This window comes from Gordonia sp. ABSL11-1 (assembly GCF_030315685.1).
Taxonomy (GTDB): Bacteria; Actinomycetota; Actinomycetes; order Mycobacteriales; family Mycobacteriaceae; genus Gordonia.
This window is the reverse complement of record NZ_JASXSI010000005.1, coordinates 228,258-285,152: the sequence shown is the minus strand read 5'-3', so window position 1 is coordinate 285,152 and position 56,895 is coordinate 228,258. Positions and strand designations below refer to the sequence as shown.

Annotated in this window: 53 protein-coding genes and 1 pseudogene (1 of these 54 cut by a window edge); 36 read left to right on the top strand and 18 right to left on the bottom strand. The window is 67.5% G+C overall.

Annotated elements, in window-relative coordinates; genetic code table 11:
* Window positions 1-929 carry the 3' portion of a PucR family transcriptional regulator gene (locus QSJ19_RS08415; RefSeq protein ID WP_286319613.1) on the top strand. It extends 259 nt beyond the left edge of the window, so the window shows 929 of its 1,188 coding nt (coding positions 260-1,188); its start codon lies beyond the left edge, outside the window; it ends in the stop codon at window positions 927-929.
* Between the two features lie 16 nt (window positions 930-945).
* On the opposite strand, the gene QSJ19_RS08410 is transcribed toward QSJ19_RS08415, so the two are convergent.
* Window positions 946-2,355, bottom strand: coding sequence for a fatty acid desaturase (locus QSJ19_RS08410; RefSeq protein ID WP_286319612.1), 1,410 nt, complete (start codon window positions 2,353-2,355; stop codon window positions 946-948).
* Window positions 2,356-2,542: 187 nt separating this feature from the next.
* On the opposite strand from QSJ19_RS08410, the gene QSJ19_RS08405 reads away from it, so the two are divergent.
* Genes QSJ19_RS08405 through QSJ19_RS08390 form a run of 4 tightly spaced genes read left to right on the top strand, consistent with a single transcriptional unit; the run spans window position 2,543 to window position 4,587 of the window.
* Window positions 2,543-2,908, top strand: a complete 366-nt coding sequence (locus QSJ19_RS08405; RefSeq protein ID WP_286319610.1) for an ArsR/SmtB family transcription factor — start codon at window positions 2,543-2,545, stop codon at window positions 2,906-2,908.
* The gene (arsB, locus tag QSJ19_RS08400; RefSeq protein ID WP_286319609.1) at window positions 2,905-4,005 is read left to right on the top strand and encodes an ACR3 family arsenite efflux transporter; all 1,101 of its coding nucleotides are present in this window, start codon (window positions 2,905-2,907) and stop codon (window positions 4,003-4,005) included. Before QSJ19_RS08405 ends, arsB begins: the two co-directional genes overlap by 4 nt.
* A complete protein-coding gene (locus QSJ19_RS08395) occupies window positions 3,998-4,180 on the top strand; it encodes a hypothetical protein (RefSeq protein WP_286319608.1) in 183 nt (60 codons plus the stop codon). The genes arsB and QSJ19_RS08395 overlap by 8 nt, the downstream gene beginning before the upstream one ends.
* Window positions 4,177-4,587, top strand: coding sequence for an arsenate-mycothiol transferase ArsC (locus QSJ19_RS08390; protein ID WP_286319607.1), 411 nt, complete (start codon window positions 4,177-4,179; stop codon window positions 4,585-4,587). The genes QSJ19_RS08395 and QSJ19_RS08390 overlap by 4 nt, the downstream gene beginning before the upstream one ends.
* A 20-nt stretch (window positions 4,588-4,607) precedes the next feature.
* On the opposite strand, the gene QSJ19_RS08385 is transcribed toward QSJ19_RS08390, so the two are convergent.
* Window positions 4,608-5,093: an ArsI/CadI family heavy metal resistance metalloenzyme gene (locus QSJ19_RS08385; RefSeq protein ID WP_286319605.1), complete on the bottom strand. Its 486-nt coding sequence runs from the start codon at window positions 5,091-5,093 to the stop codon at window positions 4,608-4,610.
* A 99-nt stretch (window positions 5,094-5,192) separates the two neighbouring features.
* On the opposite strand from QSJ19_RS08385, the gene QSJ19_RS08380 reads away from it, so the two are divergent.
* The 3 genes from QSJ19_RS08380 to QSJ19_RS08370 all read left to right on the top strand — a co-directional run bounded on the left by QSJ19_RS08380 (window position 5,193) and on the right by QSJ19_RS08370 (window position 8,053).
* A complete protein-coding gene (locus QSJ19_RS08380) occupies window positions 5,193-5,555 on the top strand; it encodes an Rv2640c family ArsR-like transcriptional regulator (RefSeq protein ID WP_286319603.1) in 363 nt (120 codons plus the stop codon).
* Window positions 5,556-5,860: 305 nt separating this feature from the next.
* Window positions 5,861-7,108, top strand: coding sequence for an HNH endonuclease (locus QSJ19_RS08375; RefSeq protein ID WP_286319601.1), 1,248 nt, complete (start codon window positions 5,861-5,863; stop codon window positions 7,106-7,108).
* 231 nt (window positions 7,109-7,339) lie between these two features.
* Window positions 7,340-8,053 carry an AIM24 family protein gene (locus QSJ19_RS08370; protein WP_286319600.1) on the top strand — a complete coding sequence of 238 codons (714 nt, stop codon included), beginning with the start codon at window positions 7,340-7,342 and terminating at the stop codon, window positions 8,051-8,053.
* Between the two features lie 72 nt (window positions 8,054-8,125).
* Here the strand turns inward: QSJ19_RS08370 and QSJ19_RS08365 are convergent, their stop codons facing one another.
* Window positions 8,126-9,013 (bottom strand): alpha/beta fold hydrolase, encoded by an 888-nt coding sequence (locus tag QSJ19_RS08365; protein ID WP_286319599.1) that lies wholly within the window; start codon window positions 9,011-9,013, stop codon window positions 8,126-8,128.
* A 109-nt stretch (window positions 9,014-9,122) separates the two neighbouring features.
* Here QSJ19_RS08365 and QSJ19_RS08360 point away from each other — a divergent pair, with 109 nt between their 5' ends.
* Window positions 9,123-10,037 (top strand): alpha/beta fold hydrolase, encoded by a 915-nt coding sequence (locus tag QSJ19_RS08360; RefSeq protein WP_286319598.1) that lies wholly within the window; start codon window positions 9,123-9,125, stop codon window positions 10,035-10,037.
* Window positions 10,038-10,094: 57 nt separating this feature from the next.
* On the opposite strand, the gene QSJ19_RS08355 is transcribed toward QSJ19_RS08360, so the two are convergent.
* From QSJ19_RS08355 to QSJ19_RS08340, 4 genes are all read right to left on the bottom strand, one after another.
* Complete coding sequence (locus QSJ19_RS08355; RefSeq protein ID WP_286319597.1) at window positions 10,095-11,033, bottom strand: CopD family protein; 939 nt, start codon at window positions 11,031-11,033, stop codon at window positions 10,095-10,097.
* 16 nt (window positions 11,034-11,049) lie between these two features.
* Window positions 11,050-11,592 (bottom strand): copper resistance CopC family protein, encoded by a 543-nt coding sequence (locus QSJ19_RS08350; RefSeq protein ID WP_286319596.1) that lies wholly within the window; start codon window positions 11,590-11,592, stop codon window positions 11,050-11,052.
* Entirely contained in the window at window positions 11,585-12,343 is a 759-nt protein-coding gene (locus QSJ19_RS08345) for a YcnI family protein (protein WP_286319595.1), read from the bottom strand. Before QSJ19_RS08345 ends, QSJ19_RS08350 begins: the two co-directional genes overlap by 8 nt.
* Window positions 12,344-12,605: 262 nt before the next feature.
* On the bottom strand, window positions 12,606-13,133 hold the full coding sequence (locus QSJ19_RS08340; RefSeq protein ID WP_286319594.1) for a YtxH domain-containing protein: 528 nt from the start codon (window positions 13,131-13,133) through the stop codon (window positions 12,606-12,608).
* 67 nt (window positions 13,134-13,200) lie between these two features.
* On the opposite strand from QSJ19_RS08340, the gene QSJ19_RS08335 reads away from it, so the two are divergent.
* Entirely contained in the window at window positions 13,201-14,016 is an 816-nt protein-coding gene (locus QSJ19_RS08335; protein WP_286319593.1) for a GNAT family N-acetyltransferase, read from the top strand.
* A gap of 37 nt (window positions 14,017-14,053) precedes the next feature.
* Here QSJ19_RS08335 and QSJ19_RS08330 read toward each other — a convergent pair whose 3' ends face one another.
* Together QSJ19_RS08330 and QSJ19_RS08325 are read right to left on the bottom strand one after the other, a co-directional pair.
* Window positions 14,054-14,797 carry a GntR family transcriptional regulator gene (locus tag QSJ19_RS08330; RefSeq protein ID WP_286319592.1) on the bottom strand — a complete coding sequence of 248 codons (744 nt, stop codon included), beginning with the start codon at window positions 14,795-14,797 and terminating at the stop codon, window positions 14,054-14,056.
* Between the two features lie 21 nt (window positions 14,798-14,818).
* A complete protein-coding gene (locus QSJ19_RS08325) occupies window positions 14,819-15,970 on the bottom strand; it encodes an acyl-CoA dehydrogenase family protein (protein ID WP_286319591.1) in 1,152 nt (383 codons plus the stop codon).
* A gap of 248 nt (window positions 15,971-16,218) precedes the next feature.
* Between QSJ19_RS08325 and QSJ19_RS08320 the strand changes: the two genes are divergently transcribed.
* The 3 genes from QSJ19_RS08320 to QSJ19_RS08310 are packed head-to-tail and all read left to right on the top strand — an operon-like array spanning window position 16,219 to window position 19,194.
* Complete coding sequence (locus QSJ19_RS08320) at window positions 16,219-17,034, top strand: HpcH/HpaI aldolase/citrate lyase family protein (protein WP_286319678.1); 816 nt, start codon at window positions 16,219-16,221, stop codon at window positions 17,032-17,034.
* Window positions 17,031-18,035: a MaoC family dehydratase gene (locus QSJ19_RS08315; RefSeq protein WP_286319590.1), complete on the top strand. Its 1,005-nt coding sequence runs from the start codon at window positions 17,031-17,033 to the stop codon at window positions 18,033-18,035. Before QSJ19_RS08320 ends, QSJ19_RS08315 begins: the two co-directional genes overlap by 4 nt.
* Before the next feature lie 22 nt (window positions 18,036-18,057).
* Window positions 18,058-19,194 (top strand): CoA transferase, encoded by a 1,137-nt coding sequence (locus QSJ19_RS08310; RefSeq protein ID WP_286319589.1) that lies wholly within the window; start codon window positions 18,058-18,060, stop codon window positions 19,192-19,194.
* A gap of 116 nt (window positions 19,195-19,310) precedes the next feature.
* Here QSJ19_RS08310 and QSJ19_RS08305 read toward each other — a convergent pair whose 3' ends face one another.
* Window positions 19,311-20,468 carry a CaiB/BaiF CoA transferase family protein gene (locus QSJ19_RS08305; protein WP_286319588.1) on the bottom strand — a complete coding sequence of 386 codons (1,158 nt, stop codon included), beginning with the start codon at window positions 20,466-20,468 and terminating at the stop codon, window positions 19,311-19,313.
* Window positions 20,469-20,654: 186 nt separating this feature from the next.
* On the opposite strand from QSJ19_RS08305, the gene QSJ19_RS08300 reads away from it, so the two are divergent.
* The 4 genes from QSJ19_RS08300 (at window position 20,655) to QSJ19_RS08285 (ending at window position 24,437) form a co-directional block, all read left to right on the top strand.
* Entirely contained in the window at window positions 20,655-21,713 is a 1,059-nt protein-coding gene (locus QSJ19_RS08300) for an MBL fold metallo-hydrolase (protein ID WP_286319587.1), read from the top strand.
* A 62-nt stretch (window positions 21,714-21,775) separates the two neighbouring features.
* Window positions 21,776-22,552 (top strand): crotonase/enoyl-CoA hydratase family protein, encoded by a 777-nt coding sequence (locus QSJ19_RS08295; RefSeq protein WP_286319586.1) that lies wholly within the window; start codon window positions 21,776-21,778, stop codon window positions 22,550-22,552.
* Between the two features lie 100 nt (window positions 22,553-22,652).
* On the top strand, window positions 22,653-23,555 hold the full coding sequence (locus tag QSJ19_RS08290; RefSeq protein WP_286319585.1) for a LysR family transcriptional regulator: 903 nt from the start codon (window positions 22,653-22,655) through the stop codon (window positions 23,553-23,555).
* A 3-nt stretch (window positions 23,556-23,558) separates the two neighbouring features.
* Window positions 23,559-24,437: a LysR family transcriptional regulator gene (locus QSJ19_RS08285; RefSeq protein WP_286319584.1), complete on the top strand. Its 879-nt coding sequence runs from the start codon at window positions 23,559-23,561 to the stop codon at window positions 24,435-24,437.
* A 30-nt stretch (window positions 24,438-24,467) separates the two neighbouring features.
* On the opposite strand, the gene QSJ19_RS08280 is transcribed toward QSJ19_RS08285, so the two are convergent.
* Together QSJ19_RS08280 and fabG are read right to left on the bottom strand one after the other, a co-directional pair.
* Window positions 24,468-25,706: an acetyl-CoA C-acetyltransferase gene (locus tag QSJ19_RS08280; protein ID WP_286319583.1), complete on the bottom strand. Its 1,239-nt coding sequence runs from the start codon at window positions 25,704-25,706 to the stop codon at window positions 24,468-24,470.
* A 55-nt stretch (window positions 25,707-25,761) separates the two neighbouring features.
* Complete coding sequence (gene fabG, locus QSJ19_RS08275) at window positions 25,762-26,520, bottom strand: 3-oxoacyl-ACP reductase FabG (RefSeq protein WP_286319582.1); 759 nt, start codon at window positions 26,518-26,520, stop codon at window positions 25,762-25,764.
* Window positions 26,521-26,639: 119 nt separating this feature from the next.
* Here fabG and QSJ19_RS08270 point away from each other — a divergent pair, with 119 nt between their 5' ends.
* Window positions 26,640-27,866, top strand: a complete 1,227-nt coding sequence (locus QSJ19_RS08270; RefSeq protein WP_502876116.1) for an acyl-CoA dehydrogenase family protein — start codon at window positions 26,640-26,642, stop codon at window positions 27,864-27,866.
* Between the two features lie 119 nt (window positions 27,867-27,985).
* Here QSJ19_RS08270 and QSJ19_RS08265 read toward each other — a convergent pair whose 3' ends face one another.
* Window positions 27,986-29,119, bottom strand: coding sequence for a thiolase family protein (locus QSJ19_RS08265; protein ID WP_286319580.1), 1,134 nt, complete (start codon window positions 29,117-29,119; stop codon window positions 27,986-27,988).
* A 474-nt stretch (window positions 29,120-29,593) separates the two neighbouring features.
* Here QSJ19_RS08265 and QSJ19_RS08260 point away from each other — a divergent pair, with 474 nt between their 5' ends.
* The 3 genes and pseudogenes from QSJ19_RS08260 (at window position 29,594) to QSJ19_RS08250 (ending at window position 34,008) form a co-directional block, all read left to right on the top strand.
* Complete coding sequence (locus QSJ19_RS08260) at window positions 29,594-30,790, top strand: acyl-CoA dehydrogenase family protein (RefSeq protein WP_286319579.1); 1,197 nt, start codon at window positions 29,594-29,596, stop codon at window positions 30,788-30,790.
* Between the two features lie 18 nt (window positions 30,791-30,808).
* Window positions 30,809-31,975, top strand: a pseudogene (locus tag QSJ19_RS08255) (acyl-CoA dehydrogenase family protein).
* Between the two features lie 17 nt (window positions 31,976-31,992).
* On the top strand, window positions 31,993-34,008 hold the full coding sequence (locus QSJ19_RS08250) for an NAD(+) synthase (protein ID WP_286319578.1): 2,016 nt from the start codon (window positions 31,993-31,995) through the stop codon (window positions 34,006-34,008).
* Between the two features lie 9 nt (window positions 34,009-34,017).
* Here the strand turns inward: QSJ19_RS08250 and QSJ19_RS08245 are convergent, their stop codons facing one another.
* Window positions 34,018-35,418, bottom strand: coding sequence for a WS/DGAT/MGAT family O-acyltransferase (locus QSJ19_RS08245; RefSeq protein WP_286319577.1), 1,401 nt, complete (start codon window positions 35,416-35,418; stop codon window positions 34,018-34,020).
* 143 nt (window positions 35,419-35,561) lie between these two features.
* On the opposite strand from QSJ19_RS08245, the gene QSJ19_RS08240 reads away from it, so the two are divergent.
* The 6 genes from QSJ19_RS08240 to QSJ19_RS08215 all read left to right on the top strand — a co-directional run bounded on the left by QSJ19_RS08240 (window position 35,562) and on the right by QSJ19_RS08215 (window position 41,958).
* The gene (locus QSJ19_RS08240) at window positions 35,562-36,074 is read left to right on the top strand and encodes a nuclear transport factor 2 family protein (protein WP_286319576.1); all 513 of its coding nucleotides are present in this window, start codon (window positions 35,562-35,564) and stop codon (window positions 36,072-36,074) included.
* 341 nt (window positions 36,075-36,415) lie between these two features.
* A complete protein-coding gene (locus QSJ19_RS08235) occupies window positions 36,416-37,408 on the top strand; it encodes an acyl-ACP desaturase (protein WP_286319575.1) in 993 nt (330 codons plus the stop codon).
* 56 nt (window positions 37,409-37,464) lie between these two features.
* Complete coding sequence (gene dusB / locus QSJ19_RS08230; RefSeq protein ID WP_502876121.1) at window positions 37,465-38,619, top strand: tRNA dihydrouridine synthase DusB; 1,155 nt, start codon at window positions 37,465-37,467, stop codon at window positions 38,617-38,619.
* A gap of 171 nt (window positions 38,620-38,790) precedes the next feature.
* A complete protein-coding gene (locus QSJ19_RS08225) occupies window positions 38,791-40,866 on the top strand; it encodes an LCP family protein (protein WP_286319574.1) in 2,076 nt (691 codons plus the stop codon).
* Window positions 40,867-40,980: 114 nt separating this feature from the next.
* On the top strand, window positions 40,981-41,643 hold the full coding sequence (gene phoU, locus QSJ19_RS08220) for a phosphate signaling complex protein PhoU (protein WP_187590009.1): 663 nt from the start codon (window positions 40,981-40,983) through the stop codon (window positions 41,641-41,643).
* Between the two features lie 165 nt (window positions 41,644-41,808).
* Complete coding sequence (locus QSJ19_RS08215; RefSeq protein WP_187590010.1) at window positions 41,809-41,958, top strand: hypothetical protein; 150 nt, start codon at window positions 41,809-41,811, stop codon at window positions 41,956-41,958.
* An 88-nt stretch (window positions 41,959-42,046) separates the two neighbouring features.
* Here QSJ19_RS08215 and pstB read toward each other — a convergent pair whose 3' ends face one another.
* The 4 genes from pstB to pstS all read right to left on the bottom strand — a co-directional run bounded on the left by pstB (window position 42,047) and on the right by pstS (window position 46,011).
* Window positions 42,047-42,823 carry a phosphate ABC transporter ATP-binding protein PstB gene (gene pstB / locus QSJ19_RS08210; protein ID WP_286319573.1) on the bottom strand — a complete coding sequence of 259 codons (777 nt, stop codon included), beginning with the start codon at window positions 42,821-42,823 and terminating at the stop codon, window positions 42,047-42,049.
* 53 nt (window positions 42,824-42,876) lie between these two features.
* Window positions 42,877-43,776 (bottom strand): phosphate ABC transporter permease PstA, encoded by a 900-nt coding sequence (gene pstA / locus QSJ19_RS08205; protein WP_286319572.1) that lies wholly within the window; start codon window positions 43,774-43,776, stop codon window positions 42,877-42,879.
* Between the two features lies 1 nt (window position 43,777).
* On the bottom strand, window positions 43,778-44,806 hold the full coding sequence (pstC, locus tag QSJ19_RS08200) for a phosphate ABC transporter permease subunit PstC (protein WP_286319571.1): 1,029 nt from the start codon (window positions 44,804-44,806) through the stop codon (window positions 43,778-43,780).
* Between the two features lie 119 nt (window positions 44,807-44,925).
* Window positions 44,926-46,011 carry a phosphate ABC transporter substrate-binding protein PstS gene (gene pstS, locus QSJ19_RS08195; protein WP_286319570.1) on the bottom strand — a complete coding sequence of 362 codons (1,086 nt, stop codon included), beginning with the start codon at window positions 46,009-46,011 and terminating at the stop codon, window positions 44,926-44,928.
* 163 nt (window positions 46,012-46,174) lie between these two features.
* On the opposite strand from pstS, the gene QSJ19_RS08190 reads away from it, so the two are divergent.
* The 9 genes from QSJ19_RS08190 (at window position 46,175) to QSJ19_RS08150 (ending at window position 56,840) form a co-directional block, all read left to right on the top strand.
* Window positions 46,175-47,455: a hypothetical protein gene (locus QSJ19_RS08190; RefSeq protein ID WP_286319569.1), complete on the top strand. Its 1,281-nt coding sequence runs from the start codon at window positions 46,175-46,177 to the stop codon at window positions 47,453-47,455.
* A gap of 111 nt (window positions 47,456-47,566) precedes the next feature.
* The gene (locus tag QSJ19_RS08185; protein WP_286319568.1) at window positions 47,567-48,544 is read left to right on the top strand and encodes a glycosyltransferase family 2 protein; all 978 of its coding nucleotides are present in this window, start codon (window positions 47,567-47,569) and stop codon (window positions 48,542-48,544) included.
* Window positions 48,541-49,251, top strand: coding sequence for a DUF998 domain-containing protein (locus QSJ19_RS08180; protein WP_286319567.1), 711 nt, complete (start codon window positions 48,541-48,543; stop codon window positions 49,249-49,251). Before QSJ19_RS08185 ends, QSJ19_RS08180 begins: the two co-directional genes overlap by 4 nt.
* Window positions 49,248-50,066 (top strand): glycoside hydrolase family 16 protein, encoded by an 819-nt coding sequence (locus tag QSJ19_RS08175; protein WP_286319566.1) that lies wholly within the window; start codon window positions 49,248-49,250, stop codon window positions 50,064-50,066. The genes QSJ19_RS08180 and QSJ19_RS08175 overlap by 4 nt, the downstream gene beginning before the upstream one ends.
* A 23-nt stretch (window positions 50,067-50,089) precedes the next feature.
* On the top strand, window positions 50,090-51,397 hold the full coding sequence (locus QSJ19_RS08170; RefSeq protein WP_286319676.1) for a glycosyltransferase family 2 protein: 1,308 nt from the start codon (window positions 50,090-50,092) through the stop codon (window positions 51,395-51,397).
* A complete protein-coding gene (locus tag QSJ19_RS08165; protein WP_286319564.1) occupies window positions 51,394-53,544 on the top strand; it encodes a hypothetical protein in 2,151 nt (716 codons plus the stop codon). Before QSJ19_RS08170 ends, QSJ19_RS08165 begins: the two co-directional genes overlap by 4 nt.
* A gap of 230 nt (window positions 53,545-53,774) precedes the next feature.
* Complete coding sequence (locus QSJ19_RS08160; protein ID WP_502876120.1) at window positions 53,775-54,626, top strand: glycosyltransferase family 2 protein; 852 nt, start codon at window positions 53,775-53,777, stop codon at window positions 54,624-54,626.
* Window positions 54,627-54,718: 92 nt separating this feature from the next.
* Window positions 54,719-55,933, top strand: coding sequence for a 4-hydroxybenzoate 3-monooxygenase (locus QSJ19_RS08155; protein ID WP_286319562.1), 1,215 nt, complete (start codon window positions 54,719-54,721; stop codon window positions 55,931-55,933).
* A gap of 100 nt (window positions 55,934-56,033) precedes the next feature.
* Entirely contained in the window at window positions 56,034-56,840 is an 807-nt protein-coding gene (locus QSJ19_RS08150) for a 2-amino-3,7-dideoxy-D-threo-hept-6-ulosonate synthase (RefSeq protein ID WP_286319675.1), read from the top strand.
* The last annotated feature ends 55 nt before the right edge of the window (window positions 56,841-56,895 follow it).

Sequence of the window (56,895 nt, the reverse complement as noted above, 5' to 3'; positions counted from 1 at the left end):
TCGGACTCCCGGTACTGCTGAAGATCTACCAGACGGCGCAGGAGGCGTCGTGGGCGTTCGCCGTCGACGTCGTGCGGCATGCGCCCGACAGCCTCGACCATGAGGCGTTGCTGGTGTGGTTCTGGACGAAGGCCAATCGCTGGTTCGGCACGTCCGTGGAACTCTCGGTCGCGGTCTATCAGTCGGAGGTGGATCGCATCCGACGACGCGGTGATGCCCGCCGCTTCGAGGTGGTCTCCGATGTGCTGGCAGGCGCCGGCGTGGCGACGTCGTCACTGTCTGCGGAACTCGGCGGTCACCCCATCAACGGAGTCATGCATGTAGCGGTGATCGCTCGGGCGGTCGACGCCGACGCAATCGAACAACTCGAGCCGGCGATCACTGCCCTCGCAGCGACCGTGCCGGGTGCGCGAGTCGTTCTCGTGCGGCCGGGAGGACGTGAGCTGTGGGGATGGCTGCCGGTGAGCGATGGCACACGCCAGATGTCCTGGCAGGCGGAGTTTCCCGAGCGCATCCGCGTCACCGTCGGAGGACCTGCCGGCGGCATCGAGGGTTTCGTCGGTGCGCACCTCGACGCCCGGTCAGCGCAGCGAGTCGCGCTCTCACCGAGCCGTCAGGTCGCCGTCACGCACTACGACGACGTCGCCGCCCTGACCTTGCTCGCACTGGATCCAGTTGCCGCCGAACGCTTTGTCCGCACAACTCTGGGCGGCCTCGACCAACAGGACCTGGGATCGCTGCGGGACACGGTCCGTGTCGTCCTCACCTCGACCGAGAACGCCGACGGCGTGGCGGGATCCTTGGGCGTACACAAGAACACGGTCCGCTATCGAATCCAACAAGCGGAACGCCTGCTCGGACATCCACTCAGGACCCGAGCAGGCGATCTGCTCCTGGCACTGGACTATTACGACGCCTTCCTGCTGTGACGCAGCACCGAACAGGTCAGGCCGTCGAACCGGTGAGCGGGATGAAGTCGACCTTCTCGCGCACACCGCAATCCGGACAGCACCAATCGTCCGGGATGTCGCGCCATGGCGTGCCCGCCGCGAATCCCTCGCTCTCGTTGCCCACTGCGACCTCGTACACGTGCTCACAGCCCGGACAACGCGCCGCGACCACGTCGTCATCGACCGCCCCGGGAGCGACCTCGGGCACCTCGTCGACGGCGACGTCCTCGACGGGCGCCGGGAATCGGACAAGCAATCGGCCGAGCTTGCCGGGTGCAACGTTGGCGAGACGGACGTCGCCGTCGAAGTGATTCACGACCCGCGGGTCCATGACCTTTCGCCACAGCGGCGGGATCAGTGCCAACAGGATCATGCCCGCGTATCCGGTGGGGAGCGCCGGCGACTCGCGGTAGTCGCGCAGGGTCTGGTAGCGGCGGGTGGGATTGGCGTGGTGATCGCTGTGTCGCTGAAGGTGATAGAGAAGCACATTCGTGGCGATGTTGTTCGAGTTCCACGAATGCATCGGCAGGACGCGTTCGTATCGCCCGGATGTCGTCTTCTGCCGGAGCATTCCGTAATGCTCGAGATAGTTCACCACCTCCAGCAGAGAGAACCCGATCACGGCCTGCAGCAGCAGGTACGGCGCGATGCCGATCCCCAGCCAGATGATCAGTGCACCCCAGATGCCCACGGTCATGAGCCACGCGTTGAGGACGTCGTTGCCGAGGTGGAAGGGGTGGGTGTCCTTCCGTCGGTATCGTTTCGCCTCGATGCCCCAGGCGCTGCGCAAGGATCCCCACACGGTTCGGAACCAGAAACGGTAGAAGCTCTCGCCCAGACGCGACGACGCCGGATCCTCCGGGGTCGCCACCCGCACGTGGTGGCCGCGATTGTGCTCGATGTAGAAGTGACCGTAAAAGCTCTGCGCCAGAGCGATCTTCGAGAGCCATCGTTCGTGGCTCTCCTTCTTGTGTCCGAGTTCGTGAGCGGTGTTGATGCCGATGCCACCGATGAATCCGAGGGTCACCGCGAGTCCGATCTTGTCGACGACCGGCCATCCCGCCGTCGCGATCAGATACATCGAGAGGAGGAAACCCGCGTACTGGATCGGGAGGAACGCGAACGTGACGTATCGGTAGTACTTGTCGTTCTCGAGCTCCTCGATCACGTCGTCGGGCGGATTGGTCGGGTCGAAGCCGGCGACGAAGTCGATGACGGGCACGATCCCGAGAACGACGATCGGACCGGTCCACAGGAACACTCCCCACCCGGTCAGCGCGTGACCGCCGAGCGCCACGAACGCGAACGACGGGACGATCAGGCCGATCAACCACAGATATCGTTTGCGGTCGCGCCACCGTTCGGTGGTGCCGTCGGCGACGGTACCGCTGGCCGTCAATGCCATGTGATTACCTCCTACAACAGGACTGATGAACGAACCTGCTGTCAGAATCGACGGGTTGGACGTCACAATCACCGTTCGATCGACCGGATTCGGAGGCGGAGACTGTGTGATTTCACAGCAGCGCCAGAGTGCGCGCTCCAAGAATCGACGTCTGGTCCGCTGAATTGACGTATGTCAATATTGACGAGTGTCGAATAAGAACCTCCTGCTGTCACCGGGCCGCGGCCTCAGTGGTGACCAGACCAGGGCTGTCGCCCCGTTGCTGAAGGCGCTCGCAGATCCGGTTCGATTGCGGTTGTTGTCGGAGGTCGCCGCGCGTCCGGGCGGTGAGGCGTGCGTCTGCGACATCTCCGGCCCGTTCGATCTCTCGCAGCCGACGATCTCGCATCATCTCAAAGTGCTGCGGCAAGCCGGCCTGGTGACGAGTGAGCGTCGCGCGACGTGGGTGTATTATCGGGTGAATATCGAAGTGCTGCAACAGCTCTCGGGCCTGCTGAGCGGCCTCACGGCGGCGGTGATGGGCGAGTCCCGCTCGTGCGAGCCGGACCAGTGACCGCCACCGAGGCCGCCGTTGCGGGCAAGTTGTCGATGCTGGACCGATTCCTACCGGCGTGGATCGGTACCGCGATGATCGCCGGACTGCTACTCGGCCGCATGGTGCCCGGTTTGGGAGACGCACTGGCGGCGGTAGAACTCGACGGTATCTCGCTGCCGATCGCACTCGGGCTGCTGATCACGATGTATCCGGTGCTGGCCAAGGTGCGTTACGACAGGCTCGATTCGGTCACTGGTAACCGTCGCCTGCTGCTGGGGTCGCTGGCGTTGAACTGGATCATCGGACCGGCGTTGATGTTTGCGTTGGCCTGGCTTCTGCTTCCGGATCTGCCCGAGTATCGGACCGGACTGATCATCGTCGGTCTGGCCCGATGTATCGCGATGGTCATCATCTGGAACGACCTGGCCTGCGGTGACCGCGAAGCCGCCGCCGTGCTGGTCGCCTTGAACTCGGTGTTCCAGGTGACGATGTTCACCGTGTTGGGTTGGTTCTATCTGTCGGTGTTGCCCGGGTGGCTCGGCCTGGAGCAGACGACCATCGACACCTCGCCGTGGCAGATCGCGAAATCGGTGCTGATCTTCCTCGGCATTCCCCTGGTCGCCGGCTACCTCACCCGCCGCATCGGCGAACGGGCCAAAGGCCGCGACCGGTACGAGTCGTCGTTCCTGCCGCGACTGGGTCCGTGGGCGCTCTACGGATTGTTGTTCACCATCGTCGTCCTGTTCGCGTTGCAGGGTGAGCAGATCACCTCGCAGCCCTGGGACGTCGCGCGGATCGCCGTACCGCTGCTGATCTACTTCGCGGCGATGTGGGGCGGAGGGTTCGTCCTCGGCGCCGCGATGGGGCTGGCCTACGAACGGACGACCACACTGGCGTTCACCGCGGCCGGCAACAACTTCGAGCTTGCCATCGCTGTCGCGATCGCCACCTACGGTGCAACTTCCGGTCAGGCTCTCGCCGGAGTGATCGGCCCCCTCATCGAGGTGCCCGTCCTCGTGGCTCTGGTCTATGTGTCCCTGGCGTTGCGGAAACGCTTCTTCGACCCCACCGCTGCCGGCCCCGATGTATCGAGGGAGACCGTTCGCGATGCCTGAGAACGTGCTGGACGACAGCCTGAGTCGCGGCGAGCGTCGCGCCCGGCCCGAGCTCCTGGTGCCCCATACCGCGCTCGCCCGCACCACCGCTGACCTGGCCTCCAAGTACGACGGCGTGGTCTCTCGGCAAATGGTCGAACGCTGTGTACCCACCGACTGCAAGGTCGACCGATGAGCACGTCACCCCAGGTGCTGTTCGTGTGCGTGAGCAACCGCGGCAAATCGGTGATGGCCGAGCACCTCACTCCCACAGTCACCGACCGAATCGTGCCGTCCTCGGCCGGCACCAACGCCAAGATCGGCAGCCAAGTCAACGAACTGTCCGCCCAGGTACTCGCCGAGGTCGGCGTCGACGTCGCCGGCCACCAACCCCGCCAGCTCACCGACGAACTCATGCGTGCCGCGGACCTCGTTGTGGTCGTCGGCACCGCCGAGGTCACCCCACCCGACGGGGTCGCCGTTGAGATCTGGGAGACCGACGAACCCTCAACCCGAGGCATTGGCGGTGTCGAACGGATGCGACTGATCCGCGACGACATCACCACCCGGATTCGCGCCCTCGCCGACCGCATCGAGCGGTAGGCGAGTACGGGCGGCGCGCCTCAGCAGCAGGCTGTGCGCGCCTCGGCCGAGTCAGCGGCGCTGCCACCGCAGCACACGGCACCCTCCTCGGCGTCCTCGGTGACGTTCTGTTCCAACAATTTCGGGCTGGTCCCAAACGTCTCGGAGTCGGCAAGCACGGTGTAGACCTCCCACTTCTCGTTCGCCGGGCCGGTCACCCACACCTTGTCCTGGGTCGCGAAACAACAGGTGGCGTTGATCTCCTCTTGAGTGAACAGACCTTCCCCGGACAGCCGGGCGATCTCGGCGTGCACCTTCTCGCTGGAGTCGACCTCGACGCCGAGGTGGTTGATGGTTCCGCCCCGGCCCGGATTCTCCAGCAGCACCAGTTTCAGCGGCGGCTCAACGACCGCGAAGTTGGCGTATCCCGGCTTGCGTTTGGCCGGATGGGTGTTGAACAGCTTGGAGTAGAACCCGATCGCGGTATCGAGATCATCAACGTTGAGCGCGAGCTGCATACGGGACATGACCATCACCTTCACCTGTGAGACATATATCGAACTCCGGACAACTGCAGAGTGCTCCACCTTTTCGACATATGTCAAGTGCGAGGCTACGATGGACGAATGCCGAAGACCTTGCCGATGGTCGACATCAGTGCCCCGATCTGCTGCGCCCCGGTGTCAGCGGCCCCGCTCGATGACAACACCGCATTGGAAATCGCGTTGCGGCTCAAGGCTTTGGCCGACCCCGTGCGGATCAAGCTCGTCTCGATCCTGCTCGCCGACACCGATGACGGGATCTGCACCTGCGACCTCGCGACGGCCGTCGGCCTCACCGAGGCCACGACGAGCCACCACTTGGGCCAGCTTCGGAAGGCCGGCATGGTCACACCCGACCGCCGGGGGATGAACGTCTACTACCGCGCGCGTCCGGACTCGCTGGACGCACTACGCAACGTCCTCAGCGCCACCACGGGGTGCTGCTGAACCGGCCCAGGCGCAGGCGTCACGGCACCCCGCTAAGGCTTCTAGGTCTGCACTCACGGGCAGCCTGAGCAAGTCGCGACCGCGTCGCTTGCGTCGGCCTTCTCTCGCATCGGCGAACCGCCGCCGATGCCTTGCGAGATGGCACAGAAAGTTCTGAGATTGGCCTTGCGCTTCGCACGCATGTTCGATAGATTGGATTCAGCAGGTTCGAGTTGATGTGCGTTACCGCCACACCCCCGGGGTGTGGCCCCAAGAATCCGATGAGTCTCCTGCTGACCTGATCTGTCGACTCTTGGGGGATTGCTGTGAGCATCATCGACGACATCTCGGACGCCGTGCACGATCTCTCCGTCGACGACGCAGAGATGACCGGGCCGCAAGCGTTCGACGCCATGCGGGCACTCCTTACTCTGCGTAACCTCATCGGTCACCACGCCGCGGTGCTGACCAGTGCGCTCGAACGGTTGCGTGTGGCGAAGGATCACGGGCGTAGTACCCGAGAGTTGTTGATTGTCATGGGGTTCGCGCCCGCCGTCGCGCAGCGACTCATCCGCGTCGCCGGATCGTTCACCACCCTGCCCACATTGGCCGCCCATGCGGCTGATGGGGTGATCTCCGGTGAGCACGCTGACGCCATCGTCCGCGGCGTCGAGCACATCGGGAAAAGATCACCGGAACCGATCGACGACGCCCAACGTCTAAACCATGTGACAGATCTTCTCGGACAACACTTCTCCGGCGCCACCCCCGCCGACATCCTCGATCGTGCCCGCACCCTGGGCAACCTCGTCGCCGACGACACCGACGGCGGCGTGCCTGCCGCTGAGGACCGCACCATCAACACCCTCGCCAAGAACAAGACCACCGACGGGCGCCTGCACGTCGAGGCCGACCTCGACACCGAAGTCGGCGAAAAATTCCAGGCCGCGATGGAACACTACGGCGCACCCCGGCCCGAACCCGACGGCTCCCCCGACGCCCGATCCACCGAACGACGCCTCGCCGACGCTTTGGAGACCCTGCTCGATATCGCCGCCGCAGGCGGACACGACGTGAGTATTGTGCCGAGAACTCATGTGGTCCTGACCATCCCCGCCGACAACCCCAGAGATTCGTCCCTCGAGTACATGGGATCGATCACCCCTGCCACGATGAATCGACTCGCCTGCGATCCGACCATCACACCACTACTCGTCGACGGCGAAACCGTGCCCCTCGACGTCGGCAGAGACAAACGGCTGTTCACACCCGCCCAACGCAAAGCCCTCTACATCCGCGACAAATGCTGCATCAAATGCGGAGCGCCCGCCGAACGCTGCCACGCCCACCACATCACCCACTGGAGCCAGGGCGGCGACACCTGCCTGGAAAACGGCTGCCTGCTGTGTCCGTCGTGTCACGCCGACATCCACCACAACGGATGGGACGTGTTCATCGGCGCCGACCACCATGCCTGGCTCATCCCACCAGTTGCCGTCGACCCCCAACGAAGACCCGTACCCAGCTACAGCAGACGCACCCTGACCCTCGACAACCTGCCCACCGCCGCCTGACCCCATAACGACTCTCCACCGACCACAATCTCGCACCCGGCCACGCCGGGACCGCATCCGTACCTTGACAACTCCACAGTGTGAAACCCGGCACCGCAGGATGTCGCATATCCGACGGCACCCGCAGACAACCCATCTGCCGGTGTGCGCGATCCGCGACACCCACAGCGGTCATCCATGCCCTGCCGCAATACCCTCCGCAGCAGCGGTGTCGCTTCTAGAGTTGGGGTCATGCAACCACGAATCGTCGGCACCACCATGCCGGTCCTGGAGCTGCGACTCGACGCCGGAGAACACCTCATTGCCGAAGGCGGTGACGTCTCCTGGCTCTCTCCGGGATTCGACATGGAGACCTCCACCGCGTTCGGTTCGGGTGGTCGCGGCGGATTCATGAGCGGACTCAAACGTCTGATCGGCGGTGGTCAACTCTTCTTGACCAAGTACACGGCTCCACGGGCCGGCGGCTTCGTCGCGTTCGCAGCCCAGCTGCCGGGGGCGATACGGCAACTGCAGATCGACGCATCAGATGTCTATATGGTCCAGCAGGGTTCGTTCATGGTGAGTACGAATGATGTGGAGATCTCGGTGGGACTCCAGAAGAAGCTGGGGGCAGGCGTTTTCGGAGGCGCCGGGGTGGTGTTCCAAAAGCTGTCCGGCAACGGCACGGCCTGGGTCCAACTCGCCGGCGAGATCATCGAGTACGACCTGGCGGCCGGAGAGTCGTTGTTGGTGCACCCCGGCCACCTCGCGCTGTTCCGCGCCGAGATGCCACTCGAGTTCGCCACGGTGAAGGGCGTGAAGAACAAGTTCTTCGGTGACTCGATGTTTCTGGCGCAGATCCATGGCCCGGGCCACGTGTGGTTGCAGTCGATGACGCCGTCGAAGCTCGCGGCAGCGATCGAACCCTATCTGCCGCAGGACAACTCACCCTCGGCCAGTAACTGAGTAGACCAGGCCGGAGTGAACTACGCGGGGCCGGCCAGGTGACGTCGCCGACCAGAACCCGCGCGATGGGTCTCAGGCTTCGATCGACACGTCCGACACAGCGTCCACCGCTTCCACGAACGGGGGGATGAAGAACTGCGCACCGAGCACGCAGCATGCGTGGCCACCGTCGACGTCGAATCTCCACGCACCCGGGATGCCGTCGACGAGCAGTTGCTGACGAGCGGGTTCGACCTGCCGGTCGCGGGTGGAGATGACCACTGACGTCGGGACGTCGACCTCGTGCAGCCATGGGCGCGAATCGAATTCACCGAGCCCGTCACCGAAGCTGCCCATGTGCGACAGGGGGGTGGAGAAGAACTGGCGCATCGCCCACACCGAGGTGTGCACGGTCGTGTCGTCGAGGCGGCCGATACCGGGCCGCGGAATCGCCTTGCTGAGGACTGACAACACACGGCCCAGCCGCTGGGACTGCGCCCGGAGCTCGGGATCGCGGGTACTGAAGTACGGGCCGGTGGAGCAGAGGACGAGACCGGAGACGCGCCCGCGGTGGCGCTGCCAGACGAGCTGTGCAATGCCTCCCCCCATGGAGAACCCGGCGGCGGTGAACTTCTCGATGCCGAGGTGATCGGCCACTGCGACGACGTCGTCGGCGCAGTCGTGCAGAGAGAAGTCGGCAGACCGGATGCCCCGACCATGCCACCGCTGGTCCATGGTGATCACCCGATACCGGTTGTTGAGTTGTGGGATGACCGGATACCAGCACAACAGTCCTGTGGTGAGGACCGAGTGCAGCAGGAAGACCGCCGGTGCGTCCTTCGGCCCGGAGTCGGTGACGTATGTCTGGCCGCGACCAGGCAGATCCAGCGTCGACCCAGGCGGGACGTCCCGGACCGGATAGGGGCGCAGGACGTGTCCGAAGGCACGGCAGACCCCGCGCGCGAACTGTGCACTCACCATGTCGACGGTACGCGGATCAGAGTGAGAATTACCTGTGGTCAGCGGTAGTCGATCCTGAATTCCCAGGGCAGGTGACCCAGAACACAAGGTGACGTGGGATGCTCGAAGAATGATGGACATCGACCGTCCCAAGATCGAGGGTTCCGTCGCCGTCGGCGACGGGCGGCGACGGATCGGCTTCGCGGAGTTCGGCTCGGCAACCGGGCGAGCACTGTTCTGGCTGCACGGCACACCCGGAGCACGGCGGCAGATTCCGACCGAGGCCCGCGCCTTCGCCACCGAGGCCGGAGTGCGCATCGTCGGTCTCGACCGTCCCGGTGTCGGGTCGTCGACGCCACACAGCTACCGCAACGTCTACGAGTTCGCGGACGACCTCGGCACCGTCGCAGACTCGCTCGGAATCGACGAGTTCGCGGTCATCGGGCTGTCGGGCGGCGGCCCCTATGCACTCGCGGTCGCCCACGCCCTCCGGAACCGCGTGGTGGCAGCCGGAATCCTGGGCGGCGTCGCGCCGACGGTCGGTCCGGATGCGATCGGCGGCGGGGCGATGCGGCTCGGTCGGCGTGCCGCACCCGTCCTGCAAGTGGCCGGCGATCCGATCGGGAAAGTCGTGAGTTCGGTCCTGTCGGTGGCGCGCCCCGTCGCCGACCCCGCGATCGCGGTGTACGGCCGACTCTCGCCACAGGGTGATCGAGAATTGTTGTCGCGCCCGGAATTCCGTGCGATGTTCCTCGACGACCTGCTCCACGGCGGATCTCGACGCATGAGCGCACCGTTCGCCGACATCGTCGTCTTCTCCCGCGAGTGGGGCTTTCGCGTGCCCGAGGTCGGCGTGCCGGTCCGCTGGTGGCATGGCGATCGCGACCACATCATCCCCTACAGCCACGGTGAGCACATGGTGTCGTTGCTGCCTGACGCGAAGATGTTCACGATGCACGGCGAGAGCCATCTCGGCGCGCTCGGCATGTCCGTGGACATCATCACGGAACTCCTCGCAGTGTGGGACCAGCCGCGGCTCGCCTGACCGACATCTGCGGGCACGGGCCGGCTGTTGATCAGGGCGCTGTGGTGGAGAGTTTGATCAGGGCGCTGTGGTGGAGAGTCCGACCGCGAGGCCGAGGACGACGCCCATCACGAGGAGTTCGATAGCGGCACGCCGCAGCGAATCCGCCTCGGAGCCCCGGTGCCGCTCAACCGCCGGAACCCAGGTCATCCGGTGCCGGGCGCCCTGTCCGATGAGCACGCCCATGCCGACGAGTTTGGCGAGAAGAATCCGGCCGTAGCCGGACTCGATGATCTCGCCGAGGCCACCCACCTCGATCAGCCCGGCGATCACCCCGCTGACAGCGACGACAACGACAGCCCACAGTGCTCGCGCCGAGAAGACCGGCAGAGCGGCCGCCCACCCCGCACGACCCCTGACGGTCAGGACCATGGCCGCGAGGGTTCCGCACCACCACGCCGCCGCGAGGGCATGCGCGCCGATCAGCACCGGACCGATGGCCTGCTGACTCGGATGTCCGGTGATGGAGGTGGCAAGCACGCCGATACCCGCGAGGATCGCATACGCCGCAGGTGGCGGATCGACGCGCTCCGTCAGGTCGAGAACGGCGATGACGATGATCATGCCCGCCACGATGAACTCGATGAGCTCCGGTGCGCCCGAAGCGATCGTGTCGGCGAACTGGTTGACTCCGACCGACGTCGGCGCCTCCCCCGCCTGATCGGCGGTCCGCATCCACGCGGTGACGAGCGCTGCGATCAACCAGGCACCACCGACTCCGCCGATCGCCCTCGCCGAGGGCTCCAGTCCCACCGTGGGCAGCGAGCCGAGCCCGACCAGGAGTACTGCGGCGCCCACCGCGACGGCAGCCGGTATCGCCAAGGCCTCGGGGCCGTCGGGAGCAGCGAGCACCCAGCAGACGCCGACCCCGACGAGCATCGCGAGCAGTGCGCCCGGCACGGTCAGGTCGCGAATCCGCGACCCCCGTCCCGATGCGCGACCACCCGCGATGCTCATGTCGGCGCCGTCAGACCTACGACGATGTTCCGGACCGGCGGGTCAGCCAGAACACCACACCGAGGCCACCCACCAGAACGACGATGCCGCCGACGATGAACGGCCACAACGGCGGCCCGTCGTCGTCGCTCGACGACGCGGTGTCCGCGAGCTCGCCCGGGGTGCCGCTGCCGGCGGTGGTGAGCTCGAACGACCGGCGGCCTTCGACAGGATGGCCGTCGGCGGAGGTCACGCGGTAATTCATCGTGTAGGTGCCCGCGGGTCCGAGTTCCCGCAACGCGGCACTCAGGCGCGGGCCGTCGACGGTGGCGTTGCCGTCCTGCCAGTAATGGCCGTCCGGCCCGACCACGGTCAGCACTGCGAACGACACCTGCAGTGGCTCGTTGAACGTGATGGTGACCTGCGCTGGACCGGACGCGACGGAAGCGCCGTCGGCGGGATCGGACGACACGACGCGGGAGTGTGCCGAGGCGACCGGCGCCGACCACGTACCGATCAGGCCGGTGAGCAGCACTCCGATCAGAACGAGGAGCGTCGAGGATAGCCGACGATCACGCATCGTCGCCCCGGTCCGACTGATCGCCGTCGGCCGTCGCGCCGCCACGTCGTCCGCTGCGGGTCAGTGCCGCCACGCCGAAGACGGCTCCGAGCGCGCCGACGACGAGTCCGACACCGCCCAGCCACCGGGCTGCGCCGTCGGTCGCCGAGTCCGACGCCGACGTCGAGGTGGTGGAGGCGGTCCCGGTGGACGACGTGCCGCCGTGGGTCGTCGAACCACCGTGGTGATCAGCGCCCTCTTCCGCTGCCGGAAGCGTCAGGGTCGGTGCCGGATGCTCAGGTTCCTCGCCGCCCTCGGTCATCGGCTGGGACCAATCGGCTTTCTTGCCGTCGGCGTAGGTCTGCAGGGCCGGCAACGACACCGATTCCTGCTCGGGGAACGGCCCGCCGGAGATCCGGAACTGAGCGAACTCACCGACCGGGACGCCCGGAGTGTTCGGCAACGCCGTCCAGGTGACCGAGGTGACCTCTTCGGTGGAGGGGTCCTTGGCGACCGTGGTCTTCCAGCCGGGCATCACCTCCGGGCGCGCTGACTTCAGCTTGGGCAGCGTAACCGTCAGCTGGGTCGTCGCCGCGGTGTCCGACTCGTTGGGTACGACGAGGGTGACCACCCCGTATCCGCCTTGGGTGAGGGTGGGCGCGTTGGCGGTGACGTGGGCGGAGGCCGCACCGACGCCGGCAAGGGTCGCGGTGGCGGCCATGGTGAGAGCGGCGGCCGGGACTGCCAGCCGTCGGATGATTCGGGTGTTCATTCAGATGTCTTCCTGGTTGCGGACACGGAGGGTGTCACGGGTGCGCCGGCGTCTCGTACCCTGTCTCGAGTTGCACCGCGCCGCCCACGATCGGGCGGGTCGCATGACCACGGCGCGGCCACGACCACAGCGCGGCCACGCCTGCGGAGGACGGAGACGCGGGAGAGCGAAACATGACAGGCGCGAATGTTCCGTCGGCACCGGAATCCGAATGTCGATGTCCTATGGACCCGGACGGAGGTGGTGCGACGGTGGGGCGGGATCAGCGCACCACAGGTGGTCCGCGTACGCCCGCGCCACCGATGACGACGTCGATGACCAGGAGCGGGGCGTCCCACCGTGCGGGGCGGACGCCCGGTACGGTGATCCGCGGCAGAGGCGCCAGGCGGCGGAACGTCCGAGTGACCGCATCCAGCAACGCAGCAGCGGCGACGATGCACACCGCGCTGACCGGAACCGCGACGAGGTGGGTCAGCAGCATCGGCAGCAGCGCGTCGTGATGCATCGCCGACGACGTGTGCCCGATGCTGAACGAGATGTGTGCGCCAACCTGAGCGAGGGTCAGCACGGCGATCGCGAGAACAGTTGCCGACGCCGCGGACTGACGACGTCGACCGCCGAGCACGAGTCCGACCAGAACGCCGATCGATGCGCTGAGCACCATGCCACCGCCGCCGGGCAGTGATCCGGAACCGAGTCCGTGGGCGGCGACGGCCACCACGGGGACGACGACACCCGCCGCGACGCGCACGAGCACGTCGGGCGACCGATCGTGCGTGGCGGGGCCCATGGTCGACAATCGTAGGGCGTGTCGCGAGTCCACCCACCGCCGCCTCGGGCGATGAAAGAATGGCGACATGTCGCACCCGTCGACCGGAGTCGAGATCCGCGAACTGGCGTCCCCTGGCGAACTCCACGAACTGACCCGCGTGTTCGACGATGTCTGGCACCCCGATCCGGGCCGTCGACCGGTGAGCGCAGACATGTTGCGAGCACTCTCCCACGCGGGCAACTACGTGGCAGGGGCCTTCGTCGGCGACCGACTCGCCGGTGGGAGCGTGGGATTCTATGCCGCCCCGGCCGGTACGACCTTGCACAGCCACATCACCGGCGCGTCGCGAATCGGCCGCGGGCACAACGTCGGTCACGCCCTCAAACTCCATCAGCGGGACTGGGCACGGTCTCGCGGCCTGCGGTCGATCACCTGGACATTCGATCCGCTCGTCGCGCGCAACGCCTACTTCACGATCGCCGAGCTCGGCGCGGTGCCGGTGGCCTACTACCGCGACTTCTACGGCGAGCTGTCCGACGAACTCGCCGGCGCAGACGAGAGAGATCGCCTCCTGGTGACGTGGCCGGTCGATGCGCCGGAACCCGAGCCGACGACCGAGACCGTCGATGACGTACTCGCCACCGGCGCCCGGCTGATCATCGAACTGGACGATGACCGCCCGCGCGTCGTCACCGACATCCCGGTCGGCGACACCCTGCTGATCCCGGTACCGCGGGACATCGAGGCGATGCGGCGATCGCGGCCGGTCGCCGCATCGCACTGGCGGCTCGCCGTGCGCGACGCGCTGACGCCGGTGTTCGCCACGAACGGCACGATGCTCACCCACCGAACCCGTTTCCTGCGCTCCGGCCACTACGTCGTCGAGCCGATCGACCGCTGACGACCACGCTCAGCCGGTACTGCTCAGTTGGCGCTGCTCAGACGGTGCTGCGACGCAAGGTGACCCGATAGGTGTAGTGCTCGGGCAGGAAGTGCGAGACCGCGAGCTCGACCGCGTGACCCTCGGCGTCGCTGTAGAGCCTGTCGACCCGCAACATGGGATGCCCGACGGCACAGTTCAGTTGCTCGGCCACCGCGGGATCGGCGGATGCGACCGTGATCGACTGCGCCGCTTCGGTGATCGGTCGCGGCAGATGGGGCTCGAGGAGTCCGATCATCGTGTACGCGCTGGTGGCGCCGGCCTGGACCTCCGGGCGGTCGACGACGAGCCGACCGATCTGTTCGGGCCACCACACGGTCGTGACGACGAACGGCACGACTTCGTGGAAACGACGAAACCCCATCCGGTAGACCAGATCGGTGTCGAGGCGGAGTCGCCCGGCCGCGTCGAGGTCGACCTGCCTGCGAGGGGACGACATCACCTCCATGGTGGTGTCGTCGGACAGGTTCATCAGGTCCTCGATGGACCCGAGCTGTCGGAGATAAGGCCCCCGCCCCTCGGTCGCGAAGGTACCCCGCCCGGGGACCCGGTACACCGCGCCCTCGGCCACGAGGTCCTGAAACGCCCGCCGCACCGTCTGCCGACTCAGGCCGAACTCGTCGGAGAGCTCCGATTCGGTCGGTAGGCGGGCCCCGCCGCGGTAACGTCCCTCCGCGATCTGCGCACGCAACGTCCCCGCCAGGGTCCGGTAGGCCGGGGCAGCGCCGTCGCGTGGGGTCATCGCGATGATCTTAGCCTCCGCTCAGATCCCACCCCGGGCGACGAGCTGGCTTGCGATCACATTGCGCTGGATCTCGTTGGTGCCCTCACCCACGATCATCAGCGGCGCGTCCCGGAAGTACCGCTCGACGTCGAACTCGGTCGAATAGCCGTAACCGCCGTGGATTCGGACCGCGTCGAGGGCGATGTCCATCGCGATCTCCGACGCATACAGTTTGGCCATGCCGGCCTCCATGTCGCACCGCTCTCCGCGGTCGTACTGTTCGGCCGCATGCCAGGTCAGCTGTCGGGCCGCGGTCAGCTTGGTGGCCATGTCGGCCAGATAGTTGCCGATCGACTGGTGCTTCCAGATCGGCTGGCCGAACGACTCGCGCTGCTGGGCGTAGGCCAGCGAATCCTCGAGCGCCGCGGTGGCCACCCCCAGGGCGCGGCACGCGACCTGGATGCGGCCGGTCTCGAGTCCCTTCATCATCTGGCCGAATCCCTTGCCGGGCACCGTTCCCAGAATGGCGGACTTCGGCACCCGGTAACCGTCGAACGAGAGCTCGCAGGTCTCGACACCCTTGTAGCCGAGTTTCGGCAGGTCCCGCGACACCGTCAGTCCGGGACCGTGTTCGCACAACACGATCGAGATGCCCCGATGGCGCGGCTGCGCCGTCGGATCGGTCTTGCACAGCAACGCGATGAGACCCGACCGCCGGGCGTTGCTGATCCAGGTCTTCGACCCGGAGATCACCAGATCGTCGGCGTCCTCGCGTGCCGAGGTCGCCATGTTCTGCAGATCCGAACCGCCGCCGGGCTCGGTGAGCGCCATCGTCGCCCGCATCTCGCCCGTGGCCATGCGCGGCAGGTACTGCTGCTTCTGTTCCTCGGTGCCGAACAGTGTCAGCAGTTTCGCCACCACCGTGTGACCGCCCATGGCGCCGGCCAGGCTCATCCAACCGCGGGCGAGCTCCTGGGTGACCTGCGCATAGCACGGCATCGACACCGGCGAACCGCCATACTCCTCCGGGACCGCCAGCCCGTAGATGCCGATCTGCTTCATCTGCTCGATCCACTTCTCCGGGTACTCGTTGGCGTGTTCGACCTCCTGCACCGTCGGTTTGACGTCACGATCGACGAACGCGCGGATGGTCTCGACGAGGAATGACTCTTCGGCGTTCAGGCTGCTCATGGATTCCACCTCACGGGAGACACCACCGGGGGACGATCACCCGGCCCACATTTGTACGGCCATATTCGCAGCGTCGCGGCCACACTGTCAAGAGCGAGCCGGGTCGGAGGTCTCCAGCGCAGGAACGTTGCCGCTCTTCCGTTGCCCGGGGAGGTCTGTAGTAGCCTTCATGGAACACGATTTGGCCGCACATTTGTGCGCCAGGGAACGAGGATCTCGTGCATACACACCCACGACGGGCGGTGCTGGTGGCCCCGGCGTCCGACGACCGCAAGGCCCGTAAGGCTCTAGGCTCCGCCGCCGATGAGGTCGTCCTCGACCTCGAGGACGCCGTGACCGCCGACAACAAGTCGTCCGCGCGCGATACGGCGGCGGGCCTCGTCGCGGAGTTCGGCGACCGGCGACCTGTCTCCATCCGCATCAACGCGTTCGACACCGAGTGGTTCGACGCCGACGTCGCCGCCTGCGCGGCCATGGGGCCGTCCCTCGGATCGCTGATCCTGCCGAAGGCCGAATCGGTCACCCACCTCGCCGCAGTCGATCGACTCCTCGGCGACGCCCCGGCCCGGCTACAGATCCTGGTCGAGACGCCGCTCGGCATCCGCGACATCGGCCCCATCTGCGGCGCCTCCGACCGGCTCGACGCCGTCATCATCGGCTACGCGGATCTCGGTGCGACGCTGGGACGTTCGTCGACCGCACCGCGATCGGTGTGGCATCCGATCCAGGACGCGGTGCTCGTGGCGGCCCGCGCGGCAGGGGTGTCCGTCGTCGACGGACCGCACCTCACCATCGCCGACGACGACTCGTTCCGAAACGCCAAGACGTGGGTCCGTGACCTCGGTTTCGACGGGACGTGGGTCATCCACCCCGCCCAGATCGACTCCGCCACCGAGATCTTCACCCCGGACCCCGAGGCCGTGGCGGACGCTCGACGGGTGCTGGCGGCACTCGACGCGGCCGCCGCGCGCGGTGACGGCGCGGCAAAGCTCGACGGGCGGATGCTCGACGAGGCGCTGGCCGTCTCCGCACGCCGCGTGCTGGCGAAGGTCGGATCGGCATGAGTGGACAGACGATTCCGGTCGGCGGCCCCTACTTCGACGAACTGACCGTCGGACAGACCTTCGACGACGCCCCGTCCGTGACAATCACGACGGGTATGGCCGCGTTGCATCAGGCGATCCTCGGCGATCGCCTGCGTCTGCCCCTCGACGTCGCGCTGAGCACTCGGGTGACCGGGCGCGGGTCCGCCGTCGCCCATCCCGGTCTCGTCACCGACCTCGCAATCGGACAGTCGACCCTGGCCACCCACCACGTCAAGGCGAATCTCTTCTATCGCGGCCTGCGCATCCTGAGCGCACCCCACGTCGGCGATACGCTCACCACGACCACCGAAGTGGTCGGGTTGAAGGAGAACTCGGCGAAACCGGGCAGAGCCCCGACCGGACTCGCCGCCCTGCACATGGTGACGGTCGACCAGGACGGCGTCGCCGTCCTCGACTTCTACCGCTGTGCGATGTTGCCGCTGAGCCCCTCGCCCGATCCGGGACGGACCGCGCGCGCCGATGACCTGTCCGCGATCGGCACCGGCGCGTCCCTCGAACCTGTCCTTCCGACGTGGGATCTGGCGGCCTATCGCGCCACCGTCGGCGGCCAGCACTTCTCCCCCGACCTCGCCGGCACCGTGTTCGCCTCGAGCGGTGACGTGGTGTCGAGCGCACCCGAGCTCGCCCGCCTCACCCTGAACATCGCCGCCACCCATCACGACGAACGGGTGGGCGCCCAGGGCCGGCTGGTCTACGGCGGCCACACGATCGGCCTCGCCCTCGCCCAGGCCACCCGGGCGCTGCCGAATCTCGTGACCGTGCTCGGGTGGGAGTCGTGCGATCACACCGGCCCCGTCCACGAGTCCGACACCCTGACGAGCCATCTGCACGTCGAGGCGGCGACGCCGCTGTCCGCCGGCGGTGGCATCCTCGACCTGCGGTCGCTGGTCGTCGCACACGAACCCGACGGATCGCACCGTCCCGTCCTCGACTGGCGTTTCGGCGCCCTCATGGCCTGACGTGGACAAAGGAGAAGTACCTGTGACAACCGAGAAACCGCTCGCCGGACTCCGCATCGTCGAGGTGTCGAGCTTCGTCGCGTCACCTCTGGCCGGACTCACGCTGTCCCAGCTCGGTGCCGACGTGACCCGTGTCGACCCGATCGGCGGTGCAGCCGATGTGCACCGCTGGCCGGTCACCGCTGAAGGCGAGTCGATCTACTGGGCCGGGTTGAACAAGGGAAAACGTTCCGTCACAGCCGACCTCCGCAGCGACGACGGCCAGGAAACGGTTCGCCGTCTCATCACCGCACCCGGTGACGGCGGCGGCATCCTCCTCACCAATCAGGCGGGCCGAGCGTGGATGAGCCACGAGACCCTTGCGGCCCTGCGGCCCGACGTGATCACCGTCGAGATCCTCGGCCGCACCGACGGCACACCGGGCGTCGACTACACCGTCAACGCCGGTCTCGGGTTCCCGATGATCACCGGTCCCGTCGACCACTCGGGCGTCGTGAATCACGTCCTCCCCGCCTGGGACGTCGCGTGCGGACTCTATGCGGCACTGGCGATCTCGTCGGCGGTCCGTCGACGGGAGCGCACCGGTGCGGGCGCGCACGTCTCGCTGCCTCTCGAGGACACCGCGCTGTCCATCGCGAGCACCCTCGGTTACCTGACCGAGCCGCAGGTGACCGGGCAGGGCCGGGAGGGCACCGGCAACGCCGTGTACGGCACCTTCGGCACCGATGTGGCCACCTCCGACGGCGGCCGTTTCATGCTCGTCGCCCTCACCCCGCGCCACTTCCGCGATCTCGTCGAGCTCACCGGGGTCGCCGATGCGGTCGCCGCCGTGGAGAAGGCACTCGATGCCGACTTCCGCTCCGAGGCCGATCGATTCACTCATCGCGCCGTTCTCACCGCGCTCATCGAACCGTGGTTCGCCCGGCACACGTCGGCGGAGGCCACCGCGGCGCTGGCGTCGTCGTCGGTGCTGTGGGAGCAGTACCGGAGCTTCTCCGACGTCGTCGAGTCCGGCGCGCTGTCGGCGAATCCGATGTTCGCCGAACTCGACCAGCCCCGCATCGGCCGCTTCCTGGCCGCCGGACACCCGGCGTCGTTCGACGGCGAGCACTACTTCACCGGCCCCGCATCCGAATTGGGCGCGGACAACGAACGATAAGGCGCGGCCGACGATCCCTGGGGAGCGAGCTTGCAGGCAGGTGTCGGCCCCTGAGCTGAGGAGCGAGCTTGCGAGCGTCACGAAGGGCCATCCCGCCCACCGACGCCTGCAGCGACCTACAACTCGATGCCGAGTTCGGCGAGGATGGCATCGGTGTGCTCTCCCAGCGCGGGCACCGGACCCATCCGCATCTCGACGTCGGCGAAGGTCATCGGGGGCAGGACGGCACGGATCGGACCGACCTCTGTCTCTACGTCCCGCCACCGATCCCGTTGGGCCAGTTGCGGATGCCCGACGACACCGTCGAGTTCGCGGATCTCCGCGGCGGGGACGCCTGCGGCCGCAAGCTTCTCGTCGAGCTCGACCGTCGAGAATCGCTTGGTCTCCGACGCGACCTCTGCGTCGACCTCGGCCCGGCGCCGCACGCGTTCGATGTTGGTGGCGTAGCGTGGGTCGGCGGCCAGCTCGGGACGCCCGAGCACCTCGGTGACGAGAACCCGCCAACCGCGGTCATTCTGGACACCGATGAGGATCTCGCCGTCGGCGGTGGGATAGCGGTCGTAGGGCACGATGGCGGCGTGTCCGACGCCGGATCGTGCGATCTGCCGGTCCCCGTAGAGGCGCATGTACATCGGGTGACCCATCCACTCGACCGTGGCGTCGAACATCGACACCGCGACCGCGGCACCGGCACCCGTGGTGCCGCGACGGACCAGTGCGCCGAGAATCGACGTCACCGCGTACATGCCGGCGGCAATGTCGGACGTCGGGATCCCGGTCTTGGCCGCCTCGTCGGCGGTGCCCGTGACCGAGATGAGCCCTGCCTCCGCCTGCACCAGCATGTCGTAGGCTTTGCGCTCCCGATACGGCCCCGCATCGCCGTAGCCGGACATGTCGACCACGATCAACTCGGGATGCTCCGCGCGGAGCTCCGGTGCGCCGAATCCCAGTCGCGCTGCGGCGCCCGGTGCCAGGTTCTGGAGGAACACGTCCGACCGGTCGACCAGTGCGCGCAGGGCCGACTGCCCGGCCGGCGACTTCAGGTCGAGCGTCAGCGACTCCTTGCCGCGGTTGAGCCACACGAAGTGCGACGCGAGCCCGCGGACGGCGTCGTCGTAGTCGCGGGCGAAGTCGCCCTCGCCGACGCGTTCCACCTTGATGACGCGTGCTCCCATGTCGGCGAGATGACGCGTGGCCAGCGGTGCCGCGACCGCCTGTTCGAGTGCGACGACGGTGATCCCGTCGAGGGGCAGAGGCGACTGGTCGACTGTCACCGGGCAACGATCACCCACCCCTCGTCCACACGTCAATGCCCTCTCCCACGAAGCGCCATAGGCACTTCCTCATCAGGTCAGAGCCGGACCGACTTTGAGCGGGAACCGGCCGCATGATCGTATGGAAGTTGCGGCCCGCAACCTTCATCTGCGCGCGTGCCCGCACTCGAGCCGGTAGGAGGTGAGATGACCACCATCGAGGTCACCGGTCATCGTCAGCAGGAGGCGTGGGCACAGAAGGTGCTGCCGCCCGTCGAGGAGGTCCGTCCCGGACTGTGGTCGATCCCCGTGCCGATGGGGCCGAACCCGCTGCGCTACGTCCTCATCTACGCACTCGTGCTGCCCGACGGCGTCGCCCTGATCGACACCGGCTGGAACGCCGACGAATCGTGGGACGCCCTGGTCGACGGCCTGCACGCCATCGGTCACGACGTCACCGACGTCCGCCACGTGTCGATCACCCATCTGCATCCCGACCACTTCGGGCTCGTGCCCCGTCTGCTCGAACACGTGGACCCGGTCCTCGCGATGCATCGCCACGACGCCCGGCACCTGCACCACGTCGACGACGCCGAGATCGAGCGGCAGATCGAGACCGCCCGCCGCGAACTCGAGAAGCTCGGTGCTCCCGACACGATCGACAACGGGTTCCGCCAGATCGCCCGGCTACCCCGGGGCAGGACGATGGACGTCGAACTCGAGCACGGCGACCCGCTCGGGTTGCCCGGCTGGCACGTGCGGGCGCTGTGGACACCCGGTCACACGGCCGGTCATCTGTGCTTTGTCGACGAGGACGCCGGGGTCGTGTTCACCGGCGATCACCTCCTGCCGCGGATCAGCCCGAACGTCTCCACGAACGCCTTCCAATCGCACAATCCGCTCGACGAGTACCTCGTGTCGCTCGCCCACACCGAGCACGTGGGCGACCTCGAGGCGCTGCCCTCGCACGAATACCGTTTCCGCGGTCTGGCCGACCGGGTGACGGCGCTGCTGGGTCATCACGAGGATCGGCTCGCCGAGATCGCGACGGCGGTCCGCGACGACCCACAGAGCACGGCCTGGGAGATCACCCGGTCGGTCACCTGGTCGCGGCCGTTCGAACAGCTGTCGGTCGACCTGGCCCGCATGGCGATGCGGGAGACGCACGCGCACCTCGTCGTCCTGCAGCAACGCGGAACCCTCACCCCCACCGAGGGCTCGCCGACCCGGTGGATCGTCACCGAGCCGACCGCACCCTCGCAGTAGACATCGCGGACACCTCTGCAGCGTTCGATCTCATCCACCCACACCAGGACAGGAGCTCCCCTATGACCAACTCACCTCAGGCCGCAGTGCTCACCGAGTTCGCCGACGGCGTCGCCGTCATCACGATCAACCGGCCGGAGGCCAAGAACGCGGTGAACCGGGAGGTGGCCGAGGGCATCGCCGCGGCCGTCGACGAGCTGGAGTCCCGCGACGACCTGACCATCGGCATCGTGACCGGATCGGGTGGGACATTCTGTGCGGGAATGGATCTCAAGGCGTTCACCCGCGGCGAAGACGTCTCACTGCCGGGCCGCGGATTCGGCGGCCTTGCCGATTCGCCGCCTACCAAGCCGCTCATCGCCGCAGTCGAGGGGTGGGCCCTGGCGGGTGGTTGCGAGCTCGCGCTCACCGCGGATCTGATCGTCGCCGCCCGCGACGCACGTTTCGGTCTCCCCGAGGTCAAGCGTGGACTCGCTGCCGCCGCGGGCGGACTGCTGCGCCTCCCGAAGACGCTGCCGTATCAGCTCGCGATGGAGATGGCGCTGACCGGCGAGCCATTGAGCGCCGCCCGCGCCCACGAGTTCGGCCTGGTCAACCGGCTGACCGAACCCGGTGACGCCCTGGCCGGGGCGCGCCAGTTGGCCGCGACGATCGCCGCGAACGGTCCACTCGCCGTGCGGGCGACCAAGCAGGTCATGTCGATGGCCGTCCGCTACACCGATCCCGCACTCATCAAGGAGCAGTGGGAACATCTGGGACCCGTGTTCGCCTCCCAGGACGCACAGGAGGGCGCCATCGCGTTCGCCGAGAAGCGACCGCCCCGCTGGACCGGTCAGTGAGACCGGCCGGGTCGGCGAGGTCGATCGGTGTCCGGCGCCGGATGATCCGGACCGCCCGATGAGCCCGAGCACGCGATGACCCCGACCGTACGATGAGACCGTGGACCTGCACCTCGTCACCTACTTCGTCGCGGTGGTGGACCACGGCGGGATCACGAAGGCGGCGCAGTCGCTCTACATCTCGCAGCCGTCACTCTCCCAGGCCATCCGCACGCTCGAGCGCCGCCTGGGCGTGACGCTGTTCGACCGGACCGGTCGGCGTCTCGAACTGACCGACGCGGGTCGCAAACTCGATGACGCGGCGCGCCGCATCCTCGCCGACGTCGATCGGGCCAAGGCGAAGGTCGAAGCCGTCCGGGAGCTCCGCGCGGGCCGCGTCGACATCGTCACGCATGCGGCCTTCAGCATCGACCCTATGGTGGCGATGATCCGCGGGTTCCGCGAACGGTTCCCACGATTGGCCGCACGCGTCGTCGCCGCCGACGGCCCCAGCGGCGTGCTGGCCGCGCTTCGGCGCGGCGATGCGGAGATCGGGCTCATGGACGCCGGGGCTGATCATGCGACCTTCACCGCGATCCCGCTCGGTGAGCAGGAGCTCGTGCTGACCGTCCCGGCCCCGTTGGCCACCAATCTGACCGATCCGGTCCCCCGCGCGTCCGTGAAGGCGGTACCGCTGATCCTCGACCTCGGCGATCCGGGCGCCTCCTCGATCCTCGGGGACCTCATCGACGATGACGGCCGCAACGTCGTCGTCGACTGCGCCCACCCGGCCGCGGCCTGGGACCTCGTGGGCCGGGGCACCGGTGCGACGATCGCCCCGCGTGTCGTCGCCGAGGAACAGATGCCAGAAGCCTTGCGACATCGGCTGGATCCACCGCTGCGCCGGCCGTTCGGACTCGTCGTGCGGTCGGGCAGGCCGTCCCCGGCCGCGATGGCGTTCATCGCCGTCGCCAAGGGCCACGTCGGCGTGACGACGGACCCGACCGATTTCGGGGAGTGGTAGGTGATGGAGCTCCGTCAGGTCGAGTATTTCCTCGCGGTCGTCGAGCACGAGGGCATCGGCGGCGCCGCCACCGCTCTCGGTGTCGCGCAACCCACTGTCTCCCAGGCACTCCGGGCTCTCGAACGTGAGCTCGGGGTGCAGCTGTTCCATCGGATCGGGCGCGGCATGGTGCTGAGCGCGGCCGGACGGACCATGGTCGGACCCGCACGCCAGATCGTGCGCGACGTCGACGCCGTCGAGGATCTGCTGACGACGTCGGCCGACGAGCTGACGGGACGCCTGGACATCCTGGCGTTCCCGGCGATGGCCAGCGGGCCGATTGTCGACCTGATCTCCCGATTCCGCGACCGCTACCCCCTCGTGAACGTCAGGTTCGGCGAGCTACGCGACGAGACCCAGGCAGCGGCGGTGATCGAGGACGGACACTGCGAGTTCGTCGTCGCGCATCTGCCGATCGCCGGCGACGAACTCGAGGTCATCGTGATCGGCGAGCAGGAGTACGTGCTGGTCTACCCGCCCGGGACCGACGTGCCCGAGGGCCCGATCCCGCTGGGGAGCCTGCCCCCGGTCCCGATGGTGTTCGTACCGCGCGGACAGTCGGTGGCCGACGAGATCGAGGAGGCCATCCGGGCTGCGGGCGTACGTCCACCGCTGGCCGTCCTCTCGGAACATCGCGAGGAACGCCTGCCCATGGTGCTCGCCGGCATCGGCGGCACCATCCTGGAGAAGGCGATCGCCGAGACCGCCGCGGACCGCGCGGTCATCCGGACCGTCGAACCGCGTTTCGTGCGGCCGTTCGCGATCGCCTTCGATCCGGCGGCTCTCTCGCCGGTCGGTCAGGCGTTCGTCGGCCTCATCCGCTCGACGGCAACCCCGCCCTGACGGGCCGGACCCGCCGAGCGTGTCGACAGCTCAGCTCACCCGCTCGAACACCGCCGCGAGCCCCTGACCGCCGCCGATGCACATCGTCTCGAGTCCGTAGCGTGCGTCGCGGCGGTGCATCTCGCGGGCGAGCGACGCCAGCATCCGGACGCCGGTGGCACCCACCGGGTGTCCGAGCGAGATACCCGAGCCGTGCACGTTGGTGCGTCCGAAATCGCCTGCGCCGCAATTGAACCTGCCGAATCCCCATTCCCGGGTGACGGCCAGGGCCTGCGCGGCGAAGGCCTCGTTGAGTTCGATCACGTCGATGTCGGCGAGGGTGAGACCGGCCTTGCCCAACGCCTTCTCCGACGCCGGGACCGGCCCGATCCCCATGGTGAGCGGCGGCACCCCGGCGACAGCCCACGACACCAACCGGATCAGCGGCCGCAGTCCGTGGCATTCGGCGACCTGCGGCGTGGTGACGATGCACATGGCCGCCGCGTCGTTCTGGCCGCTGGCGTTGCCGGCGGTGACGGTCGCCTCGGGGTCCTGCTTGCCCATGATCGGCCGCAACTTCGCGAGCGACTCCGCGGACACGTCGGGGCGTGGGTGTTCGTCGGTGTCGATGATCGTCTCGCCGCCCCGGCCTGGAACCGCCACCGGGATGATCTCCTCTGCCAGGAGCCCGTCCTTCTGGGCCCGCACGGCACGCAGATGCGATTCGACGGCCAGCGCGTCCTGCTCGGTGCGGCTGATGTCGTACTCCTTGCGGAGGTTCTCGGCGGTCTCGATCATGCCGCCGGGGACGGGGTGGTTTCTCCCGCCGGCGGTCGAGCGCGCACGAACGAGACTGTCGTGCATGGCGATACCGGTGCGTGCACCGCCCCACCGCATGTCGACGGAATAGAAGGAGGCGTTGCTCATCGATTCCGTCCCGCCCGCGACGACGACATCGTTGTCCCCGTTCGCGACCTGGAAGGCGGCCTGGATCACCGCCTGCAGGCCTGAGCCGCATCGCCGGTCGATGTGCATACCGCCGACGGTCACGGGCAGTCCGGCGTCGAGGGCGACGACCCGTCCGATCGCCGGCGCCTCGCTGTTGCCGTTGCAGTGTCCGAGGATCACGTCCTCGACGGCCTCGGGGTCGAGGCCGGTGCGTTCGAGCATGCCATGCAGGGCCGTGACGCCCAGGTCGACTGCGGTCAGGTCCTTGAACATGCCGCCGTAGCGCCCGATCGGCGTGCGGACGGGTTCACAGATGACGACGTCGCGTGGCGGTGATGTCATGTCGGTCATTGCGGGCCTTTCGATCCGGGGCACGGCTGATGGTCGTGGAGGGCGGTCACATGAACCGTCCGCCGGTCACCTCGAGCACGGTGCCGGTCATGTAGGAGGACATGTCGGAGGCGAGGAACAGCGCGACCGATGCGACCTCACCGACCTCACCGGCACGCTGCATCGGGATCTCGGCCATCTTCTGATCCCACGCCTTCTGCGGCATCGCCTCGGTCATCGCCGACCGGATGAGCCCCGGCTGAATGGCGTTCACGCGTACTCCGTGGTGGGCCATCTCCTTCGCCGCGGCCTTCGTCATCCCGACGATGCCGGCCTTCGCCGCGGAGTAGTTCGTCTGCCCGACCATGCCGACCTTGCCGGACAGTGACGAGATGTTCACGATCGCACCATGTTTGGCCTCACGCATGATGGTGGCGGCCTTGCGGGTGCCGTTCCACGTGCCCTTGAGGTGCACCGAGATCACCAGATCGAAGTCATCCTCGGACATCGTGCGCATCGTGGCGTCCCGGGTCATGCCCGCGTTGTTCACCATGACATCGAGTGAGCCGAAGGCCTCGACGGCGTCGGCGAGGAGCGTGTCGACCTGCGCCGCGTCGACCACGTCGCATCGAACGGCGCGCGCGACCCCGGCCCCGCCGAGTGTGTCGGTCGCGGCAGTCGCCGCGTCGAGGTCGAGGTCCCCGATGACGACCCGCGCGCCCGCCTCCACGAAGGATCGGGCGATGTCGAAACCGATGCCCTGCGCGGCTCCGGTGATCACGGCGGTGCGACCGTCGAGCAGGGGCTGGGGTGCAGTCGAATCCATGCGTTCCGAATCTACCGGCAGTTCGAGGCGAGAAGGCCCGCCGATTCATTCGAAGCGGCTAAGGGACCGGAAGGGAGTTCGTTGTGGACCGCGCACGCGGGGGCGGCCAGAGTGGGAGGATGACCAGTGTCATGAACAGCTCAGCACCCGCACCCCAGGTCAGCGCCGACGATTTCGCCGACATTCTTGCCGCCACACGTGAATTCGTGCGGGAGAAGGTCGTCCCGCGCGAGCAGGAGATCCTCGACGCCGACGCGATTCCCGACGACGTCCGGTCGACGGCGAAGGAGATGGGGCTGTTCGGATACGCCATTCCGCAGGAGTGGGGTGGCCTGGGACTCGACCTGAGCCAGGACGTCGAGTTGGCGATGGAACTGGGGTACACCTCGTTGTCGCTACGGTCGATGTTCGGCACGAACAACGGGATCGCCGGACAGGTCCTCGTCGGGTTCGGCACCGACGAGCAGAAGGCCACCTGGCTGGAGAGAATCGCCTCGGGTGAGGTCGTCGCCTCGTTCGCGCTCACCGAGCCGGGCGCCGGCTCGGACCCGGCCGGGCTGCGTACCAAGGCGGTGCGCGACGGCTCGGACTGGGTCATCACCGGTGAGAAGCGATTCATCACCAACGCGCCGCTGGCCGATCTGTTCGTCGTGTTCGCCCGTACCCGCCCCAAGGACGAAAGTGGGACCGGGATCGCGGTGTTCCTCGTCCCCGCCGCCACCGCCGGCGTGTCCGTCGGGACCAAGGACCGCAAGATGGGTCAGGAAGGAGCATGGACATCGGATGTGCACTTCGACGATGTCCGCGTTCCGGAGGCGGCGCTCGTCGGCGGCAGCGAGGATGTCGGCTACCGGGCGGCGATGACGTCGCTGGCCCGGGGACGCGTCCACATCGCAGCACTCTCGGTCGGCACCGCCCAGCGCGCTCTCGACGAGTCCGTCACTTGGGCGGCGACCGCCACCCAAGGCGGCACCGCCATCGGCGAGTTCCAGCTGGTGCAGGCCATGCTGGCCGATCAGCAGACCGGGGTCATGGCCGGCCGGGCGATGGTCCGTGACGCCGCCCGCGCGTGGGTCGACGGCACCGACCGGCGGATCGCGCCGTCGGCGGCCAAGTTGTTCTGCACCGAGATGGTGGGCAAGGTCGCCGATCTCGCCGTCCAGATCCACGGTGGCAGCGGCTACATGCGTGAGGTCCCCGTCGAGCGGATCTACCGCGACGTCCGCCTGCTCCGCCTCTACGAGGGCACCAGCGAGATCCAGCGTCTCATCATCGGACGCAACCTGGTGAAACAAGCGCAGCGCCAGGGCGAGCTCCGCACGGGAACACGGGTCGAATCCCGATAGGCGGTGTGTTCCTTCGGTTCTCCTGGTCTCGATACGCCTCGGACTCGCTGCGCTCGCTCGCGGCTACTCGACCAACGGGTCTACGCCTCGGGCTGTCACTCGACAGGCAGAGATGTCCCTCAGACGAGCTCGAGGATGGTCGCGTTGGCCATGCCGCCGGCCTCGCACATGGATTGGAGTCCGTAGCGGATGCCGTTGTCGCGCATGTGATGGATCAGGCGGGTCATCAGGATCGCGCCGGACCCGCCCAGTGGGTGGCCGACGGCGATCGCTCCGCCGAGCGGGTTGAGCCGCTGATGGTCGGCGCCGGTCTCGATCTGCCACGCCATGGGTACCGGTGCGAAGGCCTCGTTGATCTCGAACGCACCGATGTCGCCGATCGTGAGGCCGGAGCGATCGAGCGCCTTTGCCGTCGCCGCGATCGGTCCGGTCAGCATGATGACGGGGTCATCTCCGGCGACGACCGCGGTGTGCACGCGGGCGATCGGGGTCAGCCCGCGCGCGGCGGCCGTATCGCTGCTCATCACCAGCAGGGCACCCGCACCGTCGGAGATCTGGGAGGCGTTGCCGGCGTGGATGACCCCATCCTCCTTGAACGCCGGCTTCAGCGTGCCCATGGATTCGACGGTGCCCCCGCGCCGGATGCCCTCGTCACCCTCGAGGACGCCGGTGATCGGGGCGAGCTGACCGTCGAACGCCCCCGAGTCCGCAGCGGCCGCGGCGAGTTCGTGTGAGCGCAATGAGAACTCGTCGAGCGCGGTGCGGCTCAACGACCACTTGTCGGCCATCATCTCCGCACCGACGCCCTGACTGAAGCGGTCGACACCGTAGCGGCCGAGAACGGTCGCCGGCTGATTCTCGCCGTTGGGTGCGGCGCTGCCCATGGGCACGCGGCTCATCGACTCCACACCTCCGGCGACGACGATGTCCTGCTGTCCCGAGATGACGGCCGCGGCGGCCATGCTGACCGCCTGCTGACTCGATCCGCACGCCCGACTCACGGTCGTGCCGGGCACCGATTCGGGCCATCCGGCGGCGAGCACGGCGGTGCGGCCGATGTTGGTGGCCTGCTCGGCCGTCTGGCTCACGCATCCCCACACGACATCGTCGATCACGCCCGGATCGATCCCCGTACGGTTGACGAGCGCCTCGAGCACATGCGCCGACAGGTCGGCCGGATGGATGCCGGACAACGCGCCGCGGCGCCGGCCGATCGGTGTGCGGACGGCGTCGACGATCACTGCATCAGGCATGGGTCTCTCCCTTGTCTCCCACGGTGGCGGGTTCGCGCCTGGCGCACGCGTTCCCCATTCGAATCGACCACGAGGCCGGTTGGATCACAAGTAGATTCACCCTCACGGTCGGATAGCCCCCGCCTATGACGCGTCGACGGGGCGCGCCCGGCACGCAGACCGTCTCGACGAGACCGAGGATGTCAGATCTCCACCCGATGCGTGGGCGGGCCTGTCCCCGATGACACCAGCGAGGACAGCCGAGGAGCCGGGCGACATCGCTGCCTGCTGTGGTGTCATCGGGGACAGCGTGCGGGTCAACGCGGGCGCGGACACGGGTTCATTGGCTGCCGCTATCGCTGTCTTAGCCGATCGCCCATTCCGCCGCGTCGGTCGGACGGGCATGCTGAGAGTTCACCGGTGTCGGCGTCCGTCGACACCGGACCACCCCGTGCGCACCTGCCCACCTGCGGCAGCGGAAGAAGGAGGTCGCAGATGACCCGCCTCGCCCAGACCCTCGGCCTGACCGAGATCCAGACCGAGATCCTTGCGAACGTGCGACGGTTCGTCGACAAGCAGATCATCCCGAACGCCCAGGAACTCGAGCACACCGATTCGTATCCGCAGGAGATCGTCGACGGAATGCGGGAGATGGGACTGTTCGGGCTGATGATCCCCGAGGAGTACGGCGGCCTCGGCGAATCCCTGCTCACCTACGCGCTGTGCGTCGAGGAGCTGGCCCGCGGCTGGATGAGCGTATCCGGGGTGATCAACACCCACTTCATCGTCGCCTACATGATCCGTCAGCACGGCACCGACGAGCAGAAGCAGCGTTTCCTGCCGCGCATGGCGACCGGAGAGGTCCGCGGCGCGTTCTCCATGTCCGAACCCGACCTGGGTTCCGACGTCGCCGCGATCACGACCACGGCCAAGCGCACCGGCGACGACGACTACTCCATCACCGGACAGAAGATGTGGCTGACCAACGGCGCGAGTTCCACTCTCGTCGCCGCCCTGGTACGCACCGAGGAGGGCCACGACAAACCGCACAAGAACCTGACCACCTTCCTCATCGAGAAGCCCGCCGGATTCGGCGAGGTGCTGCCGGGACTGACGATCCCGCGCAAGCTGGACAAGATGGGCTACAAGGGCATCGACACCACCGAACTGATCTTCGACGGGCACCGCGCGCCGGCCTCCGACATCCTCGGCGGCTCCCCCGGCAAGGGATTCGCACACATGATGGACGGCGTCGAGGTCGGCCGGGTCAACGTGTCGGCCCGCGCGTGCGGCGTCGCACAGCGCGCCTTTGAGTTGGCCGCGCGATATGCCCAGCAGCGCAGCACATTCGGCAAACCGATCGCCGAACACCAGGCCGTCGCGTTCAGTCTCGCAGAGATGGCCACCAAGGTCGAGGCCGCCCACCTGATGATGGTCAACGCCGCACGCCTCAAGGACTCCGGCGAACGCAACGACGTCGCCGCCGGCATGGCCAAATACCTGTGCAGCGAATACTGCTCGGAGGTCACCCAGGCCAGCTTCCGGATCCACGGCGGCTACGGCTACTCGAAGGAATTCGAGATCGAACGACTGATGCGCGAGGCGCCGTTCCTGCTGATCGGCGAGGGAACCAGCGAGATCCAGAAACAGATCATCAGCCGCGGACTGCTCCGCGAGTACCGCGAGAACTGAGAACCGAGGGGAAAATCCATGCAGCGCACCGTGTTCACCGAGGACCACAGGACCACCACGCCTTCCGCAAGACCGTCCGCGACTTCATCGCCAAGGAGGTCGTCCCGCAGCACCACGACTGGGAGAAGCAGGGCCACCCGGCGCGCGAGTTCTACAACCGGCTCGGCGATCTGGGTGTGCTCGGCATCGAGGCGCCGGAGGAGTTCGGCGGTGGCGGCGCCGACGACTTCACCTACTCGATGGTCATCGCCGAGGAGACGTCGGCAGCCGGAGTCACCTTCGGCAGCGACTCGGTGCCCTCCAACCTGATCCTGCCCTACCTGCTCGAGCATGCCACCGAGGAACAGAAGCAGCGGTGGCTGCCCGGATTCTGTTCCGGCGACATCATGTTCGCGATCGCGATGACCGAGCCGGGCACCGGTTCGGATCTCGCGAACATCTCCACCACGGCGAAGCTCTCGGAGGACGGCAGCCACGACATCCTCGACGGCGCGAAGACGTTCATCACCGGCGGTGCGCTCGCGGACCGGGTGCTCGTCGTCTGCCGCACCTCCCCGTACGACGCGCAGAACCGACGCGCGGGCCTCTCGATCCTCGTCGTCGACACCACCTCCGAGGGCTACACCGTCGGACGCACACTGGAGAAGATCGGACTCAGGGCCTCCGACACCGCCGAACTGTCGTTCAGCTCGGTGAAGGTGTCCGTCGAGGATCGCCTCGGCGACGAGGGCGAGGGTGTCACCTATCTCACCCACAACCTGGCGCAGGAACGGCTGACCATCGCGATCGGGGCGTCGGCGACGGCCGCTGCGGCGGTGCAGCATGCGCTCGCCCACACCAAGGAGCGCGACGTCTTCGGCAAGCCCGTCGCGTCGTTCCAGAACACCAAGTTCGTGCTGGCCGAATGCTCCGCCGAGGTGGAGGCGATCCGGCAGTTCGTCGACCGCGCACTCGAACTGCACAACGCCGGCGAACTGACGGTGCCCGACGCCGCGCGGGTCACGTTGTTCGCGACCGACACCGCCGGCCGTGTCATCGACAAATGCCTGCAGTTGCACGGCGGCTACGGCTACATCCTCGAGTACCCGATCGCGCGCCTGTACGCCGACACCCGGGTGTCGGCGGATCTACGGCGGCACCAACGAGGTGATGAAGACGATCATCGCGAAGGATCTGGGGTTGTGACCCACTAGGCTCGAGGAGTGTCTGTCTACGATCACGGATTCGCACGGGTCACCGGGGCCGTTCCGGTCGTCTCGATCGCCGACCCCGCCACCAACGCCGAACGCACGGTCACGCTTCTGCGCCGCGCCGCCGACGACGGCGCCGCACTGGTCGTGTTTCCCGAACTCGGGCTGTGCGGGTACAGCATCGACGACCTGTTCCACCAGGACGCTGTCATCGACGCGTGCCTGGCGGGTCTGGCAACCGTCGTCGAGGCGAGCGTCGGTGTGCGTCCGCTCATCGCGGTCGGTCTGCCCCTCGTGGTCGGCGACGGCATCTACAACTGTGCCGCGGTCGTCCACGACGGTGAGATCCTCGGCGTCGTCCCGAAGTCGTATCTGCCGAACTACCGGGAGTTCTACGAGCAGCGCTTCTTCGCCGCCGCCCGTGACGCCCCCGTGGCGACCGCGACCGTGCTGGGCCGCGAGGTCCCGTTCGGGGCGGATCTGATCTTCGAGGCCACCGACCTCGCCGGCTTCGCCGTCCACGTCGAGATCTGCGAGGACGGCTGGGTGCCGATCCCGCCGAGCACCTGGGCGTCGCTCGCCGGCGCCACCGTACTGGTCAACCTCTCCGGCAGTCCGGTCACCGTCGGCAAGGAGGGATACCGCAAGTCGTTGTGCCAGGCCCATTCCGCACGCTGTGTCGCGGCGCACGTGTATGTGGCCGCAGGATTCGGCGAGTCCACCACCGACCTCTCCTGGGACGGCGACGCACTCATCACCGAGAACGGCACACTGCTGGCACGCTCGGAACTGTTCTCGATGGACGAGCAGACCATCACCGCCGACATCGATCTCGATCGCCTACGGCAGGAGCGGATGCGGATGATCAGCCTGCGCGACCAGGTGGGTGATCACGCGGATGCGCTGAAGCCGTTGCGCCGCATCAGATTCACCCTGGGTTCCACCGACTCGGTCGACGACGAACTCCGGCGTCAGGTGGCGCGATTCCCGTTCGTGCCCGCCGACTCCGCCGACCGCGACGCACGCTGCCGCGAGGTGGGCAACATCCAGGTGCAGGGCCTTGCGGCCCGCCTGCGCGCCACCGGCATCGAGAAGATCGTCATCGGCGTCTCCGGGGGACTCGACTCGACACTGGCCCTGCTCGTGGCCGTCGACACCTTCGACCGTCTGGGTCTGCCGCGCGAGAACATCCTCGCCTACACCATGCCCGGGTTCGGCACCGGCACAGCGACATTACGGCGGGCGCACGTCCTGATGGACACCCTGGGTGTCACCGGCGCGGAGATCGACATCCGTCCCTCGTGCGAGCAGATGCTGACCGATCTCGGCCACCCGTACGCCGACGGCGAGAAGGTCTACGACGTCACCTTCGAGAACGTGCAGGCAGGCGAACGCACGTCACACCTGTTCCGGCTGGCCAACCATCACGGCGCCATCGTGCTCGGCACCGGAGACCTGTCCGAACTCGCGCTCGGCTGGTGCACCTACGGCGTCGGCGACCAGATGTCGCACTACAACGTGAACTCCTCCGTGCCGAAAACCCTGATCCAGCATCTGATCCGGTGGATGATCACCACGAGCGCCTACGCGCAGGAGACGACCGACGTCCTCGCCGAGATCCTCGACGACGTCATCTCGCCGGAGCTGGTCCCGGCCGGCGACGACGGTGCCATCCAGAGCACCGAGGACACTGTCGGCCCGTACGAGCTGCACGACTTCTTCCTCTATCACCTGACCCGCTTCGGCTATCGCCCGGCGAAGGTGGCCTATCTGGCGTCGGCGGCCTGGGGCGATCGCGAACGTGGGGCGTGGTCGGAATTGATCGTGACGCAGCGGCGCAACCAGTACGAGCCCGAGACGATCGATCGGTGGCTGCGGGTGTTCCTGAAGCGATTCATGAGCAATCAGTTCAAGCGCAGCGCGATGCCCAACGGTCCGAAGGTCGGTTCCGGTGGGTCGCTGTCGCCGCGCGGCGACTGGCGGTCGCCGAGCGACGCGAGCAGCCGCGCGTGGCTCGAGAGTTTCTGACCGGTCCCGTCAGTCGCACTGTTCGAGGAGTTGCTTGAGCTCCTCGTCGAAGGCATGCGCGATCGCCCAGACGTCAGGGGTCTGATCGGTGCAGGCGACGATGCCGACATTGAGGTGGCCGTCGGCGGAGAACACGGTGATGTTGAGCCCCAGGCCGTGGAAGATCGGCCCGAGCGGATAGACCGACGCGACCCTCGCCCCGAGGAAGTAGAGCGGGAAGTCCGGCCCGGGCACGTTGGACACGAGCACGTTGAAGATCGGCGGATGACTCATCGCCAGGCGTCGGTCGCCGTACAGCTTCATCAGTGTGGACATCGTCGTGCCCGGCGCGAACTGCGCCCAGCCACGCAACATGTTGGCGTCGATCTCGGCGTGGTGTTCCTTCGACGTCCGCGTCATCGACGCGGCGCGTTCGATCCGCTCGACCGGGTCGTCGAGGTCGGAGGGCAGACGGGTGAACATGCCGGTGACCTTGTTGGTGCCACCGGTGACCAGCGCGCTCTCGTCCGCACCGTGCACCGACACCGGCACCATCGCGACCAGTGGCTGTTCGGGCAGTTCGTCGTGCGACTGCAGGTAGGTGCGCAGCGCACCGCCGGTGATGGCGAGCACGACGTCGTTGATCTTGACCCCGAAGCGGTTCTTCACCCGCTTGATGTCCTCGAGTGACAGCTGGGTCAGCGCGATCGAGCGGTGTGGGGTGATCGGCGCGTTGAACCGCGTCCGCGGCGCCTGGAAGGGTGCCGGCATGGCCGAGTTGGACCGGCTGCGCCGCAACCATCCGACCGGCACGCCGACCGTGCCGGGTACGAGCTTCGCCATCGCGATCGGCCGCTGCACGAAGTAGTTGAGTGCCCCGGTCACCGCCATCGTCGTCCGCGACGACGGTCCGGCCGTCTCCGCCATCTTGTCGCTGTCGAGGTCGGGGGACTCCGGCGTCAGCGTGCACATCTGGGCCAGCATCTCGGCGCTGGTCACGCCGTCGGTCGAGGCATGGTGCATCCGCAGCATCGCGGCGACCTTGCCGTCGGACATCCCCTCGATGATCCACAGCTCCCACAGCGGTTTGCCGCGGTCGAGGGTCTGGCCGGCCAGATGACCGCACAGTTCGGCGACCTCGATCTCACCACCGGGTGCCGGGACGGCCACCCGGTGGACGTGGCGTTCGATGTCGAAGTCGGCGTCCTCGATCCACACCGGGTGATCGATGTTGAGCAGAGAGTTGTCGAGCTTGCGCCGAAACGCCGGCATCGCCGAGATCCGCCGTTCGAGTTCTTCGCGCAGCCGCGGGAAGCTGTAGCCGCCGGGCACGGTGCTCGGGTCGAGTTCCATGAGCCCGATGACCTGCATCAGCTGGGACCGCGTCTCCAGATAGAGGAAGGACGCATCGAGTCCACTCAGCCGCTGCATCGCACCCTCCACCCCTCGCCGACCAGACCGCCGCGGCCCGGCGTGACCATGATGCACCCGCGGAACGGCGTGCCGCATGCGAACGTCCATCAGTTCGGTCACGAACAGCATTTCTAGAACACGTTCCAGTATGCTTCAGCTCGATGAACACATTCACCGCCGCCGAGCTCGACGACGCCTTCCGCGGCTTCCAGAAGACCGTGGCCGAGATCGCCCAGACCCGTGACTGGGACCGATTCGCCGAACTGTTCACCGAGGACGCCGACTACATCGAGCACGCGCTCGGCACGATGTCGGGTCGCGAGGAGATCCGCCGGTGGATCTGGAAGACGATGACCGCCTTCCCCGGCAGCCACATGACCGGATACCCGTCGCTCTGGCACGTCGTCGACGCGCCGACCGGCCGGGTGATCTGCGAGGTGGACAACCCGATGCGCGACCCCGGCGACGGCACGATGATCACCGCCACCAACATCACCATCCTCACCTATGCCGGGGACGGCCGGTGGAGCCGCGAGGAGGACGTCTACAACCCCATGGAGTTCGGACAGGCGGCCATGAGGTGGTGTGAAAAGGCCTCCGAACTCGGTACCCTCGACGACGACGCGGCCCGTTGGATGGAGACCTTCGGGGCCATGTTCGCCCGACGTTCCTAGCGACGTCGACGTCGGGTGAGGGGGGATTCGTCGGCAACGGGCGGTGCGCCGCCGGCCTGCGAATCGGCTGTGAATCCGCGTCGACGAGCTGCGCACAGGTGCCCTGATCGGCCATGATCGGTCGGGCGCGCACGGGCTCACCGGGCACGATCCGACCGTGACCGGCGCCACGCGAGCGAACTGTAACGACGCCCAGGCGTGGTTACGATGGCGTAAGTACGGACTTGGGCCGACCTGGGAGGGTGTCGTACCCTGGACCACTGATCACCATGCGAGTCCCGCGCCGAGACACCGGTCAGAACGGACACGCACATGCGGACCACCACCATTCGGAGGAAACAATGGCACGCAAGCTTACTCAGCTTGAACTCCTCAAGGAGCTGGCGCCGGTTGCCGAGGACAACGTCAATCGGCACCTGAAGATCGCCAAGGACTGGAACCCGCACGACTACGTCCCGTGGGACGAGGGCCAGAACTTCGCCGCTCTCGGCGGTGTGGACTACGACCCCGAGCAGTCTCAGCTCGGCGAGGTCGCCAAGGCCGCCATGGTGACCAACCTGCTCACCGAGGACAACCTGCCGTCCTATCACCGCGTCATCGCCGAGAACTTCTCGATGGATTCGGCGTGGGGGCACTGGGTCGGTCGCTGGACCGCCGAGGAGAACCGGCACGGCATCGTGATGCGCGACTACCTCGTCGTCACCCGCGGCGTGGATCCCGTCGCCCTCGAAGAGGCGCGGATGATCCACATGACCAACGGGTACGACCCGATGCTGGCCGCCGCCGGACGCACCGACGAACTCGAGGACTACGCCGACGAGCTCGGCCTCCTGCACTCTGTCGCGTATGTGACTTTCCAGGAGCTCGCCACCCGCGTCAGCCACCGCAACACCGGCAAGGCGTGCAACGACCCCATCGCCGACCGCATGCTGCAGCGCATCGCCGCCGACGAGAACCTGCACATGATCTTCTACCGCAACATCTGCGGCGCCGGCATGGACATCTCGCCGGACCAGACGCTGCGCGCGGTCACCGACATCGTCACCAACTTCCAGATGCCCGGCGCCGGGATGCCGAACTTCCGGCGCAACGGCGTCCTGATGGCCAAGCACGGCATCTACGACCTCCGCCAGCACCTCGAAGAGGTCATCATGCCCGTGCTGCGCAAGTGGAAGGTCTTCGAGCGCGAGGACTTCACCAGCGAGGGCGAGCAGACCCGTGAGGAGCTCGGCGCCTTCCTCGAGCAGCTCGAGAAGGACACCATCCGCTTCGAGGAGATGCGCGACCGTTCACTCGCCCGCGAGGCCAAGAAGCGGGAGCAGCAGGCATCCTGAGCACGAGCACGATCAGCCGGCCGGCGCCTTCGGACACCGAGGGCGCCGGTTCGCTGCTGCCCGCAGACCGTGCCGCTCTCCGCATCGGATCGGTCGAGCTGGCCAGTCCCGTGGTGCTTGCACCGATGGCCGGTGTCACGAACGTCGCGTTCCGAACCCTGTGCCGCGAGCTCGAACTCGAGCGCACCGGGACCGTCTCCGGACTGTACGTCTGCGAGATGGTGACGGCGCGGGCCCTCGTCGAACGCCATCCCGTCACGATGCACATGACCACGTTCGGTCCGGACGAGAACCCGCGGTCGATGCAGTTGTACACGGTCGACCCGGAGAACACGTACGCGGCGGCGAAGATGATCGTCGACGAGAATCTCGCCGATCACATCGACATGAACTTCGGATGCCCGGTCCCCAAGGTCACCCGCAAGGGCGGCGGATCGGCGATTCCCTACAAGCGCAAGCTCTTCCAACGCATCGTCGCGGCCGCGGTCCGCGCGACCGAGGGCACCTCGATCCCGGTGACGGTCAAGTTCCGGATCGGCATCGACGACGATCACCACACCCACCTCGACGCCGGGCGGATCGCTGCGGCCGAGGGTGCGCAGGCCGTCGCGCTGCACGCCCGGACCGCGTCGCAGCGTTACTCGGGCACCGCCGACTGGGACGAGATCTCGCGTCTCAAGGAGCACGTGACAGACGTCCCGGTGCTCGGCAACGGCGACATCTTCGAGCCGGCGGACGCCATCACCATGATGCAGCGCACCGGTTGCGACGGTGTCGTCATCGGCCGTGGCTGCCTGGGCCGCCCATGGCTGTTCGCCGAACTCGCCGCCGAAATCAACGGATTCGACTCCCCCGCCGCCCCGAACCTCGGCGAGGTGTCGGCGATCATCGTGCGTCACGGCGAGTTGCTCGCCGCACACCACGGTGAGGACAAGGGCATGCGGGAGATCCGCAAGCATGTCGCGTGGTACCTCCGCGGCTTCCCCGCCGGATCGGACCTCCGCAACCGGTTGGCGCTGGTCAGCACCCTTGACGAACTCCGCGACCTCGTCGACACCCTGCCCGCCGACGCCGAGTTCCCCGAGGACGGCCACGGGCCGCGCGGTCGCCAGGGATCGCCGGCCAAGGTCGCGCTGCCCGACGGGTGGCTCGACGATCCGTATGAGGACGTCGTCCCGGCGGGCGCCGAGATCATGCATTCGGGCGGCTGACCTCACAGTTCGGTCAAGTCACGTGGTGGCTGAGACACGTTCTCAGGTGCAATCAGTACTATGACCCGAGGCCTCGCACGTGCGGGGCCCGCGTTCTGGTGCTTCACGAACGGCTGACCGCCACATCGAGATCACCGACCACAGCCAGGTCAGGTCGAGGGGAAGACCACGTTGAGTCGTAGGAATGCAGGACCGGACGAACCGGCCGACGACGGCAGCACGCCGCGTCGCAGCCGGCGCGCCAACCGGTCCGCCGGCGCCAACGACTTCTCGCAGCGTTACGGACAGGCCCCCACCAACGACAGCCCCGCGCACGGCGCACTGCACGAGCCGCGCGCCACCGACCGCTATGTCCGCGGCCGCACCCGGCTCACCGTCCGTGAGCTGATGGAGCAGATGAACGCCGGCGGCGACGTTGCCCCCGCCGGTCCGGCCGCGCCGCAGCCACCCGCCGACGACGACCCGACCACGGTCCACCGGTTCGGCGACCTGACCCGCTTCCCCAACGAGAACGAGGTCACCCAGAAGATCCCGACGGTCCGTCCCGGCGACGTCGACGTCGATCTCTCCGATGACGCGACACGTCAGCGGGTCACCGAGGAGTCGCGCGGGCAGGGCAGCCGTGCCCGGCCGCTGCAACCGACCCCGGATCTCTCCGACACCATCCCGCCGCGCTCACGCCCGCGTCGTCACCCGGCCACCGACGCCGACCGTCGTCGCGCCCTGAGCCGCAACGTCACGACCGGCGGACGCATCATGGTCGCCGTCGCCTGCGTGATGGCCCTGGTCGGCACCGGTTTCGTCTGGGGCTACATGAAGTCGGTCAACGGTAGCTGGAAGACGATCAACGCGGTAAACCCCGAAGACTCCAACATCCGCAAGAAGGACGCCCAGTACGGCGACGAGAACTACCTCATCGTCGGCACGGACACCCGCACGGGCCAGAACTCCAAGGTCGGCGCCGGCACGACCGCCGACGCCGAGGGCGCGCGCTCGGACACGGTCATCCTCGTGAACATCCCGGCCAACCGCAGTCGTGTCGTCGCCGTCTCCTTCCCGCGTGACCTGCAGGTGGACCGACCCGACTGCCAGCAATGGGACAACAATGCCGGCAGCTACGGCGCCGCACTGCCCGCCGCCGGCGGCGTCAAGCTGAACAGTGTCTACGCCGATGGCGGGCCCAAGTGCCTCGTCAGTGTCATCACCCAGATGAGCGGCCTCAACATCAACCGTTTCATCGCGATGGACTTCTTCGGTTTCGAGAAGGTCGTCAAGGCCGTCGGCGGTGTACAGGTCTGCTCACCCACCCCGCTCTACGATTACGAACTCGGCCAGATCCTGCGGAAACCGGGCGAGCAGAAGCTCACCGGCCGTCGCGCATTGAATTACGTCCGCGCACGCAACATCGCGTCGGAGGGCAACGGCGACTACGGGCGCATCAAACGCCAGCAGCTGTTCATGTCGTCGCTGCTGCGATCGACGCTGTCCGGGAACGTGTTGTCGAACCCGAACAAGCTCAACAGCATCGTCAACACATTCATCCAGTACAGCTTCGTCGACGGCGTCAACACGCAGTCGCTGCTCAATCTGGCCGAATCCATGCAGGGCATCGAGGCCGGCCGGGTGACGTTCGTGACGGTCCCGACGTCGGGCACGTCCACCGACGGGCAGAACAACGAGATCCCCCGCACCGACGACATCAACGCGATCTTCAACGCGATCATCGACGACGACCCGCTGCCCGGCGAGAAGGCCAAGAAGCAGGCAGCCGGCTCGAGCACCTCGAAGTCGAGCAGTTCGTCGAGCCCGACCTCGTCGTCGACGCCCACCCGACTGTCGGCGACGGCCCAGGATCCCGGCAACGTCGGCGTCCGGGTGCTCAACGGTTCCGGCCGGACCGGTGCCGCCTCCGAGCTCTCCGATCAGCTGGTTCCGATGGGCTTCGATGTCCGCGGGGTCGCCGACGCCTCGGAGAACCGCGATGACACGGTCATCCGCTACGGCACGGGTGAGCAGGACTCCGCCGCGACCCTGGCCGCGATGTTCCCCGGCGCCTCGATCCAGCTCGACCGGAACGTGAAGTCGGGTGTCGAGGTCATCGTCGGCAAGAACTTCGACGGGTCGATGAACGCCACCCCGGCCTCGGGTAGCACGATCTCGGTCGGACAGCTCCCGCCCTCCAGCAGCACGTCGACGTTGCCGAACGATCTCGCGGTCACCAATGCCGGCGACACGACCTGCTCCTGACCGGCCTACCCTCTGACCTGCACCGACCGGTGGATACCCGGGGGTACCGGCCGTTCACGGGGAGTTCATCCGGTCAAGGCCGGGAATCCGGGCAGGTGACAGTACCCTGGATACATGCGTACCGCCTACCATGAGCAGCTCGAAGCGCTCAACACCATCCTCGGCGAGATGTGCGATCTCGCCGGCGCGGCCATGGCGCGGGCCACCCAGGCCCTGCTGCAGGCCGACCTCGCCGTCGCCGAAGAGGTCATCACCGACAACGACCGGATGAACGAACTCTCCGCGCGTGCCGAAGAACGCGCCTTCGCACTGCTCGCGCGGCAGGCACCTGTCGCCGGCGACCTGCGCGGGATCGTCAGCGGCTTTCAGATCGTCGCCGACGTCGACCGTATGGGCGCACTCGCCCTGCACGTGGCCAAGGTCGCCCGGCGTCGCCACCCGGCCAAGGCACTCCCGGAAGAGGTCAACGGCTACTTTGCCGAGATGGGTCGTTTGGCGGTCGCGCTCGCCGGTACCGCCCGCGAGGTCCTCACCACGCAGAATCCCGAGGATGCGCTCCGCCTGCAAGAGGACGACGACGCGATGGACGATCTGCATCGGCACCTGTTCACGGTGCTGATGGACCGCGAGTGGAGCCACGGGGTGGCCGCCGCCGTCGACGTCACGCTTCTCGGCCGCTATTACGAGCGCTTCGCCGATCACGCGGTGCTGATCGGCCGCCGTGTCGTCTTCCAGGCCACCGGTCAGACGCCCGAACAGTATTCGGAGGTCTCCTGACCGACCGCGCTGTCGAGCATCCTGCGAGACCCGGTGAGGCCATGAGCCACACCGGGTCTCGTCGGCTCTGCGACCCGAGCCGCACCCACGACGACGGTGAGATGGTGCTCACCGGAAAGTGTGACGGATTTCTCCGTGCGCCCGACAGCGCGTTAGGGTGGCGACATGGGTCAGCACTATTCTGCGGAACCAGATTTCAACGCCGTCACCGACGAGGAGCACGCCGCCGCGGCGCACCGTCGGCAGATCATCGTCTACGGCGGGGTCACCCTGTCGCTGATCGCGTTGCTGGTGATCCTGCTGATCAACATGTGAGCTGCCGGCGACAGCAACAACGCCGGGAGCCGATGACTCGACTCCCGGCGCGAATGCCGTGACGTGGCTCAGACGAGCTGCCGCCTGATCAGCCGAAGCGTCCCGAGATGTAGTCCTCGGTCTCCTTCTTGACGGGGTTGGAGAACATCGTCTCCGTGTCGTTGATCTCGACGAGCTGACCCGGCTGGCCGACGCCCTCGAGGTTGAAGAACGCGGTCTGATCGCTGACGCGGGCTGCCTGCTGCATGTTGTGGGTGACGATCACGATGGTGTACTCCTTCTTGAGCTCACCCATCAGGTCCTCGATCGCCAGCGTCGAGATCGGGTCGAGCGCGGAGCACGGCTCGTCCATCAGCAGCACGTCCGGCGACACCGCGATGGCGCGGGCGATGCACAGACGCTGCTGCTGACCGCCGGAGAGACCGCCACCAGGCTTGTCGAGACGGTCCTTGACCTCTTCCCACAGGTTCGCACCCTTGAGGCTGCGCTCCGCGACATCGTCGAGCTGCGACTTGCTGCGGACGCCCTGCAGTTTCAGGCCGGCGACGACGTTGTCGCGGATCGACATCGTCGGGAACGGATTGGGGCGCTGGAAGACCATGCCGATGGTCGACCGCACGCTCACCGGGTCGATGCCCTTGGCGTAGATGTCCTCACCGTCGAGAAGCACCTTGCCCTGCGCGTAGGCGCCAGGGGTGACCTCGTGCATGCGGTTGAGGGTCCGCAGCACCGTCGACTTGCCGCAGCCGGATGGACCGATGAAGGCGGTGATGCAGCGCGGCGGAACCTCGAGGCTCACGTCCTTCACCGCATGGAAGTCGCCGTAATAGATGTTCAGGTCTTTGATGTCGAGGCGCTTGGCCATGATCTGTCCGTTCGTGTTTCGAGAAGTGGTCGGGGTCGTCGAGGTCGCGTGGTTCAGCCCTTGGGGGCGAATACCTTGGATACGACCTTGGCGCCGAAGTAGATGATCGCGACGAGGATGACGAGGGTGAGCGCCGCACCCCACACCGTGTCGAAGGCACTGGGCCCGTTGTTGTACTGCTGAACCATCATGAGCGGCAACGACTCCTGGTTCCCATCGAAGGGATTCCAGTTCATCGCCCGGGTCGCGCCGACCAGGATCAGCACCGGCGCTGATTCGCCCATCACGCGGGCGATCGCGAGCATGACGCCGGTGATGATGCCGGACATGGCCGTCGGCAACACGATCCGCGCGATCGTCTTCCACTTCGGGATACCCAGGGCGTAGGACGCCTCGCGCAGATCCTGCGGGACGATCTTCAGCATCTCCTCGGTCGCACGGACCACGAGCGGCACCATGAGCAGCACGAGCGCGATCGCGACGACGAATCCGGATCGGGGCAGCCCCAGCGTGGTGCGCCACACCGCGTAGACGAACAGCGCGGCGACGATCGACGGCACACCGGAGAGGATGTCGACCATGAAGGTGGTGGTCCGGGCCAGTAGCGACTTCCGGTTGCTGTACTCCACCAGGTAGATCGCGACGAAGATGCCCAGCGGCACCGAGATGACCGCGGCCAGGGCGGTCTGGATCAGCGTGCCGACGATGGCGTTGGCAGCGCCGCCGTACCGTTCGGCGCGGAACCACCAGTCCGGATCGAGGATCGGTTCGATACCCCGCACAACGAGCGTGATGACCAGCCAGAAGAGCGGCACCAAGGCGATCAGCAGGGCGAGGGTGACCAGCACACCGGCCGCGCTGTTGCCGATCTTGCGTCGGGGGGAGAGCGGGATGAATCCGGCCGGGCGGGTCTTGACCGGGTCGGCGCCCGGATTCTCTGTGGTCACGGACATGTCACTTCTTCTTTCCGGTGACCACCGCGCGGGCGGCGGCGTTGACGAGGAAGGTCAGCACGAAGAGGGTGAGGCCGGCCGAGATGTACGCACCGGTCTTGGCGGGCGAGTCGAACTCGGCCGCGTTGTTGGCGATCTTCGTCGCGAACGTCTCGCCGCTCTCCATCAGGTTGAAGTTCATCGGCCCGGCGGTCGAGATGATCAGCAGCAGCGCCATCGTCTCACCGAGCGCGCGACCGAGGCCGAGCATCGAACCGCTGATGTAACCGGAGAAACCGAACGGCAGCACGGCGACGCGGACGACCTCCCACTTCGTCGCCCCGAGCGCGAGGGCGGCCTCACGCTGCCCCTTCGGCGTCTGGATGAAGACCTCGCGGGTGACCGCGGTGATGATCGGCAGGATCATCACCGCCAGCACGATGCCGGCGGTCAGGAGCGTGCCGCCGGTGGACATGTTGGCGACCTGGGTGGGCTCGGAGAAGAACGGCAGGAAGCCGAGGTTGCCGACGAGCCATTCGTTGACGGGGACCAGCGCCGGTCCGAGCACGAGGATGCCCCACAGTCCGTAGACGATCGAGGGCACCGCGGCCAGCAGGTCGACGGTGTAGGTGATCGGTCCGACGAGCCGCTTCGGCGCGTACTCGGTGAGGAAGATCGAGATGCCGAGCGCGATCGGCATGGCAAGGATCAGCGCGATCACCGAGACCACCACGGTTGCGTAGAACAGCTGCGGGATACCGAACTTCAGCTCGGTCCCGGTGGTGATCCACTCGCCCTGATAGGTGAAGAAGTTCGCGGTGTTCTTCGCGAGTGAGGGGATCGCCTGCGCCAGCAGGAACAGTGCGATCAGCGCGATGATGACGGAGACGAGGATGCCCGAACCCACCGAGAGGGTCCGGAAGATCTGGTCGCCGAGTCGACTGCTCTTGCCCGACCGCAGACCCTCGGTGTCGCCTCCGGGTTCGGTGGGGCCCCCGGGCAGCGTCGGGTCACCGGGGTGTTCACCCTGCTGCTCGCTGAGAGAGGTCATGCGTCCTTCTGGTTCGGCTCTGGTCATGCCGGTCACTTCCCGTGATCGTCAGGTATCAGTCTGTCAACCGATGTCGCGGGGCCGCAAAAGATGGCGGCCCCGCGACATCGATCAGGTGGTCACTGGGAGTTCGAGCCGCCCGAGCCCTGGCCGAGTGCGTCGACACTGCCCTGCAGGGTGGTCTTGAAGCCCTGCGGAAGTGCGACGTAGCCGATCTCGGCGAGGCCGTCCTGGCCCTGATTGAGGATCTCGGTGAACGCCGACTTCAGCGTGTTCGAGGTCGCCTCGTCGGCGTAGCCGGCCGAGCAGACGATCGAGTAGGGGGTCAGCAGCAGCGGGTAGGAGCCCGCTTCCTTCGACGCGTACAGCGAGTCGGTGTCGACGACGAGATCCTTGCTGCCCGGGGTCTTGAACGTGACGGTGTCGAGCGCCTTGCCCGCGGTCTCGTTGGTCAGCTGGACCGGTCCGGCACCGAAGTCGACGGCGGCGACGCCGAGGTCGTTCTCGGTCGCGAAGCCCCACTCGACATAGGTGATCGAGCCCGGGGTCTTCTTCACCGTGTCACCGACGCCGGTGGACTTGGCGGCACCCGAGCCACCCTTGCCCTGGAACTCCTTGCTGTGCTCATACGGCCACGCCTGGGGAGCCGAGGCCTGCAGGAAGCGCTGGAAGTTGTCGGTGGTGCCCGAGCTGTCGCTGCGGTGGACCGGGACGATGTTCTCGGCCGGAAGGGTCACGCCCGGGTTCAGTGCGGCGATCGCCGGGTCGTTCCACGTGGTGATCTTCGAGTCGAAGATGCCCGCGAGAACGGTCGGGTTGAGGTTGAGCTTGTCGACGCCCTCGACGTTGTAGGCGATCGCGACCGGGCCCGCGACGAGCGGCAGATGCCATGCGTCGTTGCCGTTGCAGCGCTCCTTGGCCTGGGTGATCTCGTCTCCCTTGAGGGCAGAATCCGATCCGGCGAAGTCGACGTCGCCCGCGATGAACTTCTTGATGCCGTCGCCGGAGCCACTGCCGGTGTAGTCGAGAACGATGTCGGAGTTGTCGGTCAGCACCTGGCTGAAGTGCTCCATCGCCTTCTGCTGTGCGGTCGACCCCTCGCCGCTCACGGTCTGGCTCTCCCCACCGCCACCGCACGCACTGAGCAGGGCCACCGCTGCGATGGTCGACACTGCTGCCATCGCGCCATTCCGATAGATTTTCACCGCGTCACGTTGCCTTTCGATCGATGACCCCGGCACTCCGGGGTGTCCGAATTGAGACGCTAGGCCGGGCTGGTGGACGGTCTGCCGACACCAGGTGAACGGAGGGTGAATTGGGCGCGCACTGTAGTAAGGTCTCCCTTTGCTACGCTGGTCAGCGATCATCATGAGCATCCTCTCTGCGGCCGCGCACGCCGCGGCGGGCACATCCCGCTCGTCCGTCCGGGTCGCCGCAGTCGATCTCCAGCACAGTCGCCGTCGCTCGTCGGCGGTGTTCGGCCCGATGACCGTCCCATCGCGGGACGTCGCCGTCGAACGACTGCGGGCGATGTCCGCCGCCGGGCCCGAGTTCCGCATCGGATTGGTTCCGTCGGCATCGGAAAGCCGTTGGCGGACAACAGAATCTGACATCGGCGACTCCGTCGTGCAGGTGACCCGCCTGTCCCCGGGCACGGATCCGCTGACCCTGCTGGACACCGTCCGGTCACTGCCCGACGCCGGGGTGCGGGTCGTCCTCGCCGGTGACACCACCGCCATCGATTTCAGCCACGGCCTGGGCGATGTCGCGTTCGCCCAGGCCGTCGCCGACGTGATGCTGGGCGGGGTTCCGCTGACCGACGCCCACTGGGATCCGTATCGACGGCGCGGGTCACGCCTGCTGGCGGCATCGGCCCGGACCTTCGGCAGCGACCCTCGACGTCTGGTCGACCTCCTGCGCTTCCACCGCCGCCGACTACCCACGGTGCCGGCGGACACCCGCGCCGTCCGAACGATCGAGCGCTCGGCGCCCGACGCCCGCGTGGTCCGACTGTCCGACGACGACGTCGCCACACTGCGTTCACTGCGGGACCGCCACCTGCCCGGGGTGAGCATGTTCGTCATCCACACATGCGCGCTGCTCGCCGCCCTCGACCACGCGGGTATCGCGGTCAACCGCGACGTCACGATCCCGTTCGACGCGCGACCCTACCTCCCCGCGTCGATGGGGACGCTCGCCTCCTTCTCGGCCGGGCTGGCGTTCCCCGTCGACGCCGCGACGCGGGCAGGCGAGTTGCAGGCGATGATGACCGCCGCGGCCCGGATGGGACGACCGGTCGCGAACCTGGCGGTCAGCACGGCCAAGGTGCGCCTGGCCCGTCGATCGCACCTGCACGCCGACGGCCCGTGGACCGTCACCGCCACGTCACCGCGCGCCGATCTGCTGCACTCGTTCGTGGGTCGCATCCCGCAGACGACGTACTCGCCGTTCACCGACCCCGGCCGGGCCAGGACGCTCATCGTCAGCGATCCGGTCTCACCGGCGGGCATCACCGTGACGTCTGCGACGTCCGGCGACAATGCACTCTGCGTGACGGCCGCGTTCCACGCGTCGGTGTTCGACGGAGACCGGATCGACTCGGCCCTCTCCGGTCTCACCGACCACGCGAGGCAGGTCATCAGGGCGTGACGTCGAGCACATTCTGATAGGCAACCCTCAGCAAGGTAAGCCTCCCCTTAGAGATGCGCTACTGTAAACCACATCTGTTGTACTTCCTGCGCTCGAAAGTTCCGTGGTCTCGTGTCTGTCCCCGCTCCGACGGTGCCGCCGTCGCCTCCCTCACCCACCCTGTCGGTGATCATCTGCTGCTACACGACAGACCGCATCGATGCGCTGCGTGCCGCGATCGACAGTGTCACCGCACAGATCGGCACGGCCGACGAGGCGATCGTCGTCGTCGACCACAACCCCGGACTCCTCGGGCGACTGCGCGCCGACGACACCACCGGCCGTGGTGTCCGCGTCGTGCCCAACGACGAGACCCGGGGACTCTCGGGCGCCCGCAACACCGGACTGGCCGCCGCACGGGGTGACGTCGTCGTGTTCCTCGACGACGACGCCGCGCTCGAACCGCAGGCACTCTCGGGCATCCGCACCCGGCTCGCGGGACCCGAGATCGTCGCGGTCGGCGGCGCGGTCGATGCGCAGTGGGACGACGATCGTGTGCCGTCGTGGTTCCCGCCGGAGTTCGGGTGGGTCGTCGGCTGCGATTACCGGGGTCTCCCCGCCGACGGCGCGACCATCCGCAACCCGATCGGCGCAGCAATGGCCGTACGACGCGACGAGCTCACCGCTATCGGCGGCTTCTCCCACCGCCTCGGACGGCGGGGCGCCTTCCCCGCCGGATGCGAGGAGACATTGATGGGAATTGCTCTGCGAGAACACTTCCCGTCCACCGAGATCGTCCGCGACACCGCGTTCCGTGTCCGCCATCGGGTCACCGCCGACCGCGCGACCGTCCGCTACTTCGTGCACCGCTGTTTCCAGGAGGGCCGGTCCAAGGCCGTGCTCGCCACCCTCGCCGCCACCTCGACGGCACTGTCGAGCGAACGTTCCTATGCCGCCCGGACGTTGACGTCGGGACTGTGGCTCCACCGGCGCTCACCACTGCGGCTGCTGGCGCTCCTCGTCGGATTCGCCTCCACCACCGCGGGTTTCGTGGTCGGCACCGTCGCCACCCGCCTGCGTGACCTGCCCCGAGAGGACTCCCGACGATGAACCGAGCCGCCACCTTCCTGCGAGATCCCCTTCTCGCCCGCATCAGCGCGATCGTGCTGCTGCAGTACTTCGCCGTCGAATGGGTCGTATCCGCGACGTGGCGCGGTGAATACGGCTATCGGACCAACACCGTCGGTCCGCTCGGCATCCCGTTCTGCGGTCCGCAGGGCACCTGGCCGTGCAGCGCGCTGTATCCGGCCATGAACGTCTCGTTCGTGATCACCGGCCTGGCCGTCGCGGTCATCGGTGGATCCTGGCTCATCCGGCGTTCCGTCGCACAGCCGGCGGGTGGTGCACTGGTCATCGCCGGCGGCGCACTCGTCGTCGCCGGGGGCATCACCGAGAAGACCGACTACCCGGTGCATGTCACCGCGATGACCGTCTTCTACGTCCTCGGCGCACTGGGCTGTCTGCTGATCGGTCTGTCCGGATCGACGCGACTGCCGACGGCCCCACGCTGCGCACTCACCGTCGGCGGCGCCGTCGCGACCCTCGCCTACTTCTGCTTCGCCGGCGGCCTCACCGGGTGGCTCGGCAGCGGCGGCACCGAGCGGGCGATCATCTACGGCATTCTCATCGGGCTACTGGTCGCCGGTGTCGCCGGGAGCTCGTCCGCCCCGACCCGACGCCCTACCGGCACTCACCGCGCCGAGGATCGCGACGACACCGAGACGACCGAACTCGCCACGACCTCGGGTCCCGCATGAGACCGCCGCGCCCCGCCTGGGGCGTCGTCGCCGGTGCGCTCACGATGACCGCGTGTCTGTCCGCGTGCGCACTGCCGTTCGGCAACGCCAGCTCTGATCCGTCCGTCGGCCGCACACTGTTCGCCGACGAATTCGACGGTCCCGCAGGACCGGTCGGGGCACCATGGCTGGCGCAGACCGGTGGTGGTGGCTGGGGCAACGACGAGATGCAGTTCTACACCGGCGATCTGGCCAACGTCCGCGTCGACGGCAACGGGCACCTCGCCATCACCGCCCGCTACGACGGCACGACGATCACCAGCGCCCGACTGAGCACCGCGGGCAAGCAGTCGGTCACCTACGGTCGCGTCGAGGCGCGCATCTCGCTGCCCGCCGGGCGGGGACTGCATCCCGCGTTCTGGCTCCTCGGCGACGATCTCGATCAGGTCGGCTGGCCGCGGGCCGGAGAGATCGACGTGATCGAGACCGTCAACGACGCCGGCGAGTTCCACAGCAGCATCCATGCACCGCAGGAGTCGTCGGTGCGCGGGCAGACCGTCTCGGCCTCCGGGACGCCACCGACTCCGATCGCGGGCACGTTCCACCGGTACTGGATGATCAAGTCCCCCGGCCGGATCGAGACCGGCATCGACGACAGTTCCCTGTTCGTCGTCACCCCCGCCGACCTCGCTGCCGACTCCCAGTGGGTGTTCGACGCCCCGTTCCATCTGCTCCTGACGCTCGCCGTCGGCGGCAACTGGCCCGGCCCCCCTGACGAGTCGACACCCGATCCGTCCACCATGCTCGTCGACTGGGTACGGGTGAGCGCGCTGTGACCGACCACATCCTCCGTCCCGCGATGTCCGTCGAGGGAGCACCCGAATGGCCGGGCGCGACCTGGATCGGCATCCTCGACATCGCTGAGCTCGCGGCCGACCCCGAACCGGGTTCCGGCGATTCATCCGGTGACGATCCGACGATGACCGAGGCCGTCTGCGTCGCACCGGCATCCGACGGCTTCGGACGGGCCCGCATCCTCATCCGCGACGGACTCGCCCCCGTGCACTTCGTCGAGGCACCGCTCGACGACGGACGCGTGCGGCTGCCCCTGCCGTCGCGATCCGCTCCCGGCCCCGACGCTCCCGCCGACATCCCGCTCCCACCGATGTCGGTGGTGCTGTGCACCCGGGAGCGCCCGGATCACCTGCGCGGCGCCCTCGCATCGCTGCTGCTGGTCGACCACCCCGACTTCGAGATCATCGTCGTCGACAACGCGCCGACGACCGACGCGACCGAACTCGTCGTCGCCGAGGTGTCCGACGACCGGGTGCGCCGGATCGTCGAACCGGTGGCCGGGCTGTCGAGCGCACGCAACGCCGGACTGCGCGCCGCGCGACACGAGTTCGTCGCCTACACCGACGACGACGTGGTCGCCGATCCCGGATGGCTCCGCGGTCTGGCACTGGGCTTCTCGCGTTCCGACGATGTCGTCTGCGTGTGCGGCACAGTACCCAGCGGTGAGCTCCGGACCCTGCCGCAGGCCTACTTCGACTGGCGGGTGTCCTGGGCCGACAACCTCGAACCGCGCGTGTACTCGATGGCCACTCCCCCCGAGGACGTCCCGCTCTTCCCGTTCCAGGTCGGCGTCTACGGCACCGGCGCCAACTTCGCGATCCGGCGCGATGCCGCGATCGCGTTGGGCGCCTTCGACGAACGACTCGGCGCCGGCACCCGCACCCGCGGCGGCGAGGATCTCGACATGTTCTTCCGGGTGCTGGTCGGCGGACACTCGCTGGCCACCGAACCGTCGTCGATCATCTGGCATCGGCACCGCAGCGACAACGACGCACTCCTGTCGCAGGCCCGCGGTTACGGGGTCGGGCTGGGCGCCTGGTTGACCAAGGTGGCCGTGACCCGCGAACACCGCCGACTCGCGTTCTCGGTGCTGCGCAGGCGTCGTCGCGCCGTGGCACGGGCGGGTGCCGCCTACGGCGCGATCGCCGCCCCACCACCCGAGTTCCTCAGCAGTGTGCCGCCGTCGGTGGGTCGGGTCGAGGTCTTCTCGGTGCTGGCGGGACCGAGCGCGCTGTGGCGGGAAGGCCGCCGACGACGCGCCCGCGCACGTCGGGTACCAGCGAGCACCCACCGGGCAGGACAGCATTCATGACCGCCACCATCGTTGCACCCGGCACACAACCCATCGACGACCCGCAAGGCCCGGTCTCCGCGGACCGGATGATGCGCCCGCGCAGGCGCTTCCGTCCCGCCGACCTCGCGATCGTCGCCGCCACCGTCGGTCTCGCCGGACTGCTGCCCCTCGGCGCTCCGCTCAAGGCCCTCCTGGTGATCACCTTCGTGCTGCTCGGTCCGGGCGCGGCACTGGCGACCTGGGTGCGCATCCCGCGGCCCGCCCGCGCCGCTGCGATCCCCACACTCGGCATGGCGACCGCCACCATCTCCTCGATCACCGCGATGTGGTCCTACCGGTGGGACACCACTGCGATCCTCGTGCTGCTCTGTCTTGCTTCCGCCGGTAGCAGCGCAGTCTGGTACGTACGTACCGGCGCATGGCCCGACGTCCGTCACTGGCCGACCGCTGCCGCACACACCGGCCGTGCGGTCATCACCGCTCCCGGACTCAATCCCCCCACTGTCATCGTCGCGATCGCGCTGATCGTCTGGGCCGTCGCCCTGCCGACGCTCCCCGGCACCGACGCGAGCTTCTACAGCCTGCTCGCCTCGGGCAGCGGACGTCTGCTGATCCCGGCGATCCTGTTGTCCGCCATCGCATTCGTCTGGGCGATCGCCACCCGACGGCTCGCTGCGGCGGTCCTCGCGATCGGCGCCGCGATCGTCGTCGCACGGGTCACGACCTGGCTCGGCACCGAGGTCCCGCTCTACGACTGGACCTACAAGCACATCGGCGTCGTGCGCTACATCGTCACGTACGATCTGATCCAGCCCAACGGCACCGACATCTACGCCCAGTGGCCGGCCTTCTTCGTGACGTCGGCGTGGTTCTCCGAGGTGACGGGTCTCGACCCGATGACCATGGCCCACGTGTTCGCCCCGTTCGTACACCTCGTGCTGGCCGTGATCGTGTACTCCGCCGCACGGGTTCTCGGGCAGGGGCGCCGCGTGGCCCTCGTCGCCGTGTTCTTCGCCGAGGTGACCAACTGGGTCGGGCAGGACTACTTCTCGCCGCAGGCCTGGACCCTGCTGCTGGCCTTCGGATTGCTCACCCTGCTCCTCGCGTCGCGCGGCGCACCGCAGACGGCGGTCCTGGCGATCATCCCGTTCGCCGCAACCGTCCCCACGCACCAGCTCACCCCGTTCTGGTTGCTGGGGGCGGCCACCCTGCTGGTGTTCTTCCGCCGTATCCGGCCGTGGTGGGCCGTCGCCGCGATGATCGCGATCGCGGGCGTCTATCTCGTGTTGAACTTCGACGCCGTCGCGCCGTACGGAATCCTGTCGGGCGGCAACCCCGTGGAGAACGCGACGAGCAACATCACCGCCGCCGGTGTGCCCGCCAAGGAGTTCACGTCGCTCATCTGCCGCGGGTTGTCGGCGGGGGTGTTCGCGACGGCGGCACTCGCGGCGATCTGGGCGTGGCGCACCGGCCGACGGCACGTGCTGACCCGAGTGATCCTCGCGTTCTCGGCCCTGTGCCTGTTGCTCGGCCAGAGTTATGGCGGGGAGGCGATCTTCCGCGTCTACCTGTACAGCCTGCTCGGCTGCTCGCTGCTGATCGCCCCCGCCGTCGTCGCGTTGCTCGACGGGTGGCGTCGCGGAGTGCTGCGTTCGCTCGGCGCCGCGGTCGCGACCGCCGGCATGTGCATGGCGTCCCTCGCCGGCCTGTATTCCTTTGTCGCACTGTGGCCTCTGGTCTCGGAGACACGCACGCAGATCGACGTGATGAACTCGCTCGTGGCGTCGAGCGAGCCGGGTACCCGGATCATGATGATGACGCCGGGCGGCATGCCGAGCCGGACCACGGCCGACTACGCGGCGTTCACGCTCGCCAATCCCTACTTCGACTATCCGTTGAGTTACGACCTCGCCGAACGCCGATTCTCCTTCCCCACAGCCGAACAGCTCGGTTTCCTGGACTGGCGTGCCGATCAGCAGGACCACCCGACGATCGTGGCGTTCAGCACGCAGTCCGAACGCTCCATCGAGTACTACGGTGAATACGCGCCGGGCTCGGTCGATCTGTTCAAACAGGCGCTGTCCGAGTCACCGGAATGGACGTTGCTGTACCAGAACGGCGACAATGCGATCTTCCGTCACGACGCGGGCACCCGACCGCGCTGAACACCCGGGGGCATCACTGTCGTGAAATGAGACACACAATAGCCTGAGCATTAGGCTAGCATTACCTAAGAGAATAGTATTGTGACCAGCCGATCATCTGCATCGTCCGGCCGGGGGTTCGGAACACATCCGCTCAGATGCACGGTCTCTAATTTGGAGGGTTTCCCTTGACCAACGCTTCTGATGACCTCGGCGCGGCACCGGCCGTCGCCACCCCACCGGTCGGCGACATGAGCGAGTTCGAGCAGGACTTCGACTTCTCGGGCACCGCGGCGCCGGCCGACGACGGTCCGACGAACTCCGCACCGTCAGAGGACGACCCGGCTCTCGCCGGCGTCCCGGTACGGGTGACCGTGGTGATCCCGACGCGCAACGAGGCACTCAACCTCCCCTACGTCGCCGAACGGATGCCCGAGGTCGACGAGATCGTCGTCGTCGACGGCGCATCAGTCGACAACACAGTCGAAGTGGCGCAACGACTCTGGCCGCAGGCCGTCATCGTCCACCAGACCCGTAACGGCAAGGGCAACGCTCTCGCCTGCGGGTTCGCCGCCGCGACCGGTGACATCATCGTCATGATCGACGCCGACGGATCGACCGATCCTGCCGAGATCCCCGCCTTCGTGGCCACCCTCGTCGAGGGGGCGGACCTCGCCAAGGGCAGCCGATTCTCGCTCGGCGGCGGCAGCGACGACATCACCACCCTGCGCCGGTTCGGCAACAAGGGGCTCAACTGGCTGGTGAACCGCATCTTCGCGACCCAGTTTGCCGATCTCTGCTACGGCTACAACGCCTTCTGGCGTCGGCATCTGGCGGTCATCGATCTGCCCGACGTCGACGCGACCGAGTCGCAGTGGGGCGACGGATTCGAGGTCGAGACGATCATCAACGTGCGGATGGCCCGCGCGGACATGATCATCCACGAGGTCGGCAGTCACGAGAGTCGGCGCATCCACGGCCGCAGCAACCTCAATGCGTTCAGTGACGGACTGCGCGTCCTGCGCACCATCGATCGCGAACGGCGGTCGCGGCGAGCCGGACAGCGGAGCATGAACTCGGCTCCCGCCCGCGTCGCGGACTGAGTCGCCTGACACTGCACTCTCCCGCACCGCACTCATCAGCGCTGCACTCCCGCATTGCACTCCTCAGCACTGCACTCCCAGATCGAGAAGACATGATTGACAACGAGATACGGTGCCAGGTCGCCATCGTCGGCGCCGGCCCGGCCGGCCTGATCCTGGCACACATGCTGCATCTGCAGGGCATCGACACCGTCGTGGTGGAACGGCAATCCGAAAGCCACGTCCGGGCGCGGATCCGTGCGGGTGTTGTCGAGCAGACCACCGTCGACCTGCTCACCGAGATCGGACTCGCCGACCGCCTGCACCGAGAGGCTCTGGTGCACGACGGCTTCTACATCCGGTTCGACCGCACCACTCACCATCTCGACTTCCACCGTCACCTCGGTCGACACGCGTTCGTCTACGGGCAGACCGAACTCGTGGCCGACCTGATCGACGCCCGACGGGCGACCGCCCGTCCGCTGTACTTCGACGCCGACGACGTCTCGCTCGGTGAGATCGACACCGATCACCCCACCGTCGAGTTCACCCACGACGGATCACGCACACGCATCGCAGCCGACTTCGTCGCCGGTTGCGACGGGTTCCACGGCGTCTGCCGGCAGGTCGTCGACCCGACCGCCATCCGCGTCATGGACCGGTCGTATCCGTTTGCCTGGCTGGGCATCCTGGCCCGCACCACCCCGGTCACCGACGAGGGCATGTACTGCGCGCACCCGGATGGTCTGTCGGTGCACAGCATGCGGGGGCCGGAACTGACCCGGCAGTATCTGCAGGTACCCGCCGACACCGACCTGGCCGACTGGTCCGACGAGCGGATCTGGACGGAGCTGCGCCGCCGCAGCGCCGCCGACGACCACCCGGAACTCGAGACGGGCGAGATCATCGAACGATCGCTGGCACCGCTGCGCAGCGTGGTCACCGATCCGATGCAGCAGGGCTCCCTGTTCCTGCTCGGCGACGCCGCGCACATCGTCCCGCCCACCGGCGCGAAGGGCCTGAATCTCGCGGTCTCCGACGCCTGCGTCCTGTCTCACGCCCTGGGCACCTGGTACGCCCTCGCCGACCGCTCCGCGTTGGATGCCTATTCGGCGACCGCACTACCGAGAATCTGGCAGGCACAGGCGTTCTCGTGGAACCTGACCACCACCCTCCACCGCCTCGGCGAGGGTGAGTTCGACTGGCAGCTGCGCCGGGCGCGGCTGCAGCGGTGGACGTCGTCGGCCGACGAGGAACGCGCCCTGGGTGAGGTCTACCTGGGACTGCCGTTCCCCACCTCCTGGCAACCCGAGCTGGTGTCGGCATGACCGGCACCTCCACTCTCGGCTCCCCGTCCTCGACCTCCCCGGCAACCGCCTCCACCGATCGGAGAACGATGTGATCGACAACCACGAGTCCCGTCGGCACATGTTGTCGGGCAAGCAGATCCGGCTCTCACGCATCTTCGGCACGGCCAGTCGCCGCGCTCTGGTGGTGCCGATGGACCACTCGGTCACGATCGGACCCCTGGGTGCCTCGACGCACGCCGATCAGACCGCCGCCGTGCTGGAACGAGCGGGCGCCGACGCGCTGATCGTCCACAAGGGCCGTGCGCGTACCATCACCCCGTCCCGCTTCGGGTCGATGGGCCTGATCGTGCATCTCTCGGCCGGCACCAGCCTCGCCGTCGACCAGACGCGCAAGGTCCTCGTCGGTTCGGTGGAGGAATGCCTCGCCCTCGGCGCCGACGCGGTGAGTGTGCACGTGAACGTCGGTGCTCCCACCGAATCCGAGCAGCTGACCGATCTCGGCGTGGTCGCTGCCGAGTGCGACCGTCTCGGGGTCCCGCTCCTCGCGATGATGTACGCACGTGGCGGTATCGCCGATACCGGCAACACATCGGTGGCCACGCTCTCCCATCTCGGCGCCATCGCCACCGATCTGGGGGCAGACATCGTCAAACTCGACTATGCCGGGTCGTCGCAGAAGATGAACGCGGTCGTCGACACGTGTCCGCTGCCGATCCTCGTCGCCGGCGGGCCGGCCACCGCATCCGACGATGCCGCGATCGACTTCGGTCTGCAGGTCGTCGAATCACGGGTGGCCGGACTCAGTTTCGGTCGGCTGATCTTCGGCGCCGAGCATCCGCACCGGGTCGCCTCCACACTGGCCGACCGGCTGCATCGCGAGGCGATACCGGCCCGGCCGCTGACCCCGGCACTCGAACTCGCCTGAACCGCAACGGCCCACCCGACCGACAGTCGATCACGGCCGGACAACCACCGAAGCC

Coding starts and splice junctions, on each gene's coding strand:
- QSJ19_RS08240 (WP_286319576.1), top strand. CDS start 35,562: ATGAACACATTCACCGCCGCCGAGCTCGACGACGCCTTCCGCGGCTTC.
- QSJ19_RS08295 (WP_286319586.1), top strand. CDS start 21,776: ATGACCAACTCACCTCAGGCCGCAGTGCTCACCGAGTTCGCCGACGGC.
- fabG (WP_286319582.1), bottom strand. CDS start 26,520: ATGGATTCGACTGCACCCCAGCCCCTGCTCGACGGTCGCACCGCCGTG.
- QSJ19_RS08155 (WP_286319562.1), top strand. CDS start 54,719: ATGATTGACAACGAGATACGGTGCCAGGTCGCCATCGTCGGCGCCGGC.
- QSJ19_RS08165 (WP_286319564.1), top strand. CDS start 51,394: ATGACCGCCACCATCGTTGCACCCGGCACACAACCCATCGACGACCCG.
- pstA (WP_286319572.1), bottom strand. CDS start 43,776: ATGTCCGTGACCACAGAGAATCCGGGCGCCGACCCGGTCAAGACCCGC.
- QSJ19_RS08390 (WP_286319607.1), top strand. CDS start 4,177: ATGAGCACGTCACCCCAGGTGCTGTTCGTGTGCGTGAGCAACCGCGGC.
- QSJ19_RS08325 (WP_286319591.1), bottom strand. CDS start 15,970: ATGAGCAGCCTGAACGCCGAAGAGTCATTCCTCGTCGAGACCATCCGC.
- QSJ19_RS08180 (WP_286319567.1), top strand. CDS start 48,541: ATGAACCGAGCCGCCACCTTCCTGCGAGATCCCCTTCTCGCCCGCATC.
- QSJ19_RS08285 (WP_286319584.1), top strand. CDS start 23,559: ATGGAGCTCCGTCAGGTCGAGTATTTCCTCGCGGTCGTCGAGCACGAG.
- QSJ19_RS08410 (WP_286319612.1), bottom strand. CDS start 2,355: ATGGCATTGACGGCCAGCGGTACCGTCGCCGACGGCACCACCGAACGG.
- QSJ19_RS08160 (WP_502876120.1), top strand. CDS start 53,775: ATGAGCGAGTTCGAGCAGGACTTCGACTTCTCGGGCACCGCGGCGCCG.
- QSJ19_RS08370 (WP_286319600.1), top strand. CDS start 7,340: ATGCAACCACGAATCGTCGGCACCACCATGCCGGTCCTGGAGCTGCGA.
- QSJ19_RS08365 (WP_286319599.1), bottom strand. CDS start 9,013: ATGGTGAGTGCACAGTTCGCGCGCGGGGTCTGCCGTGCCTTCGGACAC.
- QSJ19_RS08380 (WP_286319603.1), top strand. CDS start 5,193: ATGCCGAAGACCTTGCCGATGGTCGACATCAGTGCCCCGATCTGCTGC.
- QSJ19_RS08335 (WP_286319593.1), top strand. CDS start 13,201: ATGTCGCACCCGTCGACCGGAGTCGAGATCCGCGAACTGGCGTCCCCT.
- QSJ19_RS08215 (WP_187590010.1), top strand. CDS start 41,809: ATGGGTCAGCACTATTCTGCGGAACCAGATTTCAACGCCGTCACCGAC.
- QSJ19_RS08330 (WP_286319592.1), bottom strand. CDS start 14,797: ATGACCCCACGCGACGGCGCTGCCCCGGCCTACCGGACCCTGGCGGGG.
- pstB (WP_286319573.1), bottom strand. CDS start 42,823: ATGGCCAAGCGCCTCGACATCAAAGACCTGAACATCTATTACGGCGAC.
- QSJ19_RS08150 (WP_286319675.1), top strand. CDS start 56,034: ATGTTGTCGGGCAAGCAGATCCGGCTCTCACGCATCTTCGGCACGGCC.
- phoU (WP_187590009.1), top strand. CDS start 40,981: ATGCGTACCGCCTACCATGAGCAGCTCGAAGCGCTCAACACCATCCTC.
- QSJ19_RS08175 (WP_286319566.1), top strand. CDS start 49,248: ATGAGACCGCCGCGCCCCGCCTGGGGCGTCGTCGCCGGTGCGCTCACG.
- QSJ19_RS08260 (WP_286319579.1), top strand. CDS start 29,594: ATGACCCGCCTCGCCCAGACCCTCGGCCTGACCGAGATCCAGACCGAG.
- QSJ19_RS08345 (WP_286319595.1), bottom strand. CDS start 12,343: ATGAACACCCGAATCATCCGACGGCTGGCAGTCCCGGCCGCCGCTCTC.
- QSJ19_RS08170 (WP_286319676.1), top strand. CDS start 50,090: ATGTCCGTCGAGGGAGCACCCGAATGGCCGGGCGCGACCTGGATCGGC.
- QSJ19_RS08280 (WP_286319583.1), bottom strand. CDS start 25,706: ATGACATCACCGCCACGCGACGTCGTCATCTGTGAACCCGTCCGCACG.
- QSJ19_RS08395 (WP_286319608.1), top strand. CDS start 3,998: ATGCCTGAGAACGTGCTGGACGACAGCCTGAGTCGCGGCGAGCGTCGC.
- QSJ19_RS08350 (WP_286319596.1), bottom strand. CDS start 11,592: ATGCGTGATCGTCGGCTATCCTCGACGCTCCTCGTTCTGATCGGAGTG.
- QSJ19_RS08235 (WP_286319575.1), top strand. CDS start 36,416: ATGGCACGCAAGCTTACTCAGCTTGAACTCCTCAAGGAGCTGGCGCCG.
- QSJ19_RS08360 (WP_286319598.1), top strand. CDS start 9,123: ATGATGGACATCGACCGTCCCAAGATCGAGGGTTCCGTCGCCGTCGGC.
- QSJ19_RS08355 (WP_286319597.1), bottom strand. CDS start 11,033: ATGAGCATCGCGGGTGGTCGCGCATCGGGACGGGGGTCGCGGATTCGC.
- QSJ19_RS08385 (WP_286319605.1), bottom strand. CDS start 5,093: ATGTCCCGTATGCAGCTCGCGCTCAACGTTGATGATCTCGATACCGCG.
- QSJ19_RS08315 (WP_286319590.1), top strand. CDS start 17,031: ATGAGTGGACAGACGATTCCGGTCGGCGGCCCCTACTTCGACGAACTG.
- pstC (WP_286319571.1), bottom strand. CDS start 44,806: ATGACCTCTCTCAGCGAGCAGCAGGGTGAACACCCCGGTGACCCGACG.
- QSJ19_RS08300 (WP_286319587.1), top strand. CDS start 20,655: ATGACCACCATCGAGGTCACCGGTCATCGTCAGCAGGAGGCGTGGGCA.
- QSJ19_RS08190 (WP_286319569.1), top strand. CDS start 46,175: ATGAGCATCCTCTCTGCGGCCGCGCACGCCGCGGCGGGCACATCCCGC.
- QSJ19_RS08245 (WP_286319577.1), bottom strand. CDS start 35,418: ATGCAGCGGCTGAGTGGACTCGATGCGTCCTTCCTCTATCTGGAGACG.
- QSJ19_RS08265 (WP_286319580.1), bottom strand. CDS start 29,119: ATGCCTGATGCAGTGATCGTCGACGCCGTCCGCACACCGATCGGCCGG.
- QSJ19_RS08340 (WP_286319594.1), bottom strand. CDS start 13,133: ATGGGCCCCGCCACGCACGATCGGTCGCCCGACGTGCTCGTGCGCGTC.
- QSJ19_RS08270 (WP_502876116.1), top strand. CDS start 26,640: ATGACCAGTGTCATGAACAGCTCAGCACCCGCACCCCAGGTCAGCGCC.